38 protein-coding genes and 2 tRNA genes (1 of these 40 cut by a window edge) are annotated in these 55,302 nt (G+C 66.0%); 10 read left to right on the plus strand and 30 right to left on the minus strand.

The window, feature by feature from the left end:
- The 10 genes from GQB03_RS10255 to GQB03_RS10300 all read right to left on the minus strand — a co-directional run.
- Positions 1-208, minus strand: the start of a protein-coding gene (locus GQB03_RS10255; protein ID WP_159688397.1) for an AHH domain-containing protein. 527 nt of this gene lie to the left of the window's left edge; 208 of the gene's 735 nt are visible here — the first part of the coding sequence; the start codon lies at positions 206-208; the stop codon falls past the left edge of the window.
- On the minus strand, positions 192-1,226 hold the full coding sequence (locus GQB03_RS10260) for a DUF2169 family type VI secretion system accessory protein (protein ID WP_159688400.1): 1,035 nt from the start codon (positions 1,224-1,226) through the stop codon (positions 192-194). Before GQB03_RS10260 ends, GQB03_RS10255 begins: the two co-directional genes overlap by 17 nt.
- Positions 1,227-1,234: 8 nt before the next feature.
- Positions 1,235-3,331, minus strand: a complete 2,097-nt coding sequence (locus GQB03_RS10265; protein ID WP_159688403.1) for a type VI secretion system Vgr family protein — start codon at positions 3,329-3,331, stop codon at positions 1,235-1,237.
- A 249-nt stretch (positions 3,332-3,580) separates the two neighbouring features.
- On the minus strand, positions 3,581-5,290 hold the full coding sequence (locus tag GQB03_RS10270; RefSeq protein WP_235027017.1) for a putative bifunctional diguanylate cyclase/phosphodiesterase: 1,710 nt from the start codon (positions 5,288-5,290) through the stop codon (positions 3,581-3,583).
- Positions 5,291-5,456: 166 nt separating this feature from the next.
- Positions 5,457-8,354: a hybrid sensor histidine kinase/response regulator gene (locus tag GQB03_RS10275; RefSeq protein ID WP_159688409.1), complete on the minus strand. Its 2,898-nt coding sequence runs from the start codon at positions 8,352-8,354 to the stop codon at positions 5,457-5,459.
- Positions 8,354-15,340, minus strand: coding sequence for a tandem-95 repeat protein (locus GQB03_RS10280; RefSeq protein ID WP_159688412.1), 6,987 nt, complete (start codon positions 15,338-15,340; stop codon positions 8,354-8,356). The genes GQB03_RS10275 and GQB03_RS10280 overlap by 1 nt, the downstream gene beginning before the upstream one ends.
- 12 nt (positions 15,341-15,352) lie before the next feature.
- On the minus strand, positions 15,353-16,303 hold the full coding sequence (locus GQB03_RS10285; RefSeq protein WP_159688415.1) for an efflux RND transporter periplasmic adaptor subunit: 951 nt from the start codon (positions 16,301-16,303) through the stop codon (positions 15,353-15,355).
- A gap of 3 nt (positions 16,304-16,306) precedes the next feature.
- Positions 16,307-18,268, minus strand: coding sequence for a preprotein translocase subunit SecA (locus GQB03_RS10290; protein WP_159688418.1), 1,962 nt, complete (start codon positions 18,266-18,268; stop codon positions 16,307-16,309).
- Between the two features lies 1 nt (position 18,269).
- The gene (locus GQB03_RS10295) at positions 18,270-20,405 is read right to left on the minus strand and encodes a biotin/lipoyl-binding protein (protein WP_159688420.1); all 2,136 of its coding nucleotides are present in this window, start codon (positions 20,403-20,405) and stop codon (positions 18,270-18,272) included.
- Positions 20,402-21,784, minus strand: coding sequence for an HlyD family efflux transporter periplasmic adaptor subunit (locus tag GQB03_RS10300; RefSeq protein WP_159688423.1), 1,383 nt, complete (start codon positions 21,782-21,784; stop codon positions 20,402-20,404). Before GQB03_RS10300 ends, GQB03_RS10295 begins: the two co-directional genes overlap by 4 nt.
- A 181-nt stretch (positions 21,785-21,965) precedes the next feature.
- Between GQB03_RS10300 and tssA the strand changes: the two genes are divergently transcribed.
- The gene (gene tssA / locus GQB03_RS10305; protein WP_159688425.1) at positions 21,966-23,015 is read left to right on the plus strand and encodes a type VI secretion system protein TssA; all 1,050 of its coding nucleotides are present in this window, start codon (positions 21,966-21,968) and stop codon (positions 23,013-23,015) included.
- A 16-nt stretch (positions 23,016-23,031) separates the two neighbouring features.
- Here the strand turns inward: tssA and GQB03_RS10310 are convergent, their stop codons facing one another.
- The 6 genes from GQB03_RS10310 to GQB03_RS10335 are packed head-to-tail and all read right to left on the minus strand — an operon-like array spanning position 23,032 to position 31,243.
- Positions 23,032-23,820 (minus strand): OmpA family protein, encoded by a 789-nt coding sequence (locus GQB03_RS10310; RefSeq protein ID WP_159688428.1) that lies wholly within the window; start codon positions 23,818-23,820, stop codon positions 23,032-23,034.
- 2 nt (positions 23,821-23,822) lie between these two features.
- Positions 23,823-24,806 carry a type VI secretion system-associated protein TagF gene (tagF, locus tag GQB03_RS10315; RefSeq protein ID WP_159688430.1) on the minus strand — a complete coding sequence of 328 codons (984 nt, stop codon included), beginning with the start codon at positions 24,804-24,806 and terminating at the stop codon, positions 23,823-23,825.
- Entirely contained in the window at positions 24,803-28,555 is a 3,753-nt protein-coding gene (gene tssM, locus GQB03_RS10320; RefSeq protein WP_159688433.1) for a type VI secretion system membrane subunit TssM, read from the minus strand. The genes tagF and tssM overlap by 4 nt, the downstream gene beginning before the upstream one ends.
- Positions 28,556-28,569: 14 nt before the next feature.
- Positions 28,570-29,952: a hypothetical protein gene (locus GQB03_RS10325; RefSeq protein ID WP_159688436.1), complete on the minus strand. Its 1,383-nt coding sequence runs from the start codon at positions 29,950-29,952 to the stop codon at positions 28,570-28,572.
- Positions 29,953-29,970: 18 nt separating this feature from the next.
- Positions 29,971-30,237 (minus strand): PAAR domain-containing protein, encoded by a 267-nt coding sequence (locus tag GQB03_RS10330; protein WP_159688438.1) that lies wholly within the window; start codon positions 30,235-30,237, stop codon positions 29,971-29,973.
- 10 nt (positions 30,238-30,247) lie between these two features.
- Positions 30,248-31,243, minus strand: coding sequence for a M15 family metallopeptidase (locus GQB03_RS10335; RefSeq protein ID WP_235027018.1), 996 nt, complete (start codon positions 31,241-31,243; stop codon positions 30,248-30,250).
- 120 nt (positions 31,244-31,363) lie between these two features.
- Here GQB03_RS10335 and GQB03_RS10340 point away from each other — a divergent pair, with 120 nt between their 5' ends.
- Positions 31,364-31,945, plus strand: a complete 582-nt coding sequence (locus GQB03_RS10340) for a hypothetical protein (RefSeq protein WP_235027019.1) — start codon at positions 31,364-31,366, stop codon at positions 31,943-31,945.
- Positions 31,946-31,970: 25 nt separating this feature from the next.
- Here GQB03_RS10340 and GQB03_RS10345 read toward each other — a convergent pair whose 3' ends face one another.
- A complete protein-coding gene (locus tag GQB03_RS10345; protein ID WP_235027020.1) occupies positions 31,971-32,969 on the minus strand; it encodes a zinc-dependent alcohol dehydrogenase family protein in 999 nt (332 codons plus the stop codon).
- Positions 32,970-33,184: 215 nt separating this feature from the next.
- Here GQB03_RS10345 and GQB03_RS10350 point away from each other — a divergent pair, with 215 nt between their 5' ends.
- The 5 genes from GQB03_RS10350 (at position 33,185) to GQB03_RS10370 (ending at position 36,872) form a co-directional block, all read left to right on the plus strand.
- On the plus strand, positions 33,185-33,676 hold the full coding sequence (locus tag GQB03_RS10350; RefSeq protein WP_159688445.1) for a peroxiredoxin: 492 nt from the start codon (positions 33,185-33,187) through the stop codon (positions 33,674-33,676).
- Positions 33,663-34,142 carry an FKBP-type peptidyl-prolyl cis-trans isomerase gene (locus GQB03_RS10355; RefSeq protein WP_159688448.1) on the plus strand — a complete coding sequence of 160 codons (480 nt, stop codon included), beginning with the start codon at positions 33,663-33,665 and terminating at the stop codon, positions 34,140-34,142. The genes GQB03_RS10350 and GQB03_RS10355 overlap by 14 nt, the downstream gene beginning before the upstream one ends.
- Positions 34,143-34,243: 101 nt before the next feature.
- The gene (locus GQB03_RS10360) at positions 34,244-36,292 is read left to right on the plus strand and encodes an ABC transporter ATP-binding protein (RefSeq protein ID WP_159688449.1); all 2,049 of its coding nucleotides are present in this window, start codon (positions 34,244-34,246) and stop codon (positions 36,290-36,292) included.
- Between the two features lie 88 nt (positions 36,293-36,380).
- Entirely contained in the window at positions 36,381-36,545 is a 165-nt protein-coding gene (locus GQB03_RS23540; RefSeq protein ID WP_407644535.1) for a DUF4124 domain-containing protein, read from the plus strand.
- Positions 36,546-36,572: 27 nt separating this feature from the next.
- Complete coding sequence (locus GQB03_RS10370; protein ID WP_159688455.1) at positions 36,573-36,872, plus strand: hypothetical protein; 300 nt, start codon at positions 36,573-36,575, stop codon at positions 36,870-36,872.
- Positions 36,873-36,972: 100 nt separating this feature from the next.
- Here GQB03_RS10370 and GQB03_RS10375 read toward each other — a convergent pair.
- A tRNA-Val gene (locus tag GQB03_RS10375) sits at positions 36,973-37,047 on the minus strand.
- Positions 37,048-37,074: 27 nt separating this feature from the next.
- Positions 37,075-37,149, minus strand: a tRNA-Val gene (locus tag GQB03_RS10380).
- 129 nt (positions 37,150-37,278) lie between these two features.
- On the opposite strand from GQB03_RS10380, the gene gltX reads away from it, so the two are divergent.
- Positions 37,279-38,676 carry a glutamate--tRNA ligase gene (gene gltX, locus GQB03_RS10385; protein WP_200832174.1) on the plus strand — a complete coding sequence of 466 codons (1,398 nt, stop codon included), beginning with the start codon at positions 37,279-37,281 and terminating at the stop codon, positions 38,674-38,676.
- Between the two features lie 72 nt (positions 38,677-38,748).
- Here the strand turns inward: gltX and GQB03_RS10390 are convergent, their stop codons facing one another.
- The 11 genes from GQB03_RS10390 to prfB form a co-directional block, all read right to left on the minus strand.
- Complete coding sequence (locus tag GQB03_RS10390; RefSeq protein WP_159688457.1) at positions 38,749-39,555, minus strand: outer membrane lipoprotein; 807 nt, start codon at positions 39,553-39,555, stop codon at positions 38,749-38,751.
- Between the two features lie 118 nt (positions 39,556-39,673).
- Positions 39,674-41,587 carry a bifunctional tRNA (5-methylaminomethyl-2-thiouridine)(34)-methyltransferase MnmD/FAD-dependent 5-carboxymethylaminomethyl-2-thiouridine(34) oxidoreductase MnmC gene (gene mnmC, locus GQB03_RS10395; RefSeq protein WP_159688459.1) on the minus strand — a complete coding sequence of 638 codons (1,914 nt, stop codon included), beginning with the start codon at positions 41,585-41,587 and terminating at the stop codon, positions 39,674-39,676.
- A gap of 24 nt (positions 41,588-41,611) precedes the next feature.
- On the minus strand, positions 41,612-42,145 hold the full coding sequence (locus GQB03_RS10400; RefSeq protein WP_159688462.1) for a hypothetical protein: 534 nt from the start codon (positions 42,143-42,145) through the stop codon (positions 41,612-41,614).
- A gap of 34 nt (positions 42,146-42,179) precedes the next feature.
- Positions 42,180-43,682 (minus strand): lysine--tRNA ligase, encoded by a 1,503-nt coding sequence (lysS, locus tag GQB03_RS10405; RefSeq protein ID WP_159688465.1) that lies wholly within the window; start codon positions 43,680-43,682, stop codon positions 42,180-42,182.
- 133 nt (positions 43,683-43,815) lie between these two features.
- Positions 43,816-44,895 carry a GGDEF domain-containing protein gene (locus tag GQB03_RS10410; RefSeq protein WP_159688468.1) on the minus strand — a complete coding sequence of 360 codons (1,080 nt, stop codon included), beginning with the start codon at positions 44,893-44,895 and terminating at the stop codon, positions 43,816-43,818.
- Between the two features lie 98 nt (positions 44,896-44,993).
- Positions 44,994-46,232: a hypothetical protein gene (locus GQB03_RS10415; protein WP_159688470.1), complete on the minus strand. Its 1,239-nt coding sequence runs from the start codon at positions 46,230-46,232 to the stop codon at positions 44,994-44,996.
- A complete protein-coding gene (locus tag GQB03_RS10420) occupies positions 46,229-49,234 on the minus strand; it encodes an AAA family ATPase (RefSeq protein ID WP_159688473.1) in 3,006 nt (1,001 codons plus the stop codon). Before GQB03_RS10420 ends, GQB03_RS10415 begins: the two co-directional genes overlap by 4 nt.
- Entirely contained in the window at positions 49,234-49,941 is a 708-nt protein-coding gene (locus GQB03_RS10425; RefSeq protein WP_159688476.1) for a hypothetical protein, read from the minus strand. Before GQB03_RS10425 ends, GQB03_RS10420 begins: the two co-directional genes overlap by 1 nt.
- Positions 49,941-51,248 (minus strand): hypothetical protein, encoded by a 1,308-nt coding sequence (locus tag GQB03_RS10430; protein WP_159688479.1) that lies wholly within the window; start codon positions 51,246-51,248, stop codon positions 49,941-49,943. The genes GQB03_RS10425 and GQB03_RS10430 overlap by 1 nt, the downstream gene beginning before the upstream one ends.
- Before the next feature lie 9 nt (positions 51,249-51,257).
- Positions 51,258-52,529: a hypothetical protein gene (locus GQB03_RS10435; protein ID WP_159688481.1), complete on the minus strand. Its 1,272-nt coding sequence runs from the start codon at positions 52,527-52,529 to the stop codon at positions 51,258-51,260.
- Positions 52,530-52,562: 33 nt separating this feature from the next.
- Positions 52,563-53,667 (minus strand): peptide chain release factor 2 gene (gene prfB, locus GQB03_RS10440; protein ID WP_159688484.1). Its coding sequence is split into 2 segments (ribosomal slippage): positions 52,563-53,585 and positions 53,587-53,667, totalling 1,104 coding nucleotides; the frame shifts between segments, so codons are not numbered across the junction.
- Positions 53,668-53,962: 295 nt separating this feature from the next.
- Between prfB and GQB03_RS10445 the strand changes: the two genes are divergently transcribed.
- On the plus strand, positions 53,963-54,160 hold the full coding sequence (locus tag GQB03_RS10445) for a hypothetical protein (protein ID WP_159688487.1): 198 nt from the start codon (positions 53,963-53,965) through the stop codon (positions 54,158-54,160).
- 730 nt (positions 54,161-54,890) lie between these two features.
- Positions 54,891-55,302: SEFIR domain-containing protein (locus GQB03_RS10450; RefSeq protein WP_159688489.1), on the plus strand; the 412-nt coding region annotated here is incomplete at its 3' end.

Raw genomic sequence — 55,302 nt, forward strand, 5'->3', positions numbered from 1 at the left:
GGTGGGCCTGCGATGGCCAGCACGAACTCGACAGGTCGGCTTCCCTGGCTGCCCTCGTGGGCTGATTGCCGAGGCTGCTGCCGAGCCGGCCCGCATCGCCGTCGAGGTTTGCCTTCCAGTCCGTCTGGTCGGGCTTGAACTCGCATTTGCCGTCCTTTTCGTCGGACGACAACATCGCGACAAGTACGGCTTCACCGACCTGCGTCATCGGCACTCTCCTTTGCGACTCGGGCATTGACAGCGACCTGGCGCAGACGTGCCAGCCGCTTGTCGACCACCAGGCGGGCCCGCCACACCAGCTGCAGCCGTCCCTGGTCCGGCTCGATCAACACGGTATCGATCTGCGGCCGGGCGGGAATCAGGCGACCGTCGAAATCCCACTGCAGGGCGATATCGACGCGCGGCAGCGTGAAACGCAGCGGCGCACCGGCGGTGCAGCCGATCAGTTCCACGGGTTCGCCGCCGCTCAGTGATTCGGGTGTCACCAGTCCAGGCGGGGCGACGTTGAAGAATCGACGGTCGAAATCGCGTGGCAGAAAGGGGGCCCGCCCGCGCTGCCACGCGTCGTCGTAGGTACCGGACCAGCCGACCCGCGGTGCCCAGTGCGGAGCGATCGGGCCCCATCCGGCCGGAAGCGGTCGGTCGGTCGGGCTCGAAATCAGCGCGGAAGGGTCTTCGATGTTGGGCAAGGGGCGATTCGCGAAGTCGGTTTCATGGCTGCCGATGAAGCCGCGACCGACCGGATTGCGCGCTTCGTATTCGGCTGGCTGTCCTTCCGATGACTGCGATTGGCCGCCGAAGGCCAGCTCCCAGCGCAGCGGCATGCGTTCGAACGCCACGGGATCGGAAATCGTCCAGTCCGATCCGGCGCGCAGCCAGTGTCGGTCGCCGAAGACACGCAGGCTGCGTCGTACCGGGCCTACGCGCAGATGCAGGTCCATGCTGCGGACCGGGCCGGAAGCGGCAACCGCACGGCCAAGAAGCAGGATATCGGTGCCGGGTTTGTCCTGGGTGAGGTCGGCGGCCGCCCGCAGGCTGCTCTGCGCAGGGTCGCCCCAATACACGTCGCCTGCCAGAAAGTTGGCCTGCTGTCCGGCCAGCTGCGGTACTCCGGTGGAGATATCGAAGCTCGCCTTGACGGCCGCATAGGCGCACTCGACACCGTCAGGGTCGGAAAAGACCGTCAGCGCGGCGGGCAAGGGCGTGGAGTTGATGACCTGCAGCATGTGGGCGATCAGTTCTCCGCGATTTTCGAGCCCTTGACCACGACGTTGCCCGAGGCCTTGATTCCGATCTTGCCGCTGCCGGACACGGTGATGTCCTTGCCCTTGAGCTGGATGGTGCCGTCCTTCTTGAGGGTGATGCTGGCACTGCCGGTCTTGATGGTGATCTGATCGCCTGCCTCGATCATCAATGTCTTGCCGATCTGGAGCTTGTCGTCAGTGCCGATACTGGTGTTGCGCGCCTTGCCCACGTCGAGCTGCTGGTTGGCGCCAATGGTGAGGGCGTGGTCCTTGCCGATGTCGTAGGTTTCGTTGCCGCCGACCGACATGGTGCGGTTGGCACCGACTGCGACCGATTCGTTCTGCCCGACGCTTTCGCTACGATTGCTGCCGACCGTGATGTTCTCGTTCGCACCGACCGACTCGGTCCGGTCGGCACCGATCGTCACGGTCTGGTTGCTGCCGATGGTGATGCTTTCATTGTTGCCGACGGATTCGCTTCGGTTGTTGCCGACCGAGACGGTCTCGTCGTGCTCGATGCGCTTGTTGCGATCGTTTCCGACCGTGTGCGTCTCGTTGTTCTCGACGCTGATGTCCTGGTTCTTCTCGGCGTGGATCAGGAGTTGTTCGTCGCCCTTCTTGTCCTCGAAGCGGATCTCGTTGAAGTTGCCGGTGCCGCCGCCCTTGGTGGAGCGCGTCTTGATGCCGGTCTGGGTCATGTTCGCCGGCAGCTCGTATGGGGGCATCTGTTCGGCGTTGTATACGCGGCCGGTGATGATTGGCTGGTCCGGATCACCCTCGAGAAATTCGACGATGACCTCCTGCCCGATCCGCGGGATGGCGATGAACCCCCAGTTCTTGCCGGCCCACGGGTGGGAAACACGGATCCAGCAGGAGCTGTGCTCGTCGCGCTTGCCGTAGCGATCCCAGTGGAACTGCACCTTCACCCGGCCGTACTTGTCGGTGTGGATCTCGTCGCCGGCCGGGCCGACCACCATCGCCGTTTGCGGCCCCCGGATCCGTGGCCGCGGCGTGAGACGCAGGGGCCGGAAATCCTGGCGGCTGTTGAGCGCGGTGAATCCGCATTCGAAACGGCTGCCGCTGCCGTCGGCCGATTCGTTGCCTTCGTCGAGCAGGTTCAGCTTCGCTTCGGTGATCAGGTATTCGCGGTTCTGGTCGCGGCGCGCGTGGCCGTCGAGCTTGAAAAGGTAGCCGACCGCCAGACCCCGAGCGCTGGTGCGAGCCTGCGCGAGCTCGAAGCGCGCCTGCTGCTCGTCGATTCTCACCTGCGCGTAGTGGTTGCCGTCGTTCGCTTCGGTGAACTCGCCCGGATAGTCGAAGATTTCGTGCTTGCCCTGATCGTGGCCGCGCGGCACGCTGGCGGATGCCTCGAGTTTCGTCGAGGGTTTGATGAAATCGAAGTCGATCAGCATCGCCTTGCCGGGAACCACCTGGCGCTCGAAGCGCCAGCTGCTGACGAAGCCGCGCTCATCGAAGCCGCCCTGGCGGTTCTCGACGAATTCGATCTCCTCGTAATCGGTGATGCTGGTGTGGGCGGCATAGGCATCCGCGAGCACCAGGGTGCATTTGCCCGATTTGTGCTCGAAGAAGTAATAGATTCCTTCCTCCTCGAGCAGGCGGCTGACAAAATCGAGATCGGTCTCGCGATACTGCACGCAATACTCGCGCTTCCGGTAGGTGCCGCTCAATGCGGTCCGAAAGTCCGCGAATGCGAATTCGCCGAAAATCTGCTTGACGATTTCGGGGACCGTCATCTCCTGGAAAATGCGGCAGTCCGCGGTGCGGCCGAGAAACCATGGCCATGGCCGCATGCTCATCTGGTAGGTCTGGAAGCGGCCGCGTGTGCCGGTATGCGCGAAGCGGGTGACATGCCCGCTGAAGAAGCGCTTCCCCCCTGTCGGCAACATCACGCGCAGGCTGACCGGCTGACCGAGAATCGCGTCGAGGTCGATGTCCGTCCCGTCGCTGAGGCATTCGATCTCGTACTCGCTGACGCGTGACAGCGCTTCGGTCGCGTCGAGCGCATGAAACAGCAGGATGCCATCGCCCAGCGGCGTGACCAGTTCGAATTGGGCTTGATCTGCCACGGTTATTACCTAATCAGGTTGGAACGTCCAGTCGCGACCGTAAAGCGGCTTTATCTTATGGTAAATCGCCGGGGCTGTGTGATGCCGGGCGCTCGACACCCCGGCGGAAGCTGTGCCTGCCGGTGGTCCGCAATCCTTTTCAGTGCGATGCTGCGCGCGTGTCCTGAGCAGACGATGTATTTCGCCGACGGCGGGCGCACGGCCGCCTGGTAGACAGGCATGTTTCGATCGAAGCGTGGTGCGTGGTGTTCAGACCGTGACCAGTTGGGGCAGCAAGGCCTGATATTCGGCGGCTGGAACCGCCTTGCTGAAGAGGAATCCCTGGCAGGCGTCGCATCCGTGTGCCCGCAGGAAGGCGAGCTGCTCGAGGGTTTCGACGCCTTCGGCGACCACGGTCATGTCGAGGCTGTGCGCCAGCGCGAGGATCGCGCGGACGATTGCGGCGCTGTCGGTGCTGCTGTCGACGTCCACGAGAAAACTGCGGTCGATCTTGAGCTCATCGATCGGTAGCGTGCGCAGGTAGGAAAGCGACGAATAGCCTGTTCCGAAATCGTCGATCGACAGGTGCAGTCCCAGCGCCCGCAACTCGCCGAGCAACTTCGCGGCCTGTTCCTGCTCGGTCATGAGAAGCGATTCGGTGACCTCGATCTTGAGCTGGCTGGCGCTGATGCCGAATCGCGAGAGCGTGGCACGCACATGATCGACGAAGGACTTTTCGCGGAACTGCTGCACCGAGACATTGACTGCAATCACGCCGGGATCGCGGCCGTTCGCGATCCATTCCGCGAGTTGACCACATGCCTCTTCGATCGCCCGCCGGCCGATCTCGACGATCAGGCCTGTTTCTTCCGCCAGCGGGATGAACTCGGCCGGCGAAACGTAGCCGCGTTGTGGATGCTTCCAGCGCAGCAGACCTTCCGCGCCGATGACCGTTTCGGTCGCGACATCGTACTTGGGCTGGTAGTAGAGGCGCAGTTCATGCCTTTCCATGGCGTGCCGCAGGTCGGTCTCGAGGTCGAGGCGGTCGATGGCCCGTTCGTTGAGTTCGGGCGAATAGAAGCAGAACGCACCGTTTGCGTTGCTCAGATCCGTCTGCAGCGAGCGCACCGCGACGCCCGCGTTGCCAAGCAGTTTGTTGGTGTCCAGTTCGTGTTCGGGAAAGGTCGCGATGCCGATATTGAAGGTCAGATAGAGATCCTGCGAACGAAGGCGAAATGGTATCGCCATGGCTTCGAGCAGGCTGCGGGCGATGCGGGCAATCTGCTCCGGCCGCAGGTTGCCGCTGAGCAAAAGCGCAAATTCGTCGCCGCCGAGCCGGCTCAGCTCGGAAATGCTGCCGGCCTGAAGGAGGATCGAAGCCACCGGGTCGTGCTGAATCTCCGTGGCCAGCCGTCGCGCGACGTGCTGAAGCAGCTCGTCGGCGAGCGCGGGCCCGAGCGCTTCGTTGAGGCGTCTGAAGCGTTTGATGTCGATGTGCAGAAGGGCCCCGTGATAACCGGCATGCCGAGCCTGATTCAAGGCCCATTCAAGCCGGTCGACCAGCATCTGCCGGTTCGGCAGACCGGTGAGGCGGTCGAAGTTGGCGAGACGGTCCTGATAGGCTTTTGCGTTGAGGGTGTTGCGTACCCTCAGTACCAATTCACTCTCGTCGACAGGTTTTGCGAGGAAATCGGTGGCGCCCATCTCTAGCGCGCGCAAGCGGGTCGGCGCATCGGACGAGGAAGTGAGCACCACGACCGGCAGATGCTCGAAGCGCTCGTTTCCGCGGATGTAGGCGAGAATCTCGAAACCGCTCACGTGGGGCATCATGAGATCGAGGAGCACGATGTCGGGGCGTTCGCGCTCAAGGGTCGGAATCGCCTCGCGGGCATCGGAGGTCAACACGAAATGCTGGTAACCGGCATCCTCCAGAAAGATCTGAATCGTGTCGAGCGTGATCGACTCGTCGTCGACCAGCATGATGCGGGCGCGCCTCAGCAAGGTCGTGTTACCACGGGGACGCCCGGATGAGTCTCTCGTGCCCGATATCTCATTGTTCGACGATTGAGTCATCTGTGCCCGTTGTCGGCGCGTCCGAAAATATCCATCTCTCGTAATAGCGGCTTCACCGCGTGAAACTTGAGTGTCATGGTGCCAAAGGCCGACTAGCGGCTGACTCGGTATCGGTCGCGGGGGACGGCGCTTCCTGTGGCACGGCCATGCGCCGAGTCAGTTCCGCGATCTCCGCAACGCGTGATGCGCAGCGTCCGGCGTCGTTTGCGCCGGCCGCGTTTTCGAGATCGGCAGCAGGCTCCGTGAATGCATCGAATCCGACCGTTCCGGCGGCGCCCTTGAGCCAATGGGCGAGATTCGACAGCGCGGCAAGATCCCGTTCCATCAGTGCCGCCTCGATGAGCGGCATCTGCGTTCGCATGCGGTGCACAAAATTGGTGATTACCCGGTGCAGCCGCGGGTTGTCCTCGAGTCGTGAGCGCAGCGGCCCGGTCGTCGGCACGGGCAGGGCTTCTGCCGGCGGGATCCTTGGTTGCGGGCCGGGCGGCGGCGATGCCGAGGGGTGCGAGGGCGCGGTAATCCGTCGTGCGAGACGTTCGATGGTGCGGACGTGTCGGGCGCAGGCGTCGCTGTCGGCGCCGCGTGCCGCTTCTTCAAGCTCGGCGGCCGGTTCGGTGAAGTCATCGAATCCGACCGTACCGCCGGCACCCTTGAGCCAGTGGGCGAGCGCGGCAAGATCTTCGTGCCGGCCTTCCGCCTGCGCTGCCTGGAGCAATGGCAGTTGCGTGCCCATGCGTTCGACGAAGCGCCCGATCACGCCGTGCATGCGTTCCTTGCCCGCGAGTCGCGAATGGATCGGAGCGAGGCTGTCGGTCGCTTGCGGTGCGTGGCCGGATCGGGCGCGCGGTGCGGTTCCGCTTTCCTGGTGGCCACCGACGATGTGCGCAATGGTCGCCAGCAGGGCATCGATGTCTACCGGTTTGGTGAGGTACGCGGTACAGCCGGCGGCGATCACTTCCTGTTCGAAACCGCGCATCGCGTTGGCAGTGAGTGCCACGATCGGCGTGCTGAGGCCTGCCTGCCGGAGGGCGCGGGTAGCGGTGAAACCGTCCATCACCGGCATCTGCATGTCCATCAGAATCAGGTCATAGGCGTTTTCGCGTGCCATGTCGATCGCAACCTGGCCATTCTCCGCCTCGTGTGGCGAGAGCCCGAATTCACCGAGCACGGTGGCCACCAGTTCGCGGTTTTCCGGGCCGTCGTCGACTACCAGGATTCGGGCGGCGGTCGGCAGAACCCAGCGTGGTGCTTCGATCGCGCTCTCCTGTGCGATCGAAGCGGCCAGCGCGGCTTCGTCGAGCATGCGGACGCCTTCGAGTGCGCCGGTCGCGATCGTGGCGTGAAATGTGCTCCCCTGTCCCGGTGTGCTGGTTGCAACGATGTCGCCGCCAAGTGCGCGAGCGAATCTGCGGCTGATCGCGAGCCCCAGACCGGTGCCGCCGAAGCGCCGGTTGACGCTGCTGTCGGCCTGCACGAAAGGTTCGAAAACACTCGCGACCTTGTCAGCCGGAATACCGATTCCGCTGTCCCGCACATCGAGGCAAAGCAATGCGGAATCGCCCTCGGGGCGGAGCGAAAGTCTCACCGATACACCACCGCGTTCGGTGAATTTGATTGCGTTACCGATCAGGTTGGTCAGGATCTGGCGAACCCGCGGCGCATCGGTGATCACGCTTTCGGGGAGCAAGCCGTCGACCGCGAGCGTCAGTTCGAGACCCTTTTCTTCGGCCTTCACGCTCATCGTGCGGACCACCTGGTGCGCCAGTTCAAACGGCGACATGGGCAGCAACTCGACTTCGAGCTGCCCCGATTCGACCTTGGAGAGATCGAGGATGTCATTGATCAGTGCGAGCAGGTGGGTGCCGCTGGCGTGGATGGTGTCGAGGTGGTGTCCGGCGTTGCGATCTCCGCGGGTATAGCCCCTGCGCAGCAATTCGGTGAAACCGAGAATGGCGTTCATCGGGGTGCGGATTTCGTGGCTCATGTTGGCGAGGAAGTCGCTCTTCGCACGGTTCGCGGCATCGGCGGCATTTTTCGCCTTCTCCAGTTCGATGCTGTTTTCCTCGATTTCGGTGATGTCGTCCACGCTCACCAGCACACCGCCGGGCTTGCCGTCGCCGCCGAGTACCGGCGCACAGTTGATCTGGAAGGTGCGAAGGTTCCTGCCGGTATCAAGCATGTGCAGTGTGTGATTCACCTGCGCTTCACCGTCGCGCAGCGCGCGCGTCCACGGCAGCTGATCCACTCCGAGCGCGGTGCCTTCGGGCGAGGCCCATGGAAGGGCGGTGGCGCGCATGCCTACCAGAGAGGCAGAACTTTCACCGACGAATTCGGCAAATGCCCGGTTGGCAAGAACCACGGTCTGCCTGCGGTCGAGCACGAGCAGGCCCTCGGTGAGGGTGTCGAGGGCGTTGCGGACCCGGCTGGGTACCGCCCCGGACGGATCGAGATGACGCAGGACCTTGCGCAGGTAGAAATAGAACGCCGCCAGCGAACTGACGAAGACGAACAGCACAAGCTTGACCAGCGGGTTGTCGCCGATCGCAACCAGCCCGGTTTCGTTGATCGGGCGAAAGCGCAGTTCGAGTTGGCCCCAGGTCTTCTCGCCGGCAAGAATGGGAACCTGTATCTGTTCATCGGTCGAGATATCCCTGCCGGTCAGGGTCCAGTTGCGCGCGTGCGGGCCGACCTCCACGGCGATCTCGCCATTGCTCGCGCGCAAGGCCGCCGAGAGAATGTCGTCGTTCCGTTTGACCAGCAGCCGCAATGCCGGCGCCAGCCATTGCAACTCTCCGCGCGAGGCGATTTCGGCCGAACTGGCTGCGATCGATTCGGCCAGCATCACCCGGCCGTTACGTACTGCGGAGGTCTTGTCGGGGATCAGCCCTAGGAAGGCTGCAACGAGCAGTATGCTGACCACCAGGAAAGCCAGGCCGAGGGAGATGTGCGCCTTGGCGCTGAGTTTGCCCATCAGCGCCCGCCCTCCGGTGAAGCGTTGTCCGTTGCGTCCGGAGATGTCGGGGACGTGGTCGCGGGTGCCGGCGTTTGTGAGCCGGCCGAGTCGACCATCGATTCGAGCGAATCGTCGTCGTCCGAGTCATCCGCCCGAATGTTGCCGAGAATGGGCAGGGGATCGAGCAGGCGCCAGGCCGGCATGCTGGTGAGCAGACTGCTGACCAGTACTCCGCCGCGGATCAGCCAGGCGACGTAGCCGATCGTCAGCCCGGTGCCGGTTGCGATCGCCACCGCCACTTCCTGCCGTTCTCCCCGGGCCTCGCCCTCAGCGGAGTTTCTCAGCTCGGAAAAGGCTTGCTCGAGGCGTGTTTCCCGCTGTTCCCGACTTCCCGGGCCGTCGGTGATCGCCGGTTCCGCGGCTTCTGCAGGTGCATAAAGCAAGCCGAGGATTTCCGGGGTGCCGAGTCGGATCGGTGCCACCACGACCCGATCGATGGCGATCACTGCGACGTCGTCGCCGGTGCGCTCGGGCAGCGACTGGATCGGGGCGGTCGGCTCGCCGATCAGCAGCGCTTCGGCCAGGGTGTCTCCGTTGCCGGAAGCGTGGTCGGGTGCGCTCGGCGTGGCGGTGACCGCAATCTCTGCCTCGGGCTCGGCGGGAGGCGGCGAAGAGACCTCCTCCTGTGGGGGTTCGGCGGTCGATGCGTTTACCGGTGTCGGAACGGCAGAGACACTGCTCGCGTATACATCGAGACTCGCAGTGGTGGTCTTGTCGCCATCGCTGACCTCGATGACGATCCGGGCGACGCCGGGCATGCCGCCGTAGCCACCGGTCACGCTGAGGCTGCGGATCGCGCCGCTTCCGGAGAGTCTTATGGCGCTGTCGGGGAGCACGGCCTGGTTGGTCGAGTACGCGCGTACCACAAGGTCCGCGGGGGCGCTTTCCTCGTCGCCGAGGTGCAGATCGAGCGGCCCGAAACCGCTTCCCGCGGGGATTACCTGGGTGCCAGGGGCATCGATGCTCGGCGCGTCGTTGACCGGCGTGAATGCAAGCACCGCGGCCGAGGGGGCGCTGTCGAGTTCGCCATCGGAGAGTGTCAGTGTGAAGCTAGGCGCCATCTCGCTTGCATCGTGCACGAATCGCACCGTACCTGCGGCAAGCGCCGTCTGGCTGAAGCGGACGATCGGCGTTCCGGGTGCGTCGGCCAGGGCGAAGTAGCCGCCGGTGACGCTGATCACCGAGTAGTCGAGCGAAGCGTCGGCGTTGTCGATGTCCCGACCATCGAGACCGGTCGTGTCAAGGGTGACTGTTTGACCCTCGATGACGGTCAGGCGGTTGCTCAGGATGAACGGCGCATCGTTGACCGGTTCTACGTTCAGTAAAGCGGCGCCGTCGATCATCGCCGTGCCGTCACTGACCGAGAAGCCGAAGCGCACGCTGCCGTTCCAGTTGGCGGCCGGTGTGAAGGTCCAGGTGCCGTCGCCATTGTCGATCAGGCTACCGGTGCCGCCGAGCAGGGTCAGGTTGCGCGCGACGAGGGTGTCGGCGTCAGCATCGGTCGCGCCGGCCAAGAGGTCGGTCTGGGTGATGTGCCGGCTGCCGTCCTCGAGGATGCTGCCGAGATCGATGCCGCTCACCTCGGGTGGGTCGTTGAGCGGCGTGACGATCAGGCTTGCGGTGTTGGCCACGGCAAGGCTGCCGTCGCTGACCGTGAAACCGAAGTGCGCGTTGCCGTTCCAGTTTGCGGACGGTGCGAAGGTCCAGGTGGTGTCGCCATTGTCGATCAGGCTGCCGGTGCCGCCGAGGAGGGTCAGGTCGCGCGCGACGAGGGCGTCGGCGTCGGCGTCGGTCGCGCCGGCCAAGAGGTCGGCCTGGGTGATGCGCCGGCTGCCGTCTTCGAGGATGCTGCCGAGATCGATGGGGCCAACGGAAGGGGGGTCGTTCGTGTTGGTGAAGGCGATAGTGGCGGTGGAGGCGGGCGAGGCCGCACCGGTGCCATCGCTGACGGTCAGGGTGTAGGTCGGCGCGGCTTCGCTACCGTCATGAGTGAACACGACGCTGCCGCTGTCGATCTGCGCCTGGGTAAATGTGGAGATCGGGACCGTCGGCGCATCGGCCAGGGCGAAGCTGCCGCCACCGAGACCGGAGACGCTGTAGGTGAGGGCGGTCGCGGTGCTCTCCGCATCGCTGGCAGAGATCATCGAGCGGTCGAGGACCACGCGCTGCCCTTCGCTGATCACGAGCGTGTTCGTGGTAATGGATGGTGGGTCGTTGACCGCGGCGACGATCAGCATGGCGTTATTCGTGATCGTGGCGGTGCCGTCGTCGAGTTCGTAGGCGAATCCCGCGCTGCCGTTCCAGTTTGCGGCGGGCGTGAAGGTCCATGAGCCGTCGGCATTGTCGACGAGCGTTCCGTCGCCGCTTGTGAGCAACAGATTGATCGCTGCAAGAGCGTCACCGTCGATGTCGCCGCTGCCTGCGGTGAGCATGCTTTGGGTAATCGTCAGTGGTGTGTCCTCCGCTATGCTGCCGAGCGTGACCGGTGTAGCGAACGGGGGGTCGTTTACCGGTCGGACGGTGAGCGTGAGCGCATGGCTGTCCACGCTGAAGGCGCTGCCGACAGTCGTGTTTGCGGTACCGCCGCTGCTGCCGACGGTCCGGTCCCAGGCGACGAAGCTCAGGGCGCCGGGGGTGGTGCCGTTGTAGTCGGCGCCGGGCCGAAAGGCCAGCCGGACGCCGTTCGAGGCCGCCAGCAGGGTGGCGTTGGTCGGCGATGCGGCGGCAAGCGGGGTCCAGCTCAGGCCGAAGTCGAGTGTGTAGTACCAGCGGCCGTTGCTTGTGTCGGCGTCGACGATGGCGATGCCGGACAGGCCTGCGGCGTCGGGGTCGCTCACGTTCTGCGGGCCGCTCCCCGAACCGACCAGGCTGACCATCTCCTGCACCGGGATGCCGGTCGCGCCGAACGGTGTGCCGGCGTCTTCGTCGAGCGAATAGATCGGGCTGTCCGTGGCGACGAACGCCGGCGCGTCATTGACCCGGGTAAAGCTCAGCGAGCCGGTAAACGGGCCGGTCGTTGCGGTGCCGTCGGACAGCGAGAAGATATATGCTGGAATCGTTTCGCTGCCGTCGTGCTCGAAACGTACGATCCCCGCGTCGATATCCGCCTGCGTGAAGCCGGCAATCGCCGTTCCCGGGGCGCTGGCGAGCGCGAAAATTCCGCCGCTGACCGTCCGGATCGAATAGATCAGTCCCGAGGCCGGGGTTTCGACATCGGAGGCCGAAAGGTTTGCTGCCGATACGACGCTGATCTGCCCCTCGGTGACCGCCAGGGGCGTGCCTTGCACCACCACCGGAAGGTCATTGACCGGGACGATGCTCAAGGAAGCTGTTTCGACGCCGGTACTGAAGGCTGTGTTCGCGCCGTTTGCCGTGACGTCTGCAATACCGCCGTTGACGCCGGTGCTGCCGTCCCAGGCGCGAAAGCCCAGGGTGTCGAGATCGCTGCTCGCGGTGTCGGCAGCGGTCGGCTGATAGTAGAGGCGGGTCAGACCGTCATTGGCGAGCAACAGGGCGCCGGTCGGCCCCAGGGCGCCGATGGTGGTCCAGCTGTTGCCGCCGTTGATGCTGTACCACCAGGTACCGTTGGTTCGGGTGGCGTCGTACAGCGCAATGCCGACGAGGTCGCCGTTCGCATCGCTCACGTTCCGGGGGCCATTGCCCGAGCCGATCGGGCTGACCAGCGACGAAATCGGGAGGCCGTCGGCGCTGCCATTCACCGGGGCCGGTGCACCTTCCAGCACGGAGATGGCGATCGGCCCGACCGGTACGAGTACCGGCGCCAGGTTTACATCGATCACATTGAGTTGCAGGTAACCGCTGTTGCTGCTGAACGCGCTGCTGCCGCCACCGCCCGAGGGATCGGCAAGGCTGCCGTTGGCACCGCTGCTGCGATCCCAGGCCCGGAATTCCAGGGCATTTCCGAACGAGCCGGTGGTTGCCGAGGTGTGCTCGAAGTAGAGCCGGGTATTACCGTCGGCGGCGAGCAGCCGCGCACTGGCGCTGCTCACGGCGCCGAGTGGGGACCAGGTGACGCCGCCGTCGGTGCTGTAGTGCCAGATCCCGTTCGTGGTGTCGGCCATCACGACGGCCATGCCTGCGAGTGCGCCGGTATCGGGATCGCTGATGTTTTGCGCCCCGCTGCCCGATCCGCTCAGGCTGACGAGGCTCGCGACGTTGGCGCCGACTGCGCCGACAGGGGGGCCGTTGCCGCGTAACACGTTGATGTCCGCGCCGGGACCATCGACCGACGGTGCATCGTTTACCGGGGTGTAGATGATCAGCGCGTCCGGCGGCGGTGAGGTGCCGTCGTCCGAGTCGGTCACGGTGAGCCTGTAGGCCGGTGCCGCTTCGCTACCGTCGTGGGTGAAGATGATGCGCCCCGCATTGACGTCGGCTTGGGTGAAACTGCCGATCGGCGTCGTGGGCGACGTGCTTGTGGCGAAGAAACCGTCGCTGCTCGTCGCCACCGAGTAGAGCAGGTTCGCCGCAGGTGTCTCGACATCGCTGGCACTGAGCATCGAACTGTCGAGCGTTACGGTGCCGCCTTCCTGGATGACGAGTCGGTTGGTGGTGATGGTGGGCAGGTCGTTGATCGACCGGACGGTGAGCGAGGCAGTGCCGATCGCCGTGCTGAAGGCCGTGACACCTCCGTTGACGGTGGTGTCGGCGAAGCTGCCGTTGCTCCCGCTGAAGTGCTCCCAGGCACGAAAACGCAGGGCTGGGGTGAGGGTGCCGTTGGTGTTGGCGTCGGGTGTGTAATGCAGGCGGGTCTGACCATTTGCAGCCAGCAACAGCGCGTTGCCGGATGACAGCATCGATGCGTCGAGCAGCGTCCAGCTTGTTCCGCCATCGACGCTGAAATGCCACCGCCCACTGTCCGCGTTTGCCGCGACGAGGGCGATTCCGGTGAGCGCGCCGGCGTCGGCGTCCTTGACGTTCTGCGGGCCGCTACCCGAGCCGGCGAAGCTCACGATCTCTGAGATCAGCCAGCCCGTCGCGCCGACGGGCGCGGGGGCGTCCTCGTCGATTGTGCCAAGCACTACCGCCGAGCTGTTATCGAGCACCGGGGCGGTGTTGGCGACCGGCACGATGGCCTCCGGCCAGCTGAAGGTCTTTCCGCCGAGATCCGAGCCTGATCCGCTCGCCCGTTCGCCACTCCACACCACGACCAGTTGTCCCGCATCATTGAGCGCGATGTCGGGTGTCTCCTGGGCGCCGACGGTATAGGTATTGGCAATGATCTCGTCGCCCGCAACCGCGGCCCCGGCGGTGAAGGTCCGCAGAACGGTCGTTACGTCGTCTCCGTCCTGTTTGTTGGACTCCCAGGTGATCACCATGTCGCCCTGTGATGTCATCGCGATGGCCGGGCGTTCCTGCTGGTCCGCCTCGGTGGTATTGACCTGAATGCGGGCGCCCACGGGGGTGCCGTCGGCATCGAAGCTCTGCAGGACGATTGCGTGTTTGTCGGAATCGACACCGTTCTCGGCCCAGACCAAGGAAAACGCGCCGCTTGAATCCATCGCGACCGCGGGATCCGCGACGTCGGGCTCGACCGTAATGACACCGCCGGCCGCGCCTGACGCGTCGAACGTGCGCACCAGAACGGCCTTGCCCTGGCCTTCGTCCACCCAGGTGATGACGAACCTGCCCTCATCATTGATCGCGACGTCCGGGCTCACCTGTTTTCCGGTGGTATCGGCGTTGACCGTGAAGACGCTGCCCAGCGCCGTGCCGCTGCCGTCGAAGCGGCGCGCGTAGATACCGTCGCTGTCGTCGCTGCCTTTGCCGCTCCAGGTGACGACGAAATCTCCCGAAGCGTTCATCGCGACGTTGGGATCCTGCTGGTCACCGGCGCTTGCCGCCGCATCCCCGTTGGTGACCATGAATGCCGCGCCGAGCGGACTGCCCGAGGCATTGAAGAGGCGGGCGTAGATGTCCTGATTGCCGTTCTGCGAGCTGACCCAGGTGACGACGAAGCGGCTTGTGCCGTCGGTTGAAATATCCGGCGTGATCGAGGTGCCCGACATGTCGACCGCCAGATCCGGGCTGAGTCCGGTGCCGGCGGCATTGAAGGTTCTCGCGCCAATCATCTGGCCGACGAGGATGACGTTGTCCGCGGCCCAGACGCTCATCCAGTTGCCGTTGTCGAGCATGGCGACCTTGGGCGCGGCTTGCTCGAAAGACGAGACCGAGTTGACCTTGATGTCGCCGCTCACGGCGGTAAGTGCCAGACTGCCCTGCCAGTTGCGGCTGGACAGCGTACTCGTCTCGATCTCGCCGCTGTGCGCTTCAAGCACCCAGTTGGCACCGGACAGCGAGCCGGTGCGATCGCTGCTTGCGGCCACGTCTGCACCGGTGAGCCGTGCCAGCGTGGCGATGAAGGCGAGGCCGTCGGTGTCGCTGGCAAGGTCGCAGCCGTAAAGCAGGATGTCCGCATCCGCGGCGAGCGCCTGGCGCCAGCCGGTCAGGTTTTCTTCGCGGGCTTCGAGTCCCGCTTGGTTCAGGGTGTCGCTTCCCAACTGCAACACCCCAGCCGCGCCGTGCGAGATGAGGTGGACCGCGGCAACGTCCGAGCGGCCGGCAAGCGCCTCGCCGATCTGTTCGATGCCGTCCTTGTTGTCATCGAGGCGTATCACTTCCAGGCCCGGCCGCTCTGCGCTCAGTTCCGCGGTCAGGGCGTCGGCGTTTGCCACGCCGGCGTCGACGAACAGGAGTTCGGCCCCGCCCCGCTGCGTCGCCGAGGGACCGAGCCAGGCGCCGGTATCGATGTTGAGGCTGCGGATCTCGGCGGCCGGCATCCCCGCAGCGGCGTCGCTGTCGACCGGCATCAGGTCGGCCGAATAGAGCAGGCGCGGTTCCATCTGCTCGGCCAGCGGGCGCGGCGGCAGCGTCGGTGTGGGCCGGGACGTTGGCCCGAGCAGGCGGGAGAGAAGTCTCAGCATCGGATGACGGGCCTACATCTCCTTGCGCGCGGAGGCGGGCCGCATGTCGCGCGGCTTCAAGGGCGACAGGCTGGTATCGAGAATGAGGGCCGGTAGCCGTTCGGTGGCCTTCGCGCGGGGCGCCGCCTTGGCGGGTTCCGCGGTCGCCTGGCCAGGCTGCTCGAACTGCGCCTTGCAGCGCAGGCCGGCGGGAATGGCATAGTCGGGGTTCGGCAGTTCGAGACGCGCGCGGAAGGTATTGCTCGCCGCATCGAGGACCCGGTCGACGCGGGTGACCCGCGCGTCGAGGCGCGAGAGGCCGGGCAGATCCGGAACAATCTCGGCGTTCATGCCGCTGGTGACGCTGCCGTACAGGGTGTTCGGCAGCACGACCTCGACGCGCAGCGGGTTCAGCTTGGCGATGCGCAGCAGCGGTCGTTCCTCGATGCGTTCGCCGACCGACAGGTAGCGGTCGGTCACCACACCGTCGAAGGGGCTGCGCAGCACGCGATCACCCAGGCGGGCCTCGGCAAGTTCCAGCTCGCGTTGCGAGACCTTCTGCAGATCGCGCGCCTGCTGCAGCTTCTGTCTGGCGATGCGAAGTTCCGCACTGGCCTGCTCGACCGCCTGGACCGACACGAAGTTGCGTGCGTGGAGGTCGCTGGCGCGACGGTAGCGATCCTGGGCGAGATCGAGACTGGCGACGGCGCTCTGGATCTCGGCCTCGATTTCCATGCGGCTGCGCGCCACGCCGATCTGCGCGCGCTCTACCAGGTCGCGCAGCGTCGCGACTACCTGGCCGCGGCGCACCGTATCGCCGCGCTCGACGTTGATCGAGGCAATGATGCCGGTCACCGGGCTGCCGACGTCGGCGACCTGGTCGGCTTCGATCAGGCAGCCCAGGGGCTCGCCAGGAGGGGCGGCACCCAGTGCGAGGCTGCAACCGGCAAGAAGGGCGAAGGTGACGATGTCGATGGTTTTCATGGTCTAGAGTCCGGGGCCCCGGAAGGCACTGCGACGGTGCTGGTCCTGTTCGGTACGCAGCATCGTGGCGCGGAGCCGGCGGTCGTGGATCGAGTGTCGGGTTTGGGCGAGCCGCAACAGGGCGGCTGGCAGCCAGTCCGGAAGGCGTCTGAGCGCGACGCGGAGCAGGCGAATCAGCTTCGGCGGCAGCCAGGCATCGATTCCGTCCGCGTCGAGCGCGCGGAAATCTTCAGCGCTGCCGGGATCACCCTGGCGGGCGCAGCGGCCAAGGAGTTGCCGGTCGGTGCGGGCGGTGCTGTTGTGCTGGCAGTTGATGACGTGCAGGCCACCCGCTTCGCGCACCGCTCCGCCGAGCCGGATGTCGGTGCCGCGTCCGGCCATGCGGGTGGAGATCGTGATGCGGGCGGATTGCCCCGCGGCGGCGACGACCGCGGCTTCGTCGGCGTCCTGCAGCGCGTCGAGGACCTGATGTGCGGCCCCCTGCGCAGCGAAGTGCGCCGACAGCGCCCGCGAATCCCGGATCGAGTCGGTACCGATCAGCACCGCGCGGCCGGTGTCGGCGAGCGTCGTCGCGCGCGCGACGCAGGCGTCCCACATTTCGTCGCGGCTGACGAACACGCGCGCGCCTGAATGAATGCGGCACAGTGGCTGGTGGGTCGGCAGCGTGACCGTGCTGCGGCCATACACCGCGGCGAGTTCGGCGGCACATTCGCGCAGAGTGCCGCTCACGCCGCACAGATGCAGATAGCGCGGGAAGAAACGCTGGTAGGTGATCTGTGCCGCGGTACGGTTCTCGGTGCCGAGCGGACAGCCTTCCTTGAGTTCGATGAAGCGGTGCAGTTCGCGCGACCATGCGCGCTTGTCGGCAATGCGTCCGCTGTGGATATCGACTATCCGGACCTGCTTGTCCTTGACCACGTAGTCACGGTCGCGCCGGTAAAGGTGCAGCGCGGTCAGTGCCTGGCGCAGGCGCGCCGCGGCCAGGCGGGGGTCGCCGTCGAGCGCTGCCGCAGCCGCTTGTCCGGCTTCGGTGAGGTCGATTCGCTCATCGCCGTCCTGCCGCCTGAAATGCAGCCCGTGCTGCAGCCGGCGGGCGCAGGCGAGGGCTGCCGTCAGTGCGCGCGTGTCGACGCTTGCGGTATCCGGACGGGCAAGGATCAGGGGCAGGCGTGCCTCGTCGATGAGCACGCTGTCAGCCTCGTCGACGATCGCCATGCACAGGCCTTGCAGCGCCCGCCGAGCGGCGCGCGAGGGGTCGGTGAATCCACGCACCGCATCGGTCAGCGGGTCCGGCTCGAAGGGCATCAACACGCTGTCGCGCAGGTAATCGAATGTCAGCTCGCGGGATGTGACGTAGGTGATGTCGGCCCGGTACGCATCGTGCCGCCGGCCCAGGCCATCGGCCTCGCACACGCTGTCGGTGCGAAGGCCGAGAGCCTTGTATAGCGGCGACATGTCGGCCGCGTCGCGCCGTACAAGGTAGTCGTTTGCGGTCACCACGTGAACCGGTGTGCCGGCGAGCGCTGCGCTGCCGGCGGCGAGGGCGATCGCCAGCGTCTTGCCTTCGCCGGTCGCCAGCTCGACAAACGCGCCGCAGAGCAAGGCATGGGCGGCAGCGAGTTGCACCGGGTGGGCGGTCAGGCCGAGGGTGTGGCTGGCTGCACGGGCTGCCAGCGCCAGCGCCTGCTCGCGTCGGTCGGCATCGAGTCCGTGGCGCCGCAGTGCCCGGCCCATGGCCGCGGGCTCAGCGTCCTGGCCGATGTCGCGTATGCGCGCCCGTATCCGTTCGGCCGCCGCGAGGTGAGCGGATGCGCCCGGGGCGAGCAGCCGCTGAAGCTGGCGGCGGGAGGCTTCGATGAGATCGGGCAGGGCATCGTGGCCGCGCAACTGGGGATAGCGCCCGTAGCGGATGCCGGGCGCCAGTGCCCGGGTGCGATTCGGCAGCGGCAGTTGCAGCAGCGTCATCTCATGCGCTCCCGTCGAATCGCAGGAAGAGTTGCCGGAGTTCGCGCAGCCACTGCAACGCGAGCGGTTCGGCCGGATGGGCGAAGCGCACCTGTGCACGTTCGCCGATCCATGCCCGTACCGGGTCGTCGAGCCCTACCTCGACTTCGAAGAACGCCTTTTCGGTACGGATTGCGTCCGGATCCCGGGGCAGGGTCTCGAGCGGGCCGCCGAAGCGTTCCGCCAGTGCGGGACTGGGCAGCACATGGCTGGCGCCCGCGGCGGCGCGCAGTACGTGCGCAGGCAGGCTCCGATCCGCCGCGCTGGAGAGACGCACGCTGACGCTGGTGCTGTCGAGGCGTACCCGGGCGGCGGCGTCGTGCGGGACAATCGCATGTACCGTCAGTGCATCGGTGCGCAGTACATGGCCGAGCGTCCCGCCGCGCGGCAGATAGCTGCCCGGCAGATCGTCCTGATGAGCGATGGCAAGTTCGCCGTCGGTTTGCGCCCGCAATTCGAGCGCGGCAACACGTTGTTCGAGTTCGGCGAGTTCCGAACCGGTACTGGCGATCTGCTGGGCGAGATCGCCCAGCGCGCGGGGGTCGTTCAGCAAGGCATCGAAACGCCGTGTTTCGAGTGCGGCGAGGCGGCTTCTGGTTTCCCGCACCTGGGTAATGAGCGCGGGATCGTCGAGTTCGGCGATGAGCTGCCCGCTGGTGACCCGGTCGCCGTCACGGGCCCTGAGTGTCCGTACGAAGCCGCCGTTCTGCGCCGTCAGTCGCGATTGCTCGGGCAGCGCCGTGACGGCCGGTACCGTTGTCGCCGACGGAACCGGTATCGCGACCAACGCGAGCGCCATGATTGCGATGCCGGTGAACAGCCTGCGCCTCGCGGGCGAACGGATGCGCCCCGCATCGGGCGCAAGCCATGCGTGGACCGCGTTCCTGAGTGGCAGGGCAATCACCGCGACGAGCATGAACAGGCCGGCGATCAGTCCGAGGATCGGGGAAAAGCCCGCGATCCAGCCGACCACCCGGTAGGCGACCAGGATCTGGAAAAGCCATGAGGCGGGCGCATAGAGCACCAGCCATTTCGTTTCCCCCGGCGAGGCCTCGAGCAGCGGCATCGACGTGCGCAGCAGATGGCGGCCGACGCGTGCATGCCACCAGCGCTGGCTGCGCGAGGCGAGGTTGGGCAGGTCGAGCAGATCGGCAAGCACGTAGTAGCCGTCGAAGCGCAGCAGCGGATTGCCGTTGAACAGCAGGGACGAAACCGCGCCGATGAAGAAGGTCGTCAGCGCGACGTCGCTCAGCATGCCGGGCGAGACGGCCAGCCAGATCCACAGCGCCGCCGCGGCGATCGCCAGCTCGGTCATCACGCCCGCGGCACTCACCAGGGCACGGTGACGGCGATCGAAGGTGTTCGCCGCGCTTGCGTCGACGAAGGGTACGGGCATCAGCACCAGCAAGGTGAAACCTGCGCTGCCCACCGTGCCGCCCCATTTGCGGATGCAGAGTCCGTGTGCGAGTTCGTGAAGGCCCTTCATGACGGGATAGACCGCCCACGCGATGATGACGAAGCGGGGCGAGCCTGCCGCTGCGCCGATCGCATTGGCCAGCGCTTCCCACTCGCTAGCCGCGACGAGTGCGCTGGCGATGATCGCGCAAAGCCAGAGCACGAGCGCCGCGCGCGTGAACAGCGGGGCGGCCCATGGCATCACGCGGTTCAACAGTTGCTGGGGGTTGAAGAGCTTGATGCGCATCGCCAGCGGGCTGAGTGCGGCGATCTTGCGCCGGCGTTCGATCCTGCGGGTTTCCTCGATCCGCGTCGGCAGATCGGGAAGGACGTTGGCACGCAGGAATCCGGCCGCGCTGAGCCTGGCGAGCAACTCCAGTGTTTCCGGCTGGCTCGGCGTGGTGTTGCCGTGTCCCTCCAGCAGGCGGTGCCACAGCCGGTCGAGTTCCTGCGAGCCGTCGAGCATGCCGACCAGTCGCCATGCGCCATCGTTGAGACGCAGTTGCTGCCGTGACCCCGGACCCGAAAGGATGTGCCAGACCACACCGCGCGAACGTTGGCGGCGATGGACCACGCTGCCGAGAAGCGCCGGGCGAAGGTGCGCGAATTCATGCCAGCGGTCGCTGTACAGTTCGCCGTTCAAAATCCGGTCCTCGTCCATAGCTCGAGGCCGATCCACGCGCGCACGCGACGGGTGAGCTGACCGAGGAGCGAACCACTGCCGGCGTCCATGCGGGCGTAACCACGCATGCCGGGCTGCGCTGCCGCAGGGGCATCGTGCAGCTCGGCTTCCACCGCCACGAAATGCCGTCCGTCGCGCTCGGTGGTGACCGGCATGATTCGCCTCAGTTCGAAGTCGATGCGTTGTTCCGGCAGCGCGGCGAGCGCGAGCCTGCCATGAGCGCCGACGGCGAGGAGACCGACATCGCGTTCGTCGACTTCGATCATCAGTCTGTAGCGCGCCCGGGGGGCGACGACCAGCAGGACCTCGCCGCGTTCGACCGGGTTGCCCTGTGCCTGGTCGAGGTCGCCGGTGAGCACGACGCTGTCCATCGGCGCGCGCAACAGGCTGCGTTCGAGTTGATGGTCGATCAGCGCGATGCGGGCACTTGCTTCGTCCGCGCGGGCGTCGGACACCACCATCTGGCTGCGGTCGGCCTGGCTCTGCGCGGCCGCGAATGCGTTGCGGTACTGGGCCAGCTCGCTTTCCAGGCGGCGACGTTCGAGCTTGAGATCGCGATCCGCCAGTTGGAGCAGGACCTCGCCCTCGCGTACCGTGTCGCCCGGTCGCACGAAGGCTTTCTCGATGTAGCCATCGGCCGGAGCGACCAGGGCGCGCTGCATTTCGCCCTCGATACGTGCCTCGGCGCTCACCGTGCGATCGACCGGAAGCAGCAGCCCGGCGAGGACCGCGCAGCTCGCGGCGATCGCAACTGCACGGCGGAAACCGCTGCCCTGTTCCGGCGCCGTGACGAACCGGGCGTGAAGGCGCTTCAGCAAGGGCATCCCCGCCCGTTCATGCAGTGCGAGGGCCGGCCCAGCCAGCACGGCGACGTGTTCCAGCAGTTCGCGAGTGGGTGTCGGAAAACCCTGTTCGGCATCGGTTTCGAGCAGCAGCGCACCGACGATGCGTTCGTCGGCAGGCATGGGTACGGTGCACACCCGCGTACCGGTCGAGCGGGCCAGGGCGAGATGGGCATGGCTCACATGCAGCGTCTCTTCGGCTGCGGGTAGCGGGGCCACGATGGTCGTTGCCTGGTCGATCGCTTCGTCCATTGCGGCAGCGACGGCGGGGTCGTCGAGTTCGTCATGGCGGGTGCTGGCGCTGTGGGCCTGTGCGATCAGGCGCGCTGCGCCGTCGCGGACCACGCCGACATAGGCGTTGTGCAGTCCGAGCGATGCGCACAGCTCGCTGGCCATCGCCGCCGCGGCCTCGTCAAGGCTCCTGGCCGAGAGAATCCTGGCCTGCACGCGAAGCGAGAGGGCGAGCGGGTCGGGAGGCGAGGCGTCGATTGCATTCATCCGGGCTGGGCGATCGAAATGATGTCCGGGGGTCGATGTGTGTAACGGCACCGCGCCCCTCCGACTTGAGGCCGCGGGGGCGTGGTTTGTGACTTTGCGTGACGGCACCGAGGGCGACTCCCGTCGCCCACTTGCCGGCGTTTGCTAGAATTCGCATTTGTCATTTTCTGGGGGTGGCGGAATGCAACTGGCAAGCCTGCTGGCGCCCGTTCCTGGCGGAACCGGTTGCGGCGAAGATCTCAGCTTTTCGGACGAATTTGACGAGATTGCCGAAGCGCGGCGTGAAGACGATCCTTCGTTGGCGCAGGGCGAGTGGATCAGCGTCCTGAAGGAAGCGGACTGGTCGCGGGTCGCACGGATCTGCGAAACCCTGCTGGTCGAACGCAGCAAGGATCTGCGCATTGCCGGCTGGCTTGCCGAAGCATGGGCCCGTCAGCACGGTCTTGCCGGCGTGGCCGCCGGTTTCCGCTTGGTCGAAGGCCTTTGCGCCAGTTACTGGGATGCGCTTCATCCGCTACCAGAGGACGGCGATCAGGAACTGCGGGCCGGGGCGCTGGCCTGGTTTGCCGGCCACGCGACCGAGTGGCTTAGGCGCTCGCCGCTGACCGATTCGCCGCAGGGCCGCTATGGTCTTGCCGATCTCGAGGCGGCGCGCGCGCATGCCCGCAATCCCGAAACGACTCAAGGCGATGGCCATGCCGCGGCAAGCGACCGGGTGAGCATCGATCGGATCGAGGCGGCGCGCCGTACCACACCCGTGGAGCGCTTGCGGGCCTTCGCAGCCGCCGCACATGACTGCGGGGCGGCGCTCGATGCGCTCGAGAGTTTGCTGGCGGGCTATCTCGGCGAGGAGGCGCCGGGATGGGCGCCCGCGCGCGAGGTGCTGGAAACCTTGCAGACTGCGCTCGGGGGTTTCCCCGGTGAGGCCTGCGCTGCGCTGCCAGCCGAGGAACAGGATGCCGCTGTCGCACAGGTGCCCGCCCTGCCACTTCGGCAGGAAGATCTGGGCGCGGGCATGACGCGGGAAAGGGCGATTCGCCAATTGCGAGAGGTGGCGGCGTTCTTCCGCGCCACCGAACCGCACAGTCCGGTGGCCTATCTGGCCGACAAGGCCGCGCGCTGGGGTGAAATGCCCCTGCACGACTGGTTGCGAAGCGTGGTGCGGGACGACGGGGAATTGGCGAGGATCGAGGAGCTGCTGGGACTTGAGGCGCGCGACGGCGGCGGCTGACCGTCCCGGCTGTTCTCTAGCGCACGATCCGGAACTCTATGCGGCGGTTCCGGGCGCGGCCATCTTCGCTGGCATTGTCCGCGATCGGGCGGTCGGGGCCGGCGCCCAGTGCGCTGAGCCGTTCGGCTGCGATGCCCTTGTTGACCAGATAATCCCTTACCGTACCGGCGCGGGCGAGGCTGAGGGCGACATTGGCGAGACGCTCGCCACTGCTGTCGGTATGGCCGATGATCTGGATCCGCTCGGATCCGAGGTCGCGGACGACCCGTGCCAGCTGGTCCACGAGCGCGATGCCCTGGGGTGTCAGCGTGGCGCTGCCGCTGCGGAATTCGATGATCCGGTTGGCGAGTGCATCGTCGAGGGTGGATTGGGCACTCTTGCCGATGCGCAGGCTGCTGTTGACCGTGTAGGCCGGACTGAGCGCCCTGGCGATTTCGCTTACCAGCCCCTGGCGCTGCACCTCGTTGGCAACCGTGCCGCTCAGGGCGACGCGGGTACCGTCGATCTCGAGGCGACCATCGCGAATCTGTCTCAGATTGTCTCCCAGTGCGGCGGTGACCCGTCCGGTCCATCCTGGCGGCGGCAGGACGCCGCCCACCTCCAGCTGGTCCACGATCCGATCATTTCCGTAGATGGCACGCAGTCTGCCGAGGATGGCGGCGCGTGCGGCCTCGTCGGGAACGGTACCGCTGGCGATGACCGGGCCCGGTGCAGGCGTCGCCGTTTCGGCCGCCGTAGTGGCGGGGGCGAGCGAGGTGAGAACGATGGCCGCGAGCGGCATGAGCAAGCGAAGGGCGAAATTCATGTTCATTCCCCCAGGAATACTTCGCGGAAGCTGCTTACCGCGCGGTCGAGCGACAGCGCCGGCTGCGATAGATAGCTCGAAAGTTTGGTGAGTCCGTAATCGGCGCCGAGCTGCTCGTCGACCCATTCGGGATAATCGATCCGGATGTTGTGCGGCTCCGCTCCACCGGGCGCAAGTGCATCCACGAGATTCAGCGCGGATGCGCCCTGGAAGCCCACGATCAGCCGCATCTGGCCGTTGATCGATGTCAGCAGAATCTGCAGTTCGGCGCTGGTGCGACGCAAGAATCCGCCGATCAGGTGCAGCCACAGCGTGGCCACGGTGTCGCGCAGTGCCGCGCTCTCGGGCAGCGGCAGATCGAGGCCCCGGGCAATTGCGGCGCCCGGCGTGGTGGATAGGGGCCGCAGCAGCAGGCCGAGAGCGATGATCAGGCGACGCAGATCGATCTTCCGGCCGGTCCGTGACAGCTGCGCCTCGAGCTCGCCGCAGCGGTGACTGGTGAGAAATTCGTGAATCGTGCTGAGGCCCTGCTCATGGGGTGTGAGCGCGATTGGGTCGCCGGCGAATGCCTGCAATGCTGGCGCCGCATCGTCCGCGCGGCAGGCCGCACTCGCTACGCTGCCCAGTCGCGCCCAGGTCGTGGACAGGCGCGCCGGTGCGTTCGAGAGAAAACCGAGTGGATCGTCGGACTCGACCTCGATCACGGAAATGAACGGAAAGCGTCGTGCCGAAGTGTCGCGGCTTGGTGCGAGGTGACCCGCGATCGAGAGGCGGGAGCGCGCCCCGAGGAAGGCGAAATCGATTGGCGGACAGGCGTCGTAGAGCGGCTTCCAGCGCGGGTTCTCGGCGAGCAGTTCCATTACCTGCGAAAGCCAGCGGTCGAGGGGGGTGAGCAGTCTGGAATCTCCGCTGCTGCGCACGAAATCGTCCCGCGAGGGCAGTTTGCCGAAGTAGGCGGGATGGCGGCCAATCACCGGTGTGCTCATTTCGCCGCTCCGCTTGGGGTGATCCCGGTCGCAGCCGGCATGGGGCCGGCAATGCGTTCGGGCAGCGCGGCGGCGGCCAGCCCGGGACGGGTGGGTGCCGTGTTGTCGCTCGCCCGGGTTTCGGGGCTGCTGATGATGCGCAGTGCGAGGCTTACCGTGAGTGATTCCGCCGACCACGACATTTCGAAACTCCCGTCGCTGAGGCGCTTCCGCTGCGCGCTGCTGATCAGGCGTTCGAGACCGAAGCGACCCGGATGATTGACGATCTCGATAGTCTTTCCATCGAAGGTGGTGGCGGTGATGCGCGCGCCGGGAGTGCCGCCCTCGTTCGGCCACACGAAGTTGGCCCATTGCGGCGGCGTGTTGCGGTAGCGCAGCCGCTGGCCATCGATTTCGACGGTGTATTCGGCCGTTCCCGGGACCGGTCGGGGTTGCAGTTGAAACACGGTACGGCCGGACGCGGCACCGGTCTTGCCGCCTGCCGCATCCGAGCCGCCGGCCAGCGGCGCAACCCAGGTGCCCACGCCGGTGACGAATGCGGGATTGAGGCGCACGCCGAGATCGCCCCAGGTGCGCGGGGTGACGAGATCGCCACGGCGTACCACCAGCGGTCCGACCGCGGTATCGAGATAGCGGGTGATCGCGCCGTCAGGCCCGAAGATCTTGCCGATTTCGGCCGGCGTTGCCTCGATGCGTGCGCCTGTGTCGAAGGGGTACTTCGTCGCCAGTCCCTTGTTGAACGGATCGAGCACCTGGGCCTGCCAGACCTTGTTCAGCTCGGTCTCGGCGGGGGTGACCAGCGCGTTGAAGGTCTGCAGCAGCGGCCGTACCAGCAGCGGCCGGATCACCACCCGCTGTGCGTCGTTCATGCCCGAGAGCATCTGTTCGTCGACGAAGCGGAGGGTCTCGGCCAGTTCCGAACCACCGCCCTCGATGGTCTCCTGCATGAGCTTGCGCGCGCCGGGGCCGGGGTCGCCCTGGTTATGCAACTGGTTGAGGCGCCCGCGTACTGCCGCGAGCTGTTTCAGATAAGTGTCGAGCAGGGTGGGGGTGCTGTCGCGCGCCATGGTCAGCCGGGAAATGCCGGCGAAGGCCTCGCCGATCGGACCCATCTGCACGGCAGCGGCCGGCGCGGTGACGTTCACGTCGAGCGCGACGCGACTCGGCGCCATGCGCAGGATCGAGCGCTTGAACCACTCGACGAAACCCGTCCGGGCACGCTCGAGACCCACGTTGAGTTGGCCGGGATTGTCCCAGGCGGTTTCCTCGTCGATTTTCCGGAGCAGCGCACCGATCGGCGAGCGTTGCGGATCGCCGAGAACGTTCACCCGTTTGACGGCATCGTCGAAATCGTCGAAGGGATTCACCGCGATGCCTTGCGCGAAAGCCTTCCAGGCCTCGGCGTAATCGGCCTTGTAGGCCGCGACCAGTTGCTTCCTGATCTGCTCCGGGCTGCCCTCCAGGGTGAGATCGTCGCGGGTGGAGATGTTGAGGACCCAGTCCGCGCTTTGCAGCGATTCGTTGGCGGCCCGGCGTATTTCCGGCTCCACATAGTCGCGCCAGGCCTTCACGGTGAACGCGCCGGAGACCACCTGGCTGCCGGCGATCAGCCCGGCGTTGTCCTTGTCGACGATGCCGGCGACGGTGACTGGCGCAAAGCGGGTCGAGGCGCGCGCCTTTATTTCGGCATAGACCCGCTCCTGCGCGGGCATGCCGCGCACTACGCGGCGCAGGTTCTGTCGAGCCTGATCGACCACGCCGAGATCGGGTTGGATGCGCGGCCAGTCGGGGTCTGCGGCGTGGGCGAGATGGAATGAGAGGATGCGTTCGGCAAGGCGGATCATCTGCTCGCGCGGCATGTTGCCGCGGTTGTTGTCCAGCCAGCCGCGCCAGAAACGGGTGAGTTGATCGCTCAGATGGCCTACCTCGACGTGCTCGGGCGAGGCCAGCATGAGGTAGGCCTTGAGCGCGTTGTAGGCGTCTTCGACCTTGCGCGGCGATGCCTCGCGGTAGCGCGTGTCGGCGGGGCTGGAGGCGGCGCTTGCCGGTTCCGGGGGCGCTTCGAGCGTGTCGGCGTTGCGGTTCACCTCGTCGAGAAAGATCTCGAGGTTCTGGCTCACCGGCTTGAGCAGTACCACACGGATGCCCGCGTAGTACTCATCGCGCAGCCGTGCCTCGATACGCTCGCCCTGATAAAGGCCGAGGCTGATCGACAGCGGGCGCGTGTCGCGAAAATGCTGCAGCTGGTCGAGACGGTCCTGCAGGATCTCGAGCGCTTCGAGACGCGACTGCAGGTCGGTGCGCCCATCCTGCAGCTTGACCGCCTTGTCGAGATCGGCGGTGACATTGGCGAGCAGCTGACGGTTGCCGATGTAGGACCAGGTCCAGCCGGCCAGCGCGCCGCCGAGCAGCGCCATCGACAGCACGAAGGCGCCCTGGCGCAGGCGTTGCCTCGTGCGGCTGGTCTGGCGGCGCACCAGGTTGCGGTCGGCAAAGATGACGCGGGCGAAGAGATCCTTGAGGAAGAAGCCGTTGCGCGAGGCGATGCGGGTGCTCTGCACGGTATTGCCGGCAAGTCCGAAGCGTTGTTCGATACGGCTCTCTGCATTGCTGCGGGTCTCGCCTTCCTGCAACGCGCTGGTGAAGTAGAAGCCGCGGAAGATCGGCTTGAACTGGAAGGGGTTGTCTTCGAACAGGGTGGCGACGAAGGCTCTCAGCGCGGGCTTGAGCGCCGCGAATTCGAGCGGAAAGGCGAGCAGACCAGGTGGCATGCTGCCGCCCCGGGCGAGCGACATCTGTACCACGCTCATCTCGCGAAGGCCCTGGTAAAGCGTTTCGAAGTGGCTGTCGAAGCGGGCGATTGCGTCGTTGCCGCGATCGGGCTCGAAAGGCAGTGAGGCGCCCCAGACGCGATTGCGTTCGCCGCTGTCGGCGTCCTGGAAGAACTCGTTGAAGCCGGTGATGAGGTCGGCCTTGGTGAATATCAGATAGACCGGCGCGTGCACCTCGAGCCGCTCGGTGAGCTCCTGAACGCGCTGGCGCAGCTTCTTGGCGAGGTTGATCGCGAACTCGGGCGGATTGCCGGTAAGCTCGGCGATGCTTGCCGCGACGATGATGCCGTTGATCGGCGCGCGGGGCCTGTGACGGCGCAGCAGATCCAGGAAGCCCAGCCATTCGCTGCGGTCCTCTTCGTGGATGGCGTAGCGTCCAGCGGTGTCGAGGAGGATGCCTTCGGTGGTGAAGAACCAGTCGCAGTCACGGGTGCCGCCGACGCCCTGGATCACCGAGCCTTCCTGGTCGGCGAAAGGAAAGGTCAGGCCGGAACTCAGCACGGCGGAGCTCTTGCCCGCCGCGGGGTTGCCGATCAGCATGTACCAGGGCAGCTCGTACAGTGCTGCGCGACCCGACTGCTGACCCAGACGCGAGCTGCGAATGGTCTTGATGGCAGCATTCAGGCGCTGGCGCAGCGCGGCCATCTCGGGCTGGCTGGCGGTGACCGAGCGGGCCTGGATTCTGGCGGCCTGCTCGTCGAGCACCGAGTCGAGCCGTTCGGCGGCAAGCCTGGCCTGCCTGCGGCGCCACAACCAGATGCCCAGCCACACCACCACGATGATGCCGCTGGCGAGCGCGGCCCAGTAGAGCGCGAGTTCGAGCGTGTCCGCACCGAGGAAGAAAAAGGCCACGAGCGCGGCGATGCCAATGAATGACAGGGTGCGTGAATCGACGAGCAGATTGCGAAGGCGGGACATGGTCGGGCCGGAGTTCAGGAAAGGGGCCGGGCGGGCGCGGGTGTCACGACAACCGCGGCGCGGTCGATGCTGTCCTGGGCGAACAGGCACAGTGCCGGGCGGGCGTCCTGTGTCGCGAGTTCGCTCGCCAGGGCGAGAGCGAGCAGTGGCGCAACGATGCCGGTGTCGCCGCAGCCGGCGCCCAACGCGAGGACATCGGTCGAGGGGTCGAGATGCCCGAATTCGTCGCCGAGTGCGGTGAAGACCTCGACGGCAGATGCGGCGCGGTGATCGATATCGCCGATCACGACGCCGATCTGTTCAGGCTGAAGCTGCGCTTGCGACATTGCCCGGCTGCGGACAGAGGAGAGCGTTTCATCCTTTGTGCTGTTGTGCGTGCCCGGAGGTGCCGGGCGCCTGTCGCGCACCGCTTCGGCCATCCGTGCAGCGCCGATGTCGTCGGCCGGATCGCACCGTGGCGGCCCGAACAACAGGGCGGCGGCGGCTTCGCCGGGAATGCGCCCGTGCTGGTTGTGTGCGTTGAAGAGTGTGCCGGCGTGCTCCCAGCCGAGGATCACATCCTCGGCGAGCGACGATTCCGCGGCCATCACCAGCAGCGGCGCCGAACCTGCATCGGCCGGATGCTCGCCGAAAAGCACCTGCAGGAGTTCGGCGGTCGAAGCTGCAGGCACGATTCGTATTTCGCCCGGGGGGTGTTCCAGCACTTCCCGGTGTTCAAGCAGCCAGGCTTCGAGCATGGGGAAGCAGTGGCTCGGCCAGCTTTGCGGCACGAACCAGCACAGCCGTGGCGCGAGCGTGGCAGTGGCACTCGATTCAGTGGGGGCCTCGTCGAGCGCGGCGAGGATGTCGGGCAGGGCGTGCTCGAGGATCGCCAGCGCTCGTACGATGGCCGGCTGGTGGATCGGTGCGGCGCCGATCCGTGAGGCGAGGGTGTCGAGCCGCGCCGCGAGATCGTCGCAGTCGAGCGCCTCGACGCGCCCGGCAAACACCGGGAATCCGTCGGCGTCACGCAGCTGCGGGTCGGGCCCGGGCCGTCTGCCCGCCTCGAGCGCGTTACGCAGCTGTGCGACGCCGGCGCCCTGCGCGGTGTGCACGAAGCTGGCCTTGAGCGGCCGCCACAGTGCCGGCCGAAGCTGCTCGGGCGGCGTGGATGTCTGCGCGGAAATTGCCGGCTGTGGCGCGGCCGCCGGCACGGCGGGATACCGCAGGCCGTCGATGAATGCCCGCAGAAGCGCATAGCCTCCGAGCAGCGCGAGGGGCAGCAGCGCCATGTAGAGGAGCATGTCGCGCGGGCTCGGTGTGTGTAGACGGTCGGCCCACCAGGCGAGGACCAGCGCCCATACCAGCGAGCAGGCGAGCAACAGGACGAAGCCTGTACGGATGATTCGGATGACCATCGGCGGACTGTCTGCGGCTCAGTCGGTGGTCAGCGACTGGCTGGCGATCAGCATTGCACCGCAGGCGGTCAGATCACCATGGCGGGCCGCCGGCTGGCCATCGATCAGCGCGGAGGGATCGCCGCTGGCAATCACGGTGACGCGTCCATGACCCTTCTTGGGACAGCTTACCTTGTCGCCGACCCGTGCAATGCCGCGGCCGTTGCAGTCGGAAGTTGGAGAGGCGCTGATTACCGTACCGCCGTGACTGGTCCTGTCCCCGATGAGGATGAATGGTCTGCTCATGCCGTGTTTTCTATGATTTCGTCGAGGGGCGGCCGAGCACGCCGGGACGGCGCAGCTCGACATGCCCGAAGTCGCGCATCGTCCAGCGCCCGCCCCAGGTCAGACCCAATGATTCGGCGATCTCGCCGTAGAGCCGGTAGCCGCGCGCCGCCCACGGATCGTTTTCGTCGATGACGATCTTTCCGTCGGCGACGAAGGCGATGTCGGCTGCGAGTCCGTATTGGTGATAACTCATCAACGCGCCGGCGCGGGTGATGTGCGGTCCGAGTGCGGCGAGACGCGCCTGACGCTCGGGGCTTCGGTAGCCTTCGAGCAGCACGGGTTCGTATCCGTGACGTTCGCGCAGGGTCCGGAAAACCAGCAGGAGGCGCTGCCGGAAGGCATCGTCGAGGCGGATCCAGTCGCGGCTCGCAGAGGCGAGTTCGGGGATGATGCGTTCGACCTCGCGGGTCTGGAAGACCGCGGGTGGCAGCGGCCGCGGTGGCACGAGTTGTTCGCCGGCGAGCAGGGTTTCGATGTGCCGGTTGGCGCTGTCATCGAACTCCTCGTAGAGAAGTTCGGGCCCGGTGCTATGGAACATCACGATCAGTGGCGGGATGGCGACGAGGAGGAGCGCCAGCGCAAACCGGCGCCCCGCCCGATGTACCCCGCCGCGCGCCGCGCGCATCGGTCCAAGGATGGTGTCCGGTGCTGCACGCAGGGCAAGCGCACTCCTTTGAATCCATTGCGCGGCGTGCCTGGCGCCGGGTCGGGCGGCGGAAGCGAGCCGGGTGACGATGCTTCTGCGAAGGCCGGGGAACGCGATCAAGGCAAGGATCGAAGTGGCCACGCAGAAGTACGCGGCGATCAGGACAGGCATTTCGGTCGATTGATGTGAATGCGGGTGTATGACGATGGAAACTGAGGTTAGAATCCGAACGGCGCGAATTTTACGACAATTGAATTTCCATATGGCATTTTTTTGGATTCCTCCAGGACGTTCGGCATGACACGAAGCGGACGCCAAGCTCCCAGCCTGTTCTCCTCGTCCCTGACGCAGAGGGACGCCGCGCCCACGGCCATACTGGCGGCGCTGTCGGGTGACGGTCGTGAATGCCGCCGCATGGGATCCTGGCGAGTTGCGGTGATGGGTTTCCGGATGGCGGCCGTGCTCGCGGCGCTGGCTGCTGCCGGCTATGTGTTCTGGCCGATGCCGGCAGTCGAGGCGCCGCGTGTGACGGAGGATTTCCGGCGGCCCGCAACACCGGCCACGGTGCCCGATTCACGTTCACCCATGGCGGATGCGCTGCCGGACGTCAATTCGGCGCCGGCGCACATCGTGGTCGCCGAGGTCCAGGACCCCCCTTCGCAGCCGATGAGGGTCGCGGCGGCGCCCCGGCCGGTCGAGCGACAGGCGCGGGTGACACCGACCCAGGTGAGGTCTGCTGCGGCGACGCCGGCGCCCGTGACGGCGGTGACGAACGAAAACCGCGCCTTGGGTGGGCCTGCGGAGAGCATGAGGATCACCGGCGAGGACAGCGACGTGCGATTGCTAGCCGCGTTGATGGTCCATGCCGGCCCGATCGTTCTGCCGGACGATACTGCGCATCGTGCTCTGCGCGATTGCGGGGTTCTGGCTCCTCTTGATCGTGAGGCCTGCGTGGCTGAGCTATGTCGGCGCGGAAGGATCTCGGCCGCAATATGTCAGGTGCCCGCCGCGGCTCGATGAATCGTCGCCGAGGCAGGAGGCGGACTCAGGGGATCAATACTGCGGCACCCTGCAGCAGGCCCTCGCGAAGTTGCGCCAGCGCGTGGTTTGCCTCGGTCAGCGCGTAGCGTGTGACCGATGTCTCGATCGGAATGCGCGCGGCGATGTCGAGAAAGTGCTCGCCATCCGAGCGGGTCAGGTTGGCGACCGACACGATGCGACGCTCCCCCCACAGGATGTCGTAGGGAAAGGTCGGGATGTCGGACATGTGAATGCCTGCGCAGACCACGCTTCCACCCTTGCGCAGTGCCCGCAGCGCAGCGGGCACCAAGGCGCCGACCGGGGCGAAGATCAGTGCGGCGTCGAGTGTCTCGGGTGGGTGCTCTTCGCCATGGCCGGCCCAGCTTGCACCGAGGCGGCGCGCAAAGGCCTGGCTCTCGTCGTCACCCTTGCGTGTGAAGGCAAACACGTCGCGGCCTTGCCACACCGCGACCTGGGTAATGATGTGCGCGGCCGCGCCGAATCCGTAGATGCCGAGGCGCCTTGCATCTCCAGCCATTTCCAGTGCGCGGTAGCCGATCAGGCCAGCGCACAGCAATGGTGCGAGCGCAGCCGCGTCGGCATCTTCCGGCAAGGGAAAGCAGTAACGCGCATCCGCAACGGCATACTGCGCATAGCCGCCGTTGATCTGATAACCCGTGAAGCGCGCGTTGTCGCAGAGATTCTCGTGATGCGTGTCGCAGTAGCCACATTGGCCGCAGGTCCAGCCGAGCCACGGAACGCCGATCCGCCGACCGGTGGACAGCCCGTCGACACCGTTTCCGGTCGCGACTACGCGCCCGACGATTTCGTGACCAGGGATGATCGGCAGCACCGGATCCGGCAACTCCCCGTCGATCAGGTGAAGGTCTGTCCGGCACACGCCGCAGGCTTCCACCCGGAGCAGGACCTGGCCCTTGCCGGCCCGCGGCACGGGTAGCTCACACAGCTCGAGTGCGTTGCCGGGGCTTGCAAGGCGCATCGCGCGCATTGTGGTCTGTTTCACGTTTTTTCCTCGAATCCTGACCGTTCGGACGATTTCGCCTTGAGGCGGCAGCCGGCTTGGGCTATTCGTTCACAAACGCCATGCCGAAGAAGCCTTGCGATCAACGACGACAGTGACGCCAGAGGAGAGAGACAATGCATCTGCCACCCGCCGAAAGCCTTGGTAGTGTTCGCGGTTCGACTCGGATAAAATCGCCCGCACGTCAGGGAGAACCCATGCTGCGAAGCGGAGATCGTGCCCCCTCATTCTCATTGCCCGATGCAGACATGGAGATTTTCGACTTCGCGTCGGTACTCGGCAAGCAGAACGTGGTGCTGTATTTCTACCCCCGCGACAACACCCCCGGCTGTACGCGACAGGCGACCGATTTCAGCGATCACAAGGACCAGTTCGACCGGCTCGGCTGCACCATCCTGGGGGTCAGTCCCGATGATTGCCTGACGCACGCGGAGTTTCGCGACGAGCACGGGCTGGCAATCAATCTGCTCTCCGATGAAGACGGAGAAGTCTGCCGCCTTTATGATGTGCTCAAGAATCGCGAAGTGGATGGCCGGAATCGGGTCGGCGTCGTGCGATCGACATTCGTGATCGACCGCGAGGGTATCATCCAGGCTGCGCTCTACGACGTCACGCCAAAGGGCCACGCGGCCGAAATATTTGAACTCGTCAAGCAACTCGAAACAAGGAAGCTCAATGCAAATCGCTAAGAACACCGTCGTTACGCTCAAATACACCGTGCGTGATCCGGACGGCAACATGATCGACGACGGTCAGCATCCGCTGGTCTATCTCCACGGCGGCTACGACGGGATCTTCCCCAAGCTCGAGGAAGAGCTTCATGGCAAGAACCAGGGCGAGCAGTTCCAGATCAAGCTCCAGCCGGACGACGCCTTCGGTGATTACGACGAGGAGTTGGTGCTGGTCGAAGAGGCTTCCCTGTTCCCCGAGAACATCGAGGTCGGCATGTCCTTCGAGCGCGTCACCGACGATGGCGAAGAAGAGATCGTTTATCGCATCACCGACGTCGCGGAGGGCAAGGTGGTGGTCGATGGCAATCATCCGCTCGCCGGCATCGCGCTGTTGTTCGACGTGACCGTTGCCGAGGTCCGTCCCGCCACCGCAGAAGAAGTGAGCCATGGCCACGTGCATGGCGCGGGTGGCCATCACCACTGAGTCCTCTCCGGACACTGTGTCTGTGTCCCGCCTTGCGGGAATGATGTCGGGCCGCCACTGTGCGGCCCGCGCCATATCCAAAGCTTCGAAAGACCTGCCCCATGACCATGCTTGAAGAACTTCCGAAGCCGGCAGCCCTCGCCGCCGACTTGCTCGCGGTGCGCGGGCTCAAGGTCGAACTGCAGACGCCGCGGGCGACGCTGAGGCCGGTGGATGGCGTGTCGTTCGCTGTTCGCGCTGGTGAAACCTTCGCGCTGCTGGGCGAGTCCGGTTGTGGCAAATCGATGACCGCGCTGGCGCTGATGCGCCTGCTCCCGATGGCAGCCCGGATTGCGGCCGGGCAGGTGGAATTCAGTGGTCGCGATCTGCTCGCCCGCCCTGAAGCTGCGATGCGAGAGGTTCGCGGCGGGCAGATCGCAATGATCTTCCAGGAGCCGTCAACCAGTCTCAATCCGGTGATGACGGTGTTTGACCAGATCGCCGAAGTGCTGGGCTTGCATCGTGGTCTGTATGGTGAGGCGGCCCGTGGCGAAGCCTTGCGACTGCTTGGTGCCGTGGGGATTCCCGATCCGGCCGAGCGCCTTTCTGCCTATCCGTTCGAATTGTCGGGCGGCATGAAGCAGCGGGTGATGATCGCGATGGCGCTTGCGGGAGAGCCACAGTTGTTGATCGCCGACGAACCGACCACCGCGCTGGACGTGACCATCCAGGCCCAGGTCCTCGAGGTGCTGATGCGGCTGCAGGCCGAGCGTGGCATGGGCATGCTGTTGATCACCCATGACCTTGGCGTGGTCTCGAAGATGGCCCATCAGGTCGGTGTGATGTACGCGGGGGAACTGGTCGAGACCGGAGACCGCGCGCACTTCTTTGCGGCGCCACTACATCCCTATTCGCGCAAACTCTTTGCCGCGCTGCCTTCCGAGGCGTTGCGAGGCCACGCGCTCGAAACGCTTCAAGGGACGGTGCCACCGCTCGATCGAGCCTTCGCAGGCTGTCGCTTTGCCGACCGCTGTCCCGCGGTGATGGCGCGCTGCCACAGCGAAGCACCGGGCTGGCACAGTGTGGATGGCCAGCAGGTGCGTTGCCATCTGTTCGAGAACGAGCGCGCGGAATGGGTCAAGGCCGCGCCCGGAGCGGTAGTGCCAGCGGCCGCCGCAAAAGCCGATGGCCCGGTGCTCGAGACACGCGGTCTCGAAGTCCATTTCCCGATTCGCAAGGGTTTGTTCAAGCGTGTGGTCGGGCATGTCCGTGCGGTCGATGGGGTGTCGCTCTCGATTTCCGCCGGCCGTACGCTCGCCTTGGTTGGCGAATCGGGCTGCGGCAAGACGACGGTCGGCAAGGCCATCCTGCAACTCGTGCGCCCGACCGCGGGTGAAGTGCTGTTCGGCAAACATCAACTGGTGGGACTTTCCCCACAGGCCATGAAGCCGCACCGCAAGGGGTTGCAGATGGTCTTCCAGGACCCCTTCGCTTCGCTCAACCCGCGCATGCGCATTGGCGACATCCTGCTCGAAGGCATGGCTGCGCTCAAGGTCGGCGAGAGCCTCGAAGCGCGATCCGCGCGCATCGACGAATTGCTGCAACGGGTTGGCCTCGACCCCGCGATGCGCAGCCGTTTTCCGCATGAATTCTCGGGTGGGCAGCGCCAGCGCATCGCGATCGCCCGCGCACTCGCGGTCGCACCCGCACTCATCGTCTGCGATGAGCCAACCAGCGCTCTCGATGTTTCGGTGCAGGCCCAGATTCTCAACCTGCTACGCGAGCTGCAAGCCGAGCTGGGGCTGTCCTACCTGTTCATCACGCATAACCTCGCGGTGGTCGATTATCTCGCCCACGACGTGGCCGTGATGTACCTCGGGCGCATCGTCGAGGCGGGCCCCGCCGAGCAGGTCCTTCGTGCCCCCGCGCATCCCTATACCCGGGCCTTGCTGGCAGCCGTGCCGAAACTTGACGGTGAGCATGGCTTCGCGGCGGGAGCGGGTGGGGAAATACCGTCTCCGATCAATCCGCCCGGGGGCTGCCATTTTCATCCGCGCTGCCCGTTGGCGCGGGAGGTGTGTCGCGGCGAATACCCCGGGCAGACCACCTTGGGCGGTTCGCACGTTGTTCATTGTCACGCGGTGAGCGAGGGGTGGGGAGGAGCCCATTAAGTCGCGGTGCCTTGCCGATCATTCCGATACCGTCGTCGGACGGGAGCGCTCGATTTTGAGATCCATTGCCATTGGACTGGCCGCCGCAATGCTTGTAAGTCATGCCGCTGCCGACGTTTATCGATGCAGGGAGGGTGGTCGGATTGCGTTCTCCGACTCTCCGTGTGAAGGTAGTGGAGAAAGAATCAAGGTCGCGCCGGCAATCGGTCAGGGCGCACCAATTGATGAGACGAGCCCTTCAGCAGGTGCTTGAGCACCGGCTCGGAATGAGACTGATCGGTTGCGAGCGATCAGCGATCGGAATCAACGCGAGCTCAAGCTGCGCGATACGATCAGAGAAATTGAACGAACCGAAAAGGCGCTTGCGATACTTCAGGACGACCTCGATCGAGATCTAATGCAGTTGGCGCTGAAGAAGCGCCGAGCGAACAACAATCTTGCCGGCGCCACATGGGAGGCAAGCATCTCGACCGAGATGGAAGCCACTACCACGCGTTACAAGGCAAGGATGGACGCCGCACAGAGCAAGCTTAACGTGTTGATCGAGCAAAGAACCCGACTGGAGGGGCGGGAACAGTAGGGGTACAGGTTCGCCGACCTGGGGTCGTTCTCGCTGAAAAACCCCGCCGCCGAATGGCAAAGAGGCCCAATCTGTAAGACAGGACCTCTCGCATCGTTCGTGGTGGGCGGTACTGGGATCGAACCAGTGACCCCTGCCGTGTGAAGGCAGTGCTCTACCGCTGAGCTAACCGCCCGTCTTGCGACGGATTGTCTTCTGAGCGTGGTGGGCGGTACTGGGATCGAACCAGTGACCCCTGCCGTGTGAAGGCAGTGCTCTACCGCTGAGCTAACCGCCCGCGTCAGAAAGAGGCCGGATTTTAATGAGGCGTAGCCGTGCGCGTCAAGGTATTGCGCGTGTGGAAGTGGGGCGACTGGCCCGATTGACGTAAAATGCGCCTCTTTCGCGTATCCGACTGCTGCCTTCGATGACCACCCAGATCCGTACCCGTTTCGCACCCAGCCCCACCGGCTTCCTGCATATTGGCGGTGCTCGCACCGCCCTGTTCTCGTGGGCCTTTGCCCGACGTCATGGCGGGCAGTTCATCCTGCGTGTCGAGGATACCGACGTGGCTCGGTCAACGCCCGAAGCGGTGCAGGCCATCATCGATGGCATGAAGTGGCTGGAACTCGACTGGGACGAGGGGCCGTTCTACCAGATGCAGCGCATGGATCGCTACAAGGAGGTGGTCGCGCAGATGCTGGCCTCGGGCGCCGCCTACTATTGCTACACCACGCCGGAAGAACTCGATGCCCTGCGCGAAGCGCAGCGGGGGCGGGGCGAGAAGCCGCGCTATGACGGCCGCTGGCGTCCCGAGGCGGGCAAGACGCTGCCGACGCAGCCGGCGGGTGTCAAGCCGGTGGTGCGCTTCCGCAACCCTGCAGAAGGGTCGGTGCACTGGGTGGATCTGGTGAAGGGCCGTATCGAGTTTGCCAACAGCGAGCTGGACGACCTCATCATCGCGCGCCCGGACGGTACGCCGACCTACAACTTCTGCGTGGTGGTCGACGACTGGGACATGCAGATCACTCACGTGATCCGCGGTGACGACCATGTGAACAATACCCCGCGGCAGATCAACATCCTGCGCGCGTTGGGGGCCGACGTGCCGCAGTATGCCCACTTGTCGATGATCCTTGGCGACGATGGACAGAAACTCTCCAAGCGCCACGGCGCGGTGAGCGTGATGCAGTATTCCGACGACGGCTACCTGCCCGACGCGGTCATCAACTACCTCGCACGGCTGGGCTGGAGTCATGGCGACGACGAAGTCTTCTCGCGCGAGCAGCTCACCGAGTGGTTCGACCTGGACCACATCACCCCTTCGGCCGCGCAGTTCAACACCGAGAAGCTCAACTGGCTCAATGCGCACTACATCAAGCAGACACCCGATGCGGTGCTGGCTGCCGATGCGGCCAACCGGCTTGCCCACCGGGGAGTGAATCCTGAGCAGGGGCCCGCTCTCGAGACAGTGATCGCGCTCTACAAGGATCGCATCGCGACGCTGGTCGAACTGGCCGATGCGGTGGAGCCGGTGTATCTGGACATTCGCCCTTCGGACGAGCTGCTCGGCCAGCACATGACCGAAACCTCGAAGGCGGCGCTCGCCGAGCTGATCGAGGCCTTTGGCAACTGCGAATGGAGCCGTGAGGCGATCAGTGCGGCGATCAAGGCGGTAATGAAGAATCACGGCCTGAAGATGCCGCAGGTGGCGATCCCGCTGCGGGTGCTGTTGCTCGGGATGACGCAGACGCCCGCGATCGACGCCTTGGTGGAAGTGATGGGCCGTGAGCTGGTTACGCGGCGGGTCCGCGCCTACCTGTAATCCGGCGACCGGGCGCCCGCCCGATGGCGGGCGTCACACCGCCCGGACGACGCGCCGGGCCAGGCGGCCGATTCAGAACCGCGCGGGGCCGCCGACCTGTTCGTTCGACGAATAAGGCTCAGGCTGCGCGCCCTCGGGTGATACGAGGCGGCCATTGCGTACGGCCACACGGTCGCCCTCGCGCCAGGCGGGCGCTTCCTTGAGCGCGATGACGCGATGTTCGCCGTCGTCCATGCGTACCGACACTTCATAGCGCGTCACTGTGCGCGTGGTCTTCTCGACCTGGTGGCCTGCAATACCGCCAAGTACTGCGCCGCCGATGGTGGCAAGGTCCTTGCCGGTGCCCTTGCCCATCTGGTGGCCAAGCACACCGCCCAGTACGCCGCCCGCGATCGCGCCGATGCCCGATCCCTCGCCACGCGCCTGGATCGGGCGGATGGCTTCGATACGGCCACAGTCGAAGCACTGCAGATGAGGCTGGGCGCGCGGTACGACCGGTTCGTCGTAAGCGACCGGCGCGGGCTCGGGTTCGCTGCGTGCGATCGGCTTCTGATGCGGCTCGGGGCGTGCCTTTGCGATCGTGGTCGGATGCTTTTCCGGGACGGGCTTCTTTGTCGGTGCTTCCGTGTGAGCCGGCTCGACGGTGGCGACCGGCTCGGCGGCGGCCTTCGTGGCTGCGGGGACCGGAGTCGGCGCAGGCTGTTCTGCCACGACTGGCGGCGTGCCTTCCTGCAAGTCGGTGGTTTTTTGCATCGCAGCCGAGCCGGACGGCAGCAGGCCGGTCATCGAGGCGATGCCGAGCATGCTGACCACGGTGACCGAGATGGCCGCGATCCAGAGCATGGGATGCAGGCGCGGGGCAGTAGGTTGGGTGCTCATCGGTGATGCTCCTGAAAGGTCTCGCGCACATTAACGTCGCAGTGCCGTTCAGGCGCACGTCAGCAATCAAGGCTTACAAATCAGTGCCATCCGGCAGCGGGACACGTTCGGCCTCGGCTCATTCTTCCGCACGCATCTGCCGGGCGGGCTTCAACAGGAAGCGGGCCGGGTCGAGCGCGTCTGCCAGGTCACGCTCCAGCGGCAGCGGATCGCCATCAAGCTGGCTGGCGAGGAGTTCGCCGGCGAGGCTGCTCCATACCAGCCCGCGCGCGCCGAAACCGGACATCGCGAACAGGCCGGGATGGCGGGGCAGGTGGGCGAGAAGCGTCGAGCCGGCAGGTCTCTCGCCGGTCGGAACCGCGCCGATCATCGGCAGCCGGTCGGGCGAAGCAGGGCGGAAACCGACTCGGCCTCCGAGCACGGCGGGATCAAGCCCGGAGGCGAATCCGGGCAGGATGAAATCGAGCTTGGCAAGGTTTTCGCGGTGTTCGTCGAGCCGCATCGCGGGATCATCGTCATCGACCAGGAAGGTGGCGCCGGCGCAGCGCTGGCCGTCGATCGCGGGGCTGACGTAGCCCAGCCGGCACACCACGACACGAGGTACGCTGCCAGGAGCGGCCGGCAGGTGTGACACTTGTCCACGGGCACTTCGCACGGGCAGGGGCGAGGCTTCGGCGACCTGTCGGATGCCGACACCGTTGGCGAGGATGACGACGGGCGCGCTGGCGATGCTGCCACCATCCGAAGCGATCGCATGCCAGCGATCATCCCTGCGCTCGAGACAATCGAGCGTATTGCCGAAGTGGCGGTGGATCTGCGCGCCGACGGAGAGAAGATTGGCCTCGCACAGGCTGGGTGGCTCGACCCAGCCGCCGCCGGGGAACCACCAGCCGCCCAACGGAAGCGGCCAGCCGGCGATCCGCGAGGCCTCGTCCTTGTCCACGAAGCGCAGGTAATCCGCGGGCGCTTGCTGCAACTCGACCACCTGACGCTGCTTGGCCTCATGTACCGGGTCGCGGGCCAGATGCAGTACGCCACAGGCTTCCCAGCGTGGTGGCACGGTGCATGTTGCAAGGGCCTCGAGGTGACGGCGTCCGTAGAGGCTGCCTGCCCGGGTAAGGCGGGCGAGGCGGTTGTCGTCGAGGCTGGGCAGGGGCCGCAGTACGCCTGCCAGATTCCCCGAGGCACCCTGCCCGGGGCGGGATGCGCTGTCGATGATCTCCACCCGCCAGCCGCGTGTCGCCAGCCGGTTGGCTACCGCGGTGCCCGCCAGTCCGGCGCCGATTACCAGCGCCTGACGGTCCGTCGGTTCCGGCACCGGGTCGGCGCGCCGTGTGAATCGGCCGCGAAGCATTTGCCGCTTGCCGCCGAATCCGGGTGCCTTCTCGACCACGAACCCGGCATGGCCGAGCGCCTCGCGCACCTTGCCGGACACCGACCAGGTTGCAAGTGTGGCGTCGGCGGCGCACAGCCGTGCCAGCAGGTGGCAGACCCGCGGGCTCCACAGTTCGGGATTGAGGGCAGGCGAGAAGCCATCAAGATAAAGCGCGTCCGCCCGGGCGCTGACCTGCGCCAGGCCGTCAAGTGCGTCGCCGAAAAATAGCGTCAGGCAGACCTGGTCGTCGTCGAAATGCAGGCGGTGTAGGCCGGGCGTGAGGGCCGGCCAGCGCGCGTGAAGTGCACGCGCATGATCCGCGAACTCTGGCCAGCGTCGGTGGAGCGTTTCAAGGTCCGCTCCGCTGAAGGGGTGTTTCTCGAACGAGATGAAGTGCAGCCGCCCGCAGCGCGATGGGTCGCTGCGCCAGGCGGCCCAGGTGGCAAGGAAGTTCAGACCCAGGCCGAAGCCGGTCTCGACGATGACGAAACGCCTGCGATCCCGCCAGCGCTCGGGCAGACCGTTGCCTGCCAGAAATACATGCCGGGTCTGGCCGAGTCCGCCGTCATGTGAGTGATAGACGTCACCGAACTGCTCCGACCACGGGGTACCGGTGGCGTCGAGGGCAAGTGCGGCGGGCTGGATGACGGTGTACATCGCGGGAGGTGCTGCCGAGGCGTGTCAGTGGAGAATCTTCGGGGTCTCGTCCGACTCGGGGGGCGTTGACACGGGGCGTGCGTCGTATTCGAGCGCCAGGCCCCAGTCGGCGACATTGGCGGCAGCGCGCAGCATCGAGCAGAAGATTTCCATGAGGCTCTTGTCGAGTTCGAGCACAAGGCTTCGCTCGCGCGGTTCACGCAGGATCAGGCGGCAGCGCCCGGCGCCTGGAGCCTCGATCTGGCACTCTGCCACCAGCAGCGGCTTACTGCCGAGCGGGCGGGTGAGCTGATCGTCCTTGAAGGGTTCGCTGAACGTACCTTCATTCTTGGCGGGCTGCTCGGAGGCCGAGCCTTCGCGGTTTGTTGCTGCGCCACCCAGGTGCCCGCCCAGTACGCGAACCAGGTGCGGCCAGATCTCGCGCACGAAACGACGTGTGAGATGCGCGCGAATCTCCTCGTTCGCCGTGGTCGATACCCGAAGGACGAGGCGGTCCTGTATCGCGTCGAAAGCGACCTGCAACTGGTGAATGCTCAAACCGGCTCCTGATGGGCTCATGCAGGCCGGTCATCGACCGGCCTGCGGATGTCACTCACTCCGGACGCATCTGCGGGAACAGGATCACGTCGCGGATCGCGGGGCTGTTGGTCAGCAGCATCACCAGGCGATCGATACCGATGCCGCAGCCCCCTGTCGGCGGCAGGCCGTATTCGAGCGCGCGCACATAGTCGGCGTCGTAATACATGGCCTCTTCGTCGCCGGCATCCTTGGCGGCGGCCTGCGCCTGGAAGCGCGCAGCCTGGTCTTCGGGGTCGTTGAGCTCGGAGAAGCCGTTGGCGATCTCGCGGCCGACGATGAAGAGCTCGAAGCGCTCGGTGATGCCGGGGTTGCGGTCCGAGGCGCGTGCCAGCGGGCTGACTTCCACCGGGTAGTCGACGATGTAGGTCGGGTTCCACAGCTCGGCTTCGGTGGTCTCCTCGAACATCAGCAACTGCAGCGTGCCGAGGCCGGTGTCCGGTTTGACGTCGACCTTCATCGACGAGAGTTTCTCGCTCAGCCAGGCGGCGTCATTGAGCTGATCCTCGGTATAGCCCGGGTGATACTGGCGGATTGCCTCGACCATGGTGAGGCGGGCGAATGGTTTGGACAGGTCCAGCTCGCGGCCCTGGTAGCTGAAGACCTCGGTGCCGAGCGCTTCGCGGGCAGCGTGACGGAGCAGGCCCTCGGTGAAGTTCATGAGCGTCTGGTAGTTCGCATACGCCTCGTAGAACTCCATCATCGTGAATTCGGGATTGTGGCGCGGCGAAAGGCCCTCGTTGCGGAAGTTGCGGTTGACCTCGAATACCTTCTCGAAGCCGCCGACCACCAGGCGCTTGAGATAGAGCTCGGGCGCGATCCGCAGGAACAGCTCCATGTCGAGCGCGTTGTGATGGGTAACGAAGGGCTTGGCCGAGGCGCCGCCCGGGATCGGATGCATCATCGGCGTCTCGACCTCGAGGAAGCCATGGCCGGTCATGTAATTGCGGATCGACTGCACGAGCCGGCTGCGCGCCACGAAGGTAAAGCGCGACTCCTCGTTCATGATCAGGTCGAGGTAGCGCTGGCGATACTTGGTTTCCTGATCGGTAAGGCCATGGAATTTCTCGGGCAGCGGGCGCAGGCTCTTGGTGAGCAGGCGTGCTTCGCTGCAATTGACGGTGAGCTCGCCGGTCTTGGTCTTGAACAGCGTACCGACAGCGCCGACGATGTCGCCAAGGTCCCACTGCTTGAGCGCTTCGAGCGTTTCTTCGCCGGCGTCGTTCTTCGAGACGTAGAGCTGGATACGGCCGGAAAGATCCTGGATGGTCAGGAAGGCCGCCTTGCCCATCACGCGCTTGAGCATGATGCGGCCGGCGACCTTGACCTCGACCGGGGCGGCCTCGAGTTCTTCGCGACTCTTATCGCCGTACAGCTCATCGAGCTTGCCGGCGGTGTTCTCGCGGGAAAAATCGTTGGGGTAGGCTTTCCCTGTCTTGCGCCACTCGGCGAGTTTGGCGCGACGCTCTGCAATCAGCTGGTTTTCGTCCTGAACGGGCAGGTTGGTGCTTTCAGACATGAATGGGCTCTTCAATCAAGGACAATCGTGGCGGCCCCGTCTCCGGAGCGCTTCGCGTCGGGCACGCGGGCCGTGACGCAAGACCGCGAATTTTGACACAAGCGGTCCGATTCGTCCTGCCTCGCGGCCGATCTCAGATGAAGAGTTCGTCGATGTCGGCCTGGATGCTGCTGTGGTCCGGCGCCGGAATGAGTTTGAGTTTGCCCTGCATCACCAGCTCGTCGAAGCTGCCGACCTGGTTGCGGCCGTGTTCCTTGGCGTAGTAGAGCGCTGCGTCGGCCCTGCCGAGCAGTTCGGCGGGCGTGTAGGCGGGATCGATACGGGTATAGCCGACCGAGCAGGTCACCTGCCCGACCTGGGGAAAATCGTAACGTTCGACCGATAGGCGGAAGCGTTCGAAAATGCCCTTCACGTGATCTTCGCGGACGTGACGGATCATCACCACGAACTCTTCACCACCAAAGCGGAAGAGCTTGTCCTGGACGCGGAAGCAGCTGCGCATGCGCTCGGCGAAGAGAAGCAGGACCTCGTCCCCGAACAGGTGGCCGAAGTTGTCGTTGATGCGCTTGAAGTGATCGATGTCGAGTACGCCCAGCCAGCACGGCATGGTCGCGCCGGTGCTTTCGCTGCGCCGGTCGTTGGTACTGCGCTCGGCCCTTTCGGCAAGCGCGATGAGCTGCTCGAAGTTGGTATCGAAGGTCTTGCGGTTGAGGAGCCGCGTGAGCGTGTCGAGATTGGCGTATTCCCATACGCGCTGACCGTTCTCGAAGCACTGGAGCAGCACGCCGACGGCCTTGAGCAGTTGACGCTCGGGACGGTGCATGGAATGGACTTCCAGCAGCCACTTGGCTTCCCCGAGAGGGCCGATCGCGAAGGCGATGCGGGCACGATCGCTTTCGCGCGCCACGGCGAACGCGCGCGGCGAGGAAAGTGCCTCGCCGAGCAGCGGGTCGCAGCCGAGGTCGAGCTGATCGTGCATCGAGATGTCTTCCCAACGGGCGCCGCCCTCGTCGCTGAGGCCCCATCCCAGCAGGGCGAGTCCCAGGCCGCGGGTAGAGAAGTGGACCCGGTACAACAGCACCGAATATGCCTCCAGCGCCGCCTGGACACCGAGTGCCAGGGTGCTCTGAGCTTCCGCAGGCGCTTGCAGCCGGGACAGTGCTTCGGCACAGTCCAGCAGGCGGGCAAGCGCTGTTTGATCGGATGTCTGCATTCGGATGTTCGGGTTGGCAGCGTCGTGAAATGCGTTCGGCCTGTTCGGTGCCGGTTTATCGGCGGAATCGCGCAAAACTGAAGCCTGACGGGCCCCGCTCAGCCGAACAGTCCCTCCTGCTCGCCCTTTTCATCGTGTTCCCGCATCCAGGTCGCGAGCGCGGCGAGTTCCGGATGGGCGGCCAGGGGCGGCGCAAGCGCATCCAGCCGCTCGCGGTCTCGTTGCGACAGACTGGTGCGATGTGCAAGACCCGCGAGATCCCCGGCGCTCATCATCCAGGGGTGCCATTCGATCATCGCGTCGGACCACGGCGCGCCGGCTTGCAGCGCGATCGCGATGCCGTCCGGGTCCGGGTCGCAGGCGATCAGCGCTGGTGCCGGTGCCAGCGCGAGCAGCCTGCGCATCGCTTCGCGCCACCACGATGGCGGATAGCCGGGCAGCCAGACCACCGCGTCATCGGGCGCGCGGGTGAGGACGACCTTCTCGAAAGCGGTGCGGTTCTCCAGCAGCAGCCAGCGTTCCGGCGGGTTTGTCATCGTCTCGATCGAGGCCATTACGGAGGGCGGCAGACCGATGAAGCTTGGGACGGAAGACAGATCCAGCACACCGCCTGACCATTCGAACCGGCTCGACGCCGCGATCAGCAGCAGTGGCGCATGCACCGCGATGCCGAGCGACGACAGATCGAACTGCTCCTCGAGCCAGCGCCATTCGGCCGGGCTGATGCCCTTGGTGTTGCCGCGGCTGAACAGGGCGAAATCGCGCCGCGTGGCATGGCTTCGGGCGCGGCCGGCGTCATGCCACGCCTGCAGCGCGTCGAGCAGTTCGAGACGCGCGAGCGCCGTTCTGGCTGGCAACGGCGCCAGCGCCTCACGGGCTGCCTCCAGGGCCGGATGCGAATAGGTCACGCCGCGCCTTCCGGCGAGCTTGTTGGCCGCTTCATCCGGCTCGGCAATGCCGAGCGCGCGGCGCAGGCGCTGCGGATCGATGAAACGCACCGACTCCGGGTGCCAGCCGTGAGGAGTGCGCTTTTCCTTGAGCTCGAGTTCGCCGTGCTTCAGAAGCATCCGGAAGAGCGGCTCGACCGCGTTGGCCTGGGTGGTGCCCGCCCTGGTGTAGAGACTTTCCCACTTGATGAGCGTCGTGGCCGTGGCCTTGCGAACCCAGGTGGTGAGCACCTGCCGCCAGTTGGTGGGCAGTACTGCGGGGTCGAGTTCCGGCGCATCCAGCGCGCGGCGCAGTCGCTTGCCCTTGAGGCTGGCGCGCAAGGGGTCGCCGAGCCACTGGTTGCTGATGCCGTCTTCGTCGGCAGCACTCCAGGGATTCGGTTCGCTCATGCGCCGGTGTCGCGCTGGATCACCCCGATGGGCGGCGCCCAGGCCTCTCCCGGTTTCTTCTTGCGCGTCACCAGGGTGAGCAGGGAGGGCGCGAAGATGTTGGCATTGTGGGTCACCGGCGTGGTGATCAGGTACTGGGCGCGGGTGGCGCGCAGGAAGCTGCCGACGCGGTCGATGTTGGCCACGTCGAGGTGGGCGAAGGGCTCGTCGATGAAGACGAAACCGCCGGGGCGGGCGTCGTCCATGAGCAGCCCGATCAGCAGCACCAGCGACTTCATCACCTGTTGCCCGCCGGAGGCCTCGCCGTCGTTGAGGCCAACGGCGCCCTTGCGGTCGAAGTCGAAGCGCACCTCGAGGCCGGCGTGGTTCAGCGAAACGTCGTCGTTCTCGAGGTGCGGCGTGGGGCAATCGACGTCCACGCCGGCCAGCTCGCCGAGCGCCTTGAGGTTGCGGCCATACTGGCGCACCGTGGCCCGCAGCTTGGCGATGTAGGCGGCGCGGGCCTCGGTGGTGAGGCGGCGGGTGGTGTTGCAGTAACCGTCGCGCTCGGCGTAGTCGCGCTCGCGCTGGGCCACGTCGGCGGCGACCCGGTCGCGCAGGGTGAGCACCGCGGCATCGGTGACCCACTCGCCCTCGTCGATGCGGCTGCGCAGCCGTTCGAGTTCACGCCGCGCACCGTGCGCGCCACCGTAGCGCTCGTCGAGCTGGGCGAGTTCCTGAGGGTCCTGCCAGCCGGCCGGCATGCCGCGCCGGCGGCGGCGCAGCTTCTGGATGCGCTCGGCCTGGCCGTGGCGACGGGGCGCGTTGTCACGCTCGATCTCGGCAAGGCGCTGCTCGCTGCCCCTGAGGTCGCGCTCGCGCCGCTCGATCTCGATATTGATACCGTTGATCTGGCCGGACACCTCGTCCAGCGCCGTCTTGGCGTCGACGCGGTCGGCGATGGCAGCGGTGAGCCGGCGCTGTGCGTCGGGCAGCGCCATTTCCGCGTCGGCGTACTGGGCTGCCTTGGCGGCCAGCAGCTGCCCGGCCTGGAGGCCCATGAGCTGTTGACGCAAGGTGGTCAGCCGCGCCTTGGCCTCGTCGAGCTGCGGATTCAGCCGCTTGCGCCCGGCGTCGAGCCGTGCCACTTCGGCCTCGAGTGCCTCGATCCGTGCCTGGCGGGCGAGCTCGCCGAAATGAAAGTCGCTGGGGCGCCCGAGGTGGCGCGCGCCGCGGTGCTCGCGGTGGTAGCAGTCGCGGGTAATCCATTCGATGTCGCGTGGCAGGTTCCGCGCCGCCTCGACGCTCTCCACACGGCGGATGCGGTTGAGCAGGGTCGCGAGCCAGCGCGGCACCGGCGCCGAGAAGCGCACTACCTCGGCGAGACTCATCGCGTTCGCCGGCGGCGCCTCTTCACGCTCCGGCACGATGAAGTGGCGGAAACGCTCGCGCTCGCCGAGCGACCAGGCCGCATGGCGGTCGTGTTCGTGCGTCAGCAGCACGATGTGCCGGTATGGCCGCAGCACCGCTTCGACCGCCGCCTGCCAGGCAGGGTCGGTGACCTCGACGATCTCGGCCAGCCCCTGGTGGGCGATGCCCTCGGCGTCGAGCTGCTGGCGGAAGGCGCTGACAACCGGGTCGGCCGGCGGGCCGCGGCGGCTACGCGCGTTGCGTAGCTGCTCGCTGCGGTCCTCGAAATCCGCTACCAGCTGGCGCTCGTCGCGGCGCAGCGCATCGAGGCGCTTTTCCACCTCTTCGTGCTCACGCTCCAGCGCCACCGCATCCGCACCGTGCTCGGCGGCGAGCTGGGCGCGCAGCGCGTCGCGCTCGGCGAGCAGCTTTTCGAGGTCGCGCACTTCATCGTGGGCGGCAAGGTGGCTCTTGTCGGCGTCCAGGTCGAGGCTGCGCAGTCTGGCGCGGCGGCTCTCGGCCACCTCGCGCTCCTGCCGCACCGTCGCCAGCCGGTCCCGCGCGATGCGCTGCTCGTGGCGCCGTTCACGCCGTTCGGCGGCGAGCTGGGCGCGCAGCGCGTCGCGCTCGGCGAGCAGCTTTTCGAGGTCGCGCACTTCATCGTGGGCGGCAAGGTGGCTCTTGTCGGCGTCCAGGTCGAGGCTGCGCAGTCTGGCGCGGCGGCTCTCGGCCACCTCGCGCTCCTGCCGCACCGTCGCCAGCCGGTCCCGCGCGATGCGCTGCTCGTGGCGCCGTTCACGCCGTTCGACGGCGAGGCGGGCGAGTGCTTCGCGTTCGGCGTTGATCGCCGCCGAGAGCTCGGCCACCTCGAGGCGCGGCACGATCTCCGCGTCCAGCGCCGAGGCCTCGTCGGACAACTGCTTCCATTCAAGGAAGCGGTCGGCCTCGAGCCGCTTGGCGTCGGCCTGGGCGCGCAGGCGGTCGAGATCGACGGCAAGGTCGGCGAGCTCGCGCTCGGCGTTCATCTGCTCTTCGCGCGCGGCGCCGTAGTTGTCCAGCACTTCCTTGTCGCCGAAGACGTCGAACACCAGTTCCAGCAGCGCCTTGGGCGAGTATTCGCAGAGCTTGTCGGTGTCGCCCTGCTCGAGCGCCAGCACCTTGGCGATGGCCGGTGTCAGGCCGCCCCAGGCGAGGCGGCTCTGGTAGTCGCGCAGGCCGAGCCAGTCGTTGGCTTCCTCGAGGGTCTCGATCGGCACGTCGCCATCGACGATGGTGTAGTCGCGCATCCATTCGCCACCGCCGCGGCGGATGCGGCAGGCCAGCGTGACCTCGTCGTCGAGGCAGGGGAAGAAGGGGCGCTTGCCGGTGTTGCCGGGGCGGTTGGCGACCACCGCGCGGATCCACGCAAAGCTGCGATCGGCGCGGCGTACATAACGGCGGAAATCACGCTTGCCCGAGCAGCGCAGTGCAAAGAGCGTGCGCAGCGCATCGAGCAGGGTGGTCTTGCCGGAACCGTTGGGGCCGACGATGGTGATGATCTGGCTGTCGAGTGGCAGCGTGAAGCGGCGCCAGAAGTCCCAGTGAACCAGTTCGATCTGCTTGATGTGAAACATCAGCCCTGTTCCTCGTCGTCGTCTTCGTCGGGCAGCGTGTCGGCTACCTCGAATGCGTTTGCCTCGGGCACCGCATGACCGGCGGCGCTGAGCACCTCGGCGAGGGTGCCGTGGATCACCCGGTCGGCCATCAGCCGATAGTCGAGCGCCACGTCGAGCAGAGGTCCTTCGGCGATGATCCCGTTGCGTCGCTCGATGAAACCAAGGCGGGCGAGCTTGCCGAGCGCAAAGTTGCGCACCTTGGTCTTGCCGCCGAGGGCCGGACCGAAGTCGGCGATCAGCGAGGCTTCCGAAAGCCCGCCCGATACCGCGTCGCCATGTTGCATCGGCTTCTCTGCGCCGAACATGTCGCCCTGTCCGTCATTGACCAGCTCCTGGCGGGTGACCTGGCGCTCGCGCTTGGGCAGAACGATGAGCGACCAGATGACGACCAGCAGGGCCACCTCGTCGCGGCTCAAGCCCATGTTGGAGGCGGCATACTCGCGACCGGCACCGAACACCGGTTCGGCCATGTCGGCTTGCAGCGCCACCGCCACGTGGGCCGCGTAGGGGTTGTCGAGCAGGCGCAGGCCGACCTCGCCGAGGCGTCGGTCGAGCTCGTTGCGGAAGGTCTCGTCGACCAGCGCGCGTCGCACCAGCGCGTCGCGGCGCGGCAGCCAGCGGCCGGCCAGCAGGCGCGCGGTGAGGGTTCTGAGTTCGTGTTCCATCAGGGATTGTTCTCCGCAATGTTCGGGTCCGCGGCGCGTGCGTCGCCGGCCGTGCGTGGGCGCACATGCCCTTCGGTGATGGCGGCGATCTCGTCCTCGCCCACGGGAATCAGCCGATCGCTGAAATCGACATCGAGCGGCAGCCGCATGAAGTCGCCGACCGCACCTTCGGCCGGCCCGCCGCCTTCGCCGTCAGCAAGCAGCGCGAGCAGCGACAGGCGGTACGAAGCCGGCGCGAATCCGCCGCCATTGACCACGTCGTGCAGCGGTGTCTGCGCATGCACCGCGCCAAGGCGGCGGGTGAAGTGTTCGAGCAGGCGCATGTCTTCCTGCTCCACCGCGGCATCGGCGGGTGCCTGGTCGGGTGGTGGCAGGGCCTGCTCGGTGTCGGCCTTGCGGACTTCCTCTGAGAGCACCGCCTCGGCCCGGTCGAGTAGCTCGTGACCGCCGGCCAGCAGTGGCAGGTCGGGGGTGACGCCGATCGCATCGGCAGCCAGCGCGGCGAGGTGCGCGCCGCTCTGCCGGCGCAGCCAGGCGGTGACGTCCGAGGACGAGATGCCGGAGGCGCCCAGCGTCACGCGCTGCGACTCGATCTTGTTGAGGGCGCGCTGGAAGGCCGCATCCACCCGGGCCAGCCGCGACTGCGCGAGCGCCACCCGCTGGGCGAGGCGGGCGAGGTCGAAACTGCCCTCCGGGTCGGCGAGCAGGGCGCGCACGATCTCGGTGCCGCGTTCGATCCAGCGCAGGTTGGCGGCGAGGCGCCGGCGCGAATCGAGAATGCGGAACTCCGAGCCGGAAGCAATCGCCTCTTCAAAGTGCCAGGTCAGGTCGTTGAGCTTGGAGAGCAGGTGGCCGAGCGCTTCGGGCGTGATGCTGCCGACCGCCTGCAGTCCCGCCAGCTGGGCGGTGAGAAAGCCGAGCTCGGCGTCTTCCTCGGTGGCAAAACGCAGCAGCATGGCGATCGAGGCGACGGCATTGCGGCCAAGATCCGAGAGGTGATAGAGGCCGTCGTCGGCGAAGGACAGCAAGGCGTTGTCGCGCAGGCGCTTGAGTACCGTCTCGAGCTTGACCGGATCGACGTAGGTGAAGCGCGCCCGCAAGGCTTCCGGCGTCCAGCGCGGCGCTTCGGCCTCGTGGCCGATCTCGCGCAGCACCAGCAGGCGCAGCAGCACTTCGGCCTCGGAGCCGCGAAAGAGGGTGATGAAGGCGCCCACCAGCGGGCGTGCGCCCACGAGCGTCGCCAGTTCAGGTACGTCGTCGGGATCGATACCCGGTGCGAGGATCTCGTCGAGATTGAAATCAGTCATGAGAAGCCGCTACTCGTGGTCGGGTGAAATGGCCGCGGGGTTGTGGTAGGCCGGCAGCGCGGCGATGCGCGCTTCGATCTGGTCCACCATCTGGCGGTAGGCCGGCGAGTCGATGCCGCCGAAGCGCTTGCGAAACGCCGCGGCGGAAAGGCCTTCCGGAAGATCCGCGGCGTGTGGCATGAGGTCGGCGTCCGTCGGCGTGGAGCGCATCACCTTGTCGAGCCAGTCGGTTTCGTCGCTGGCAAGTTCGCCGAAGCGGGTGCCGGCGCGGTCCGCGGTGAGATCGCCGAAGGAAAAGCCGCTGCCGCCCTGCGAGTCGGCGAGTTCCTTGTAGAGGCCGATCGCATCGGCCAGCGGTTCGCCCGCCCAGGCGGCGATGGCGGCTGACACCACGAAGTGCTGGGCCCAGTCGATGCGCCCGTGAAGCGTCAGCCGGGCCGGCACGATCTGCGGCCAGGCGGCGGCTTCGGGAATGATTGCGTCGAATTTCTTGTTGGCCAGCCGCGCGGCGAGGACCAGCAGCGAGGCGCGTACCGCTTCACGCTGCGGCGCAGCCTGGAGCAGCGGCTGGAGGACGGCGGGCAGCGGCGCATGGCGTAGTTCCGGGTGGAAGGCGAGCAGGCTGGCGAGGCGCGTCTGCGCGGCCTTGAGGGCCGCGCGCGTGGCTGCATCGCTGGCGACGTCGCGGGCCTTGTCGAGCAGCTCCGGTTGCCAGGCGTAGGTCAGGGTCGCAAAGCGAGGCGCCAGCGTCACGCGCTGCACGCTGCGCTCGATCAGGTCGAGCTCGTCGCCGTAGCCGGCAAGCTTCAAAGCCGGACGGTAAAGCGACGAAAGCAGGGCACCGGGAACGGGCAATCTGCCAATGCGCGCAGTCGCTACCTGCAGCCTGCCCTGAGGCGCGGTGAACTCGAGACTCAGGTTGAGATAGCGCCCGAGGCTGCGGGTCAGCGCCCTGTCCGGCAGCGGCAGGCTCACCTGCAGCTTCGCGGCGTCCTTGCCCAGCGTCAGCCGCGAACGACCGGCGGAGCGACGGCTGATGCCGTAGTTGATCAGCTCGTCGAGATCCCCGGCCGGTACGCCGACGCTGCGCACCTGATCGCGCGCGAGCCTGCGCGGGTCGTGGTACTGGAGCAGCCAGCGTGCCCGCGCTACCACCCAGGGCGACACCGTGTCCGTGCGTTGCACCGAGGCAGTCCCGTCGAGCGCGAGCACCAGCAGCGCGCCAATCGCGATTGCCCCGACTGCCAGCAAAGCGACGACCCAGCGGACGAGCCTTCGCATCTTGTCTCGAAACCGATCTGCCGCAGGGGCGGATCAGACGCCCTGCTTGAGGCTCGCCTGGATGAAGTCGTCCAGGTCGCCGTCGAGCACCGCCTGGGTGTTGCCGACCTCGTAGTTGGTCCGCAAGTCCTTGATCCGCGACTGGTCGAGGACGTAGGAGCGGATCTGGTGGCCCCAGCCGATATCGCTCTTCGAGTCCTCGAGCTTCTGCTGCTCGGACTGGCGTTTGCGCAGTTCCGCCTCGTAGAGGCGCGCACGCAGCATCGACCAGGCTTCGTCCTTGTTGCGGTGCTGGGAGCGGTCGTTCTGGCACTGCACCACGATGCCGCTGGGGATGTGGGTGAGGCGCACCGCGGAGTCGGTCTTGTTGATGTGCTGGCCACCCGCGCCGGAGGCACGGTAGGTGTCGGTGCGCACGTCGGCGGGGTTGATGTCGATCTCGATCGAATCATCCACCTCGGGAAACACGAACACCGAGCAGAAACTGGTGTGGCGGCGCGCGTTCGAGTCGAACGGCGACTTACGCACCAGGCGGTGGATGCCGGTTTCGGTGCGCAGGAAGCCGTAAGCGTATTCGCCATCGACCTTGATGGTGCAGCTCTTGATGCCCGCCACTTCGCCTTCGGATTCCTCGAGCAGCTCGACCTTGAAGTCGCGGCGCTCGCAGTAGCGCAGGTACATGCGTTCGAGCATGCCCGCCCAGTCCTGGGCCTCGGTGCCGCCGGCACCGGCCTGGATCTCGATGAAGCAGGCGTTGGGGTCCATCGGGTTGGCGAACATGCGGCGGAACTCGAGCTCGGCGATCTTCTTCTCGAGCGCGGCGAGGTCGGTCTCGACGGCCACCATGGTGTCCTCGTCGTCCTCCATCTCGGCCAGCTCGAAGAGCTCCTTGAGGTCGTCGGACATGCGGTCGGCTTCCTGCAGCGTCACCACCACCGATTCGAGCGCCTTCTTTTCCTTGCCCAGCTCCTGGGCGCGGGCCGCGTCGTTCCACACCGCCGGATCTTCCAGCGCGCGGACTACCTCTTCAAGCTTTGCCTGCTTTTCAGGGTAGTCAAAGATACCTCCGGAGTTCGAGCCCGCGACGCTTGAGGTCCGCCAGGGCCTCGGCGATGGTGTTGATGCGTTCGGCTTCCATGCTGCACTCCAGAATTCGACTAAACCGCGCATTATAGCGGCAAGAGAGTGCGGCAGGCGGTACGATCGCGGTGACCGTGCGAGGTCGTCGTGATGCGGATCGCCGGTTGCCGATTGACTCGCCGGGGCTCTTTCCGGGGGCCCGTCGGTGCGTCCGGGAAGAGCCGCTGGTCCGCTTCGCGCGGGTGTCAGGTTTACGAAGGCGCGCCGGTGTTATCGTCGCTGTTCGGAACCCAGTCGAGCGATCGCGCCTCGATCGCGATTCCGGTGAGCCGGATTGTTGGAAGGAGCACAACATGCAGATCTCTTCGGTATCCACTGGCGCGCAGTTGGCGGCGCTCGCAAGCACGGCCGTGTCGCCCGCCGAAAAGAGCGAGCTGCGCGAACCCGATGGCGACCGCGACGACAAGACCGTTCAGGCCAGCGCGCCGACCGCACCGTCGGTCAACCTGCTCGGCCAGCGCGTGGGCACGATCATCAACACCCAGGCTTGATCCCGTATGCTGCCTTCCTGGCGGCATACGGATGTGATTGTCGAGGCACGCCGCCGCGAAAGCGCTGGGCACGCCGTATTCGAGGGGCAGGGTGCCCGCTCGCTCCGTTCCGTGGCGCCGAGGTTTCGCTTGTCATGAAACAGGATGTGGCATTTAATCTAGCCTGCATCGGCCGCTTCCGCGCGGATGTCGCAATGCTCGAGCCGGATGCGTTCGCGTACGACGTCCACCAGGTGAGGCCGAGAGGGCAGGGAAATCATGAGCGTGGTATCCGACATCGCAACCGGTCAGTCTCGAATGACTTCGATTAAAGTCAGTGACTTGGCGGGCTCTGCCAGATTATCCACCTGTCGTATATCCTGGTTGCTCGGCACTTTGATGTCGACTTCACGTTCCCAGCTCACAGAGTGCTCGGTCTGAAATTTGAGCGGCCTATCACAACGATGCCAGGTTCATATAGCCCAAAAAACCCGCTAATTTGTGAAGCGCGCGCAGCGCGCACGTATAACACCGCAGGTGTTCATGCGGACGTGCCGAGTACGCTTCGGACTGAACTGCACGATTTTGGTGTGTTTAGCGGTGGTTTTGGGGACGTAGTTGTCATTGAGCGTGCCGCTCTTTGTGTCCGAGAACGACTCATTCGAGCCCACACCGCTCGCTTCGCTCCCGTCTTCGCCCCCTTCGGGGGTGGTGCTCAATTCGGAAGTTATGCCTTTGGAGACACCACCTGATGACCGCCCCGAAACTATTTATGTCATACAGTTGGTCTAGCCCAACTCATGAGCAATGGGTTATCGACTTGGCGACCGAATTACGTGAGTCAGGCATAGACGTAATTCTGGACAAATGGGATTTGAAGGAAGGGCACGATGCAATTTCCTTCATGGAACAGATGGTCACAAACTCTGAAATCAAGAAGGTTGCCATCGTTTCGGATCAGACATATGCAGCCAAAGCTGACGGTCGCGCAGGAGGGGTCGGAACAGAAACACAAATTATTTCCAAGGAAGTCTACCAGGGCTCCCGCAGCTACCCACATGTCGTTGACCTCACAGGAAAGTCGTTGACGATCATGCACTTGCAGCACCTCTGTTCACAGCGCCTCGATTTGTGTAGTTTCCTGCCTTTTTGGACGGGCGATG

The sequence above is a fragment of the Cognatazoarcus halotolerans genome (assembly GCF_009800965.1).
GTDB lineage: Bacteria > Pseudomonadota > Gammaproteobacteria > Burkholderiales > Rhodocyclaceae > Cognatazoarcus > Cognatazoarcus halotolerans.

Coding starts and splice junctions, on each gene's coding strand:
- GQB03_RS10350 (WP_159688445.1), top strand. CDS start 33,185: ATGCTGCGAAGCGGAGATCGTGCCCCCTCATTCTCATTGCCCGATGCA.
- GQB03_RS10280 (WP_159688412.1), bottom strand. CDS start 15,340: ATGCTGAGACTTCTCTCCCGCCTGCTCGGGCCAACGTCCCGGCCCACA.
- gltX (WP_200832174.1), top strand. CDS start 37,279: ATGACCACCCAGATCCGTACCCGTTTCGCACCCAGCCCCACCGGCTTC.
- GQB03_RS10285 (WP_159688415.1), bottom strand. CDS start 16,303: ATGAAAACCATCGACATCGTCACCTTCGCCCTTCTTGCCGGTTGCAGC.
- tssM (WP_159688433.1), bottom strand. CDS start 28,555: ATGTCCCGCCTTCGCAATCTGCTCGTCGATTCACGCACCCTGTCATTC.
- GQB03_RS10260 (WP_159688400.1), bottom strand. CDS start 1,226: ATGCTGCAGGTCATCAACTCCACGCCCTTGCCCGCCGCGCTGACGGTC.
- GQB03_RS10445 (WP_159688487.1), top strand. CDS start 53,963: ATGCAGATCTCTTCGGTATCCACTGGCGCGCAGTTGGCGGCGCTCGCA.
- GQB03_RS10430 (WP_159688479.1), bottom strand. CDS start 51,248: ATGACTGATTTCAATCTCGACGAGATCCTCGCACCGGGTATCGATCCC.
- GQB03_RS10275 (WP_159688409.1), bottom strand. CDS start 8,354: ATGGGCAAACTCAGCGCCAAGGCGCACATCTCCCTCGGCCTGGCTTTC.
- GQB03_RS10290 (WP_159688418.1), bottom strand. CDS start 18,268: ATGACGCTGCTGCAACTGCCGCTGCCGAATCGCACCCGGGCACTGGCG.
- GQB03_RS10270 (WP_235027017.1), bottom strand. CDS start 5,290: ATGCTGGTCGACGACGAGTCGATCACGCTCGACACGATTCAGATCTTT.
- lysS (WP_159688465.1), bottom strand. CDS start 43,682: ATGTCTGAAAGCACCAACCTGCCCGTTCAGGACGAAAACCAGCTGATT.
- GQB03_RS10340 (WP_235027019.1), top strand. CDS start 31,364: ATGGGTTTCCGGATGGCGGCCGTGCTCGCGGCGCTGGCTGCTGCCGGC.
- GQB03_RS10310 (WP_159688428.1), bottom strand. CDS start 23,820: ATGAATTTCGCCCTTCGCTTGCTCATGCCGCTCGCGGCCATCGTTCTC.
- GQB03_RS10435 (WP_159688481.1), bottom strand. CDS start 52,529: ATGCGAAGGCTCGTCCGCTGGGTCGTCGCTTTGCTGGCAGTCGGGGCA.
- GQB03_RS10360 (WP_159688449.1), top strand. CDS start 34,244: ATGACCATGCTTGAAGAACTTCCGAAGCCGGCAGCCCTCGCCGCCGAC.
- tssA (WP_159688425.1), top strand. CDS start 21,966: ATGCAACTGGCAAGCCTGCTGGCGCCCGTTCCTGGCGGAACCGGTTGC.
- GQB03_RS10410 (WP_159688468.1), bottom strand. CDS start 44,895: ATGCAGACATCCGATCAAACAGCGCTTGCCCGCCTGCTGGACTGTGCC.
- GQB03_RS10415 (WP_159688470.1), bottom strand. CDS start 46,232: ATGAGCGAACCGAATCCCTGGAGTGCTGCCGACGAAGACGGCATCAGC.
- mnmC (WP_159688459.1), bottom strand. CDS start 41,587: ATGTACACCGTCATCCAGCCCGCCGCACTTGCCCTCGACGCCACCGGT.
- GQB03_RS10300 (WP_159688423.1), bottom strand. CDS start 21,784: ATGAATGCAATCGACGCCTCGCCTCCCGACCCGCTCGCCCTCTCGCTT.
- GQB03_RS23540 (WP_407644535.1), top strand. CDS start 36,381: ATGCTTGTAAGTCATGCCGCTGCCGACGTTTATCGATGCAGGGAGGGT.
- GQB03_RS10420 (WP_159688473.1), bottom strand. CDS start 49,234: ATGTTTCACATCAAGCAGATCGAACTGGTTCACTGGGACTTCTGGCGC.
- tagF (WP_159688430.1), bottom strand. CDS start 24,806: ATGAGCACACCGGTGATTGGCCGCCATCCCGCCTACTTCGGCAAACTG.
- GQB03_RS10425 (WP_159688476.1), bottom strand. CDS start 49,941: ATGGAACACGAACTCAGAACCCTCACCGCGCGCCTGCTGGCCGGCCGC.
- GQB03_RS10330 (WP_159688438.1), bottom strand. CDS start 30,237: ATGAGCAGACCATTCATCCTCATCGGGGACAGGACCAGTCACGGCGGT.
- GQB03_RS10390 (WP_159688457.1), bottom strand. CDS start 39,555: ATGAGCACCCAACCTACTGCCCCGCGCCTGCATCCCATGCTCTGGATC.
- GQB03_RS10325 (WP_159688436.1), bottom strand. CDS start 29,952: ATGGTCATCCGAATCATCCGTACAGGCTTCGTCCTGTTGCTCGCCTGC.
- GQB03_RS10355 (WP_159688448.1), top strand. CDS start 33,663: ATGCAAATCGCTAAGAACACCGTCGTTACGCTCAAATACACCGTGCGT.
- GQB03_RS10400 (WP_159688462.1), bottom strand. CDS start 42,145: ATGAGCCCATCAGGAGCCGGTTTGAGCATTCACCAGTTGCAGGTCGCT.